Origin of the sequence: Paenibacillus sp. SN-8-1, assembly GCF_050995535.1 — a bacterium.
Taxonomy (GTDB): Bacteria; Bacillota; Bacilli; order Paenibacillales; family Paenibacillaceae; genus Fontibacillus.
In genome coordinates, this window is record NZ_CP194782.1 from 3,448,538 (window position 1) to 3,506,208 (window position 57,671).

Annotated in this window: 52 protein-coding genes, 18 tRNA genes and 2 rRNA genes (2 of these 72 running past the window's edge); 18 read left to right on the plus strand and 54 right to left on the minus strand. The window is 47.9% G+C overall.

Annotated elements, in window-relative coordinates:
- A protein-coding gene (locus ACRRNK_RS16840; RefSeq protein ID WP_433943858.1) for a glycosyltransferase family 2 protein crosses the window boundary here: on the minus strand, window positions 1–211 show its 5' portion. The gene continues 680 nt to the left of window position 1, outside the view; only the first 211 of its 891 coding nucleotides appear in the window; the start codon lies at window positions 209–211; its stop codon lies off the left edge, out of view.
- A gap of 158 nt (window positions 212–369) precedes the next feature.
- On the opposite strand from ACRRNK_RS16840, the gene ACRRNK_RS16845 reads away from it, so the two are divergent.
- A complete protein-coding gene (locus tag ACRRNK_RS16845) occupies window positions 370–714 on the plus strand; it encodes a helix-turn-helix domain-containing protein (protein ID WP_433943859.1) in 345 nt (114 codons plus the stop codon).
- A gap of 135 nt (window positions 715–849) precedes the next feature.
- Here ACRRNK_RS16845 and ACRRNK_RS16850 read toward each other — a convergent pair whose 3' ends face one another.
- From ACRRNK_RS16850 to ACRRNK_RS16865, 4 genes are all read right to left on the minus strand, one after another.
- Window positions 850–1,275 (minus strand): hypothetical protein, encoded by a 426-nt coding sequence (locus tag ACRRNK_RS16850; protein WP_433943860.1) that lies wholly within the window; start codon window positions 1,273–1,275, stop codon window positions 850–852.
- 202 nt (window positions 1,276–1,477) lie between these two features.
- Window positions 1,478–2,419 carry a malate dehydrogenase gene (gene mdh / locus ACRRNK_RS16855; protein ID WP_433943861.1) on the minus strand — a complete coding sequence of 314 codons (942 nt, stop codon included), beginning with the start codon at window positions 2,417–2,419 and terminating at the stop codon, window positions 1,478–1,480.
- Window positions 2,420–2,432: 13 nt separating this feature from the next.
- Entirely contained in the window at window positions 2,433–3,728 is a 1,296-nt protein-coding gene (gene icd / locus ACRRNK_RS16860) for an NADP-dependent isocitrate dehydrogenase (RefSeq protein ID WP_433946922.1), read from the minus strand.
- Window positions 3,729–3,850: 122 nt separating this feature from the next.
- Window positions 3,851–4,963, minus strand: coding sequence for a citrate/2-methylcitrate synthase (locus ACRRNK_RS16865; protein WP_433943862.1), 1,113 nt, complete (start codon window positions 4,961–4,963; stop codon window positions 3,851–3,853).
- A gap of 366 nt (window positions 4,964–5,329) precedes the next feature.
- On the opposite strand from ACRRNK_RS16865, the gene ytvI reads away from it, so the two are divergent.
- Window positions 5,330–6,448, plus strand: coding sequence for a sporulation integral membrane protein YtvI (gene ytvI, locus ACRRNK_RS16870; protein ID WP_433943863.1), 1,119 nt, complete (start codon window positions 5,330–5,332; stop codon window positions 6,446–6,448).
- Between the two features lie 513 nt (window positions 6,449–6,961).
- On the opposite strand, the gene ACRRNK_RS16875 is transcribed toward ytvI, so the two are convergent.
- The 7 genes from ACRRNK_RS16875 to ACRRNK_RS16905 form a co-directional block, all read right to left on the minus strand.
- Window positions 6,962–7,354, minus strand: coding sequence for an FxsA family protein (locus ACRRNK_RS16875; protein WP_433943864.1), 393 nt, complete (start codon window positions 7,352–7,354; stop codon window positions 6,962–6,964).
- Window positions 7,355–7,416: 62 nt separating this feature from the next.
- Window positions 7,417–7,920 carry an acyl-CoA thioesterase gene (locus ACRRNK_RS16880; RefSeq protein ID WP_433943865.1) on the minus strand — a complete coding sequence of 168 codons (504 nt, stop codon included), beginning with the start codon at window positions 7,918–7,920 and terminating at the stop codon, window positions 7,417–7,419.
- Between the two features lie 119 nt (window positions 7,921–8,039).
- Window positions 8,040–9,461 carry a pyruvate kinase gene (gene pyk / locus ACRRNK_RS16885; RefSeq protein ID WP_433943866.1) on the minus strand — a complete coding sequence of 474 codons (1,422 nt, stop codon included), beginning with the start codon at window positions 9,459–9,461 and terminating at the stop codon, window positions 8,040–8,042.
- A 141-nt stretch (window positions 9,462–9,602) separates the two neighbouring features.
- Window positions 9,603–10,565: an acetyl-CoA carboxylase carboxyltransferase subunit alpha gene (locus tag ACRRNK_RS16890; protein ID WP_433943867.1), complete on the minus strand. Its 963-nt coding sequence runs from the start codon at window positions 10,563–10,565 to the stop codon at window positions 9,603–9,605.
- Complete coding sequence (accD, locus tag ACRRNK_RS16895; protein ID WP_433946923.1) at window positions 10,566–11,459, minus strand: acetyl-CoA carboxylase, carboxyltransferase subunit beta; 894 nt, start codon at window positions 11,457–11,459, stop codon at window positions 10,566–10,568.
- 84 nt (window positions 11,460–11,543) lie between these two features.
- Complete coding sequence (locus ACRRNK_RS16900; protein WP_433943868.1) at window positions 11,544–11,732, minus strand: glutamate decarboxylase; 189 nt, start codon at window positions 11,730–11,732, stop codon at window positions 11,544–11,546.
- Between the two features lie 244 nt (window positions 11,733–11,976).
- Window positions 11,977–15,621: a DNA polymerase III subunit alpha gene (locus tag ACRRNK_RS16905; RefSeq protein ID WP_433943869.1), complete on the minus strand. Its 3,645-nt coding sequence runs from the start codon at window positions 15,619–15,621 to the stop codon at window positions 11,977–11,979.
- A 180-nt stretch (window positions 15,622–15,801) separates the two neighbouring features.
- Here ACRRNK_RS16905 and ACRRNK_RS16910 point away from each other — a divergent pair, with 180 nt between their 5' ends.
- From ACRRNK_RS16910 to ACRRNK_RS16920, 3 genes are all read left to right on the plus strand, one after another.
- Window positions 15,802–16,131, plus strand: coding sequence for a YtrH family sporulation protein (locus tag ACRRNK_RS16910; RefSeq protein WP_433943870.1), 330 nt, complete (start codon window positions 15,802–15,804; stop codon window positions 16,129–16,131).
- An 8-nt stretch (window positions 16,132–16,139) separates the two neighbouring features.
- A complete protein-coding gene (locus tag ACRRNK_RS16915) occupies window positions 16,140–16,640 on the plus strand; it encodes a hypothetical protein (RefSeq protein WP_433946924.1) in 501 nt (166 codons plus the stop codon).
- A 101-nt stretch (window positions 16,641–16,741) separates the two neighbouring features.
- Window positions 16,742–17,038, plus strand: coding sequence for a YtpI family protein (locus tag ACRRNK_RS16920; protein ID WP_433943871.1), 297 nt, complete (start codon window positions 16,742–16,744; stop codon window positions 17,036–17,038).
- A 2-nt stretch (window positions 17,039–17,040) separates the two neighbouring features.
- On the opposite strand, the gene ACRRNK_RS16925 is transcribed toward ACRRNK_RS16920, so the two are convergent.
- From ACRRNK_RS16925 to ACRRNK_RS16935, 3 genes are all read right to left on the minus strand, one after another.
- Entirely contained in the window at window positions 17,041–18,378 is a 1,338-nt protein-coding gene (locus tag ACRRNK_RS16925; protein WP_433943872.1) for a DRTGG domain-containing protein, read from the minus strand.
- 141 nt (window positions 18,379–18,519) lie between these two features.
- Complete coding sequence (locus tag ACRRNK_RS16930) at window positions 18,520–18,804, minus strand: hypothetical protein (protein WP_433943873.1); 285 nt, start codon at window positions 18,802–18,804, stop codon at window positions 18,520–18,522.
- Window positions 18,805–18,890: 86 nt separating this feature from the next.
- Window positions 18,891–19,235 (minus strand): YlbF family regulator, encoded by a 345-nt coding sequence (locus tag ACRRNK_RS16935; protein ID WP_433943874.1) that lies wholly within the window; start codon window positions 19,233–19,235, stop codon window positions 18,891–18,893.
- Window positions 19,236–19,692: 457 nt separating this feature from the next.
- Between ACRRNK_RS16935 and ACRRNK_RS16940 the strand changes: the two genes are divergently transcribed.
- From ACRRNK_RS16940 to ACRRNK_RS16965, 6 genes are all read left to right on the plus strand, one after another.
- Window positions 19,693–21,060, plus strand: coding sequence for a YheC/YheD family protein (locus ACRRNK_RS16940; RefSeq protein WP_433943875.1), 1,368 nt, complete (start codon window positions 19,693–19,695; stop codon window positions 21,058–21,060).
- 15 nt (window positions 21,061–21,075) lie between these two features.
- A complete protein-coding gene (locus tag ACRRNK_RS16945) occupies window positions 21,076–22,218 on the plus strand; it encodes a YheC/YheD family protein (protein WP_433943876.1) in 1,143 nt (380 codons plus the stop codon).
- The gene (locus tag ACRRNK_RS16950; protein WP_433943877.1) at window positions 22,215–23,588 is read left to right on the plus strand and encodes a YheC/YheD family protein; all 1,374 of its coding nucleotides are present in this window, start codon (window positions 22,215–22,217) and stop codon (window positions 23,586–23,588) included. The genes ACRRNK_RS16945 and ACRRNK_RS16950 overlap by 4 nt, the downstream gene beginning before the upstream one ends.
- Window positions 23,585–24,703: a YheC/YheD family protein gene (locus tag ACRRNK_RS16955; RefSeq protein ID WP_433943878.1), complete on the plus strand. Its 1,119-nt coding sequence runs from the start codon at window positions 23,585–23,587 to the stop codon at window positions 24,701–24,703. Before ACRRNK_RS16950 ends, ACRRNK_RS16955 begins: the two co-directional genes overlap by 4 nt.
- Before the next feature lie 61 nt (window positions 24,704–24,764).
- On the plus strand, window positions 24,765–25,211 hold the full coding sequence (locus tag ACRRNK_RS16960) for a GNAT family N-acetyltransferase (RefSeq protein ID WP_433943879.1): 447 nt from the start codon (window positions 24,765–24,767) through the stop codon (window positions 25,209–25,211).
- Window positions 25,212–25,231: 20 nt separating this feature from the next.
- Complete coding sequence (locus ACRRNK_RS16965) at window positions 25,232–26,371, plus strand: YheC/YheD family protein (RefSeq protein WP_433943880.1); 1,140 nt, start codon at window positions 25,232–25,234, stop codon at window positions 26,369–26,371.
- Window positions 26,372–26,412: 41 nt separating this feature from the next.
- Here ACRRNK_RS16965 and ACRRNK_RS16970 read toward each other — a convergent pair whose 3' ends face one another.
- From ACRRNK_RS16970 to ACRRNK_RS17015, 10 genes are all read right to left on the minus strand, one after another.
- Window positions 26,413–27,099: an HAD family hydrolase gene (locus ACRRNK_RS16970; protein ID WP_433943881.1), complete on the minus strand. Its 687-nt coding sequence runs from the start codon at window positions 27,097–27,099 to the stop codon at window positions 26,413–26,415.
- A gap of 202 nt (window positions 27,100–27,301) precedes the next feature.
- Window positions 27,302–27,757 carry a hypothetical protein gene (locus ACRRNK_RS16975; RefSeq protein WP_433943882.1) on the minus strand — a complete coding sequence of 152 codons (456 nt, stop codon included), beginning with the start codon at window positions 27,755–27,757 and terminating at the stop codon, window positions 27,302–27,304.
- A 139-nt stretch (window positions 27,758–27,896) separates the two neighbouring features.
- The gene (locus tag ACRRNK_RS16980) at window positions 27,897–28,466 is read right to left on the minus strand and encodes a manganese catalase family protein (protein ID WP_433943883.1); all 570 of its coding nucleotides are present in this window, start codon (window positions 28,464–28,466) and stop codon (window positions 27,897–27,899) included.
- Between the two features lie 107 nt (window positions 28,467–28,573).
- Window positions 28,574–28,849: a spore coat protein CotJB gene (locus tag ACRRNK_RS16985; RefSeq protein WP_433943884.1), complete on the minus strand. Its 276-nt coding sequence runs from the start codon at window positions 28,847–28,849 to the stop codon at window positions 28,574–28,576.
- 4 nt (window positions 28,850–28,853) lie between these two features.
- On the minus strand, window positions 28,854–29,069 hold the full coding sequence (locus ACRRNK_RS16990; RefSeq protein ID WP_433946925.1) for a spore coat associated protein CotJA: 216 nt from the start codon (window positions 29,067–29,069) through the stop codon (window positions 28,854–28,856).
- Window positions 29,070–29,260: 191 nt separating this feature from the next.
- On the minus strand, window positions 29,261–30,619 hold the full coding sequence (locus tag ACRRNK_RS16995; protein WP_433946926.1) for a hemolysin family protein: 1,359 nt from the start codon (window positions 30,617–30,619) through the stop codon (window positions 29,261–29,263).
- A 16-nt stretch (window positions 30,620–30,635) separates the two neighbouring features.
- Complete coding sequence (gene yfkAB, locus ACRRNK_RS17000; protein WP_433943885.1) at window positions 30,636–31,772, minus strand: radical SAM/CxCxxxxC motif protein YfkAB; 1,137 nt, start codon at window positions 31,770–31,772, stop codon at window positions 30,636–30,638.
- A gap of 140 nt (window positions 31,773–31,912) precedes the next feature.
- The gene (locus ACRRNK_RS17005) at window positions 31,913–33,016 is read right to left on the minus strand and encodes an HD-GYP domain-containing protein (RefSeq protein ID WP_433943886.1); all 1,104 of its coding nucleotides are present in this window, start codon (window positions 33,014–33,016) and stop codon (window positions 31,913–31,915) included.
- 84 nt (window positions 33,017–33,100) lie between these two features.
- A complete protein-coding gene (locus ACRRNK_RS17010; RefSeq protein WP_433943887.1) occupies window positions 33,101–33,928 on the minus strand; it encodes an undecaprenyl-diphosphate phosphatase in 828 nt (275 codons plus the stop codon).
- Between the two features lie 32 nt (window positions 33,929–33,960).
- On the minus strand, window positions 33,961–35,412 hold the full coding sequence (locus ACRRNK_RS17015; RefSeq protein ID WP_433943888.1) for a bifunctional metallophosphatase/5'-nucleotidase: 1,452 nt from the start codon (window positions 35,410–35,412) through the stop codon (window positions 33,961–33,963).
- A 98-nt stretch (window positions 35,413–35,510) separates the two neighbouring features.
- Between ACRRNK_RS17015 and ACRRNK_RS17020 the strand changes: the two genes are divergently transcribed.
- Window positions 35,511–36,236 (plus strand): molybdenum cofactor biosynthesis protein, encoded by a 726-nt coding sequence (locus ACRRNK_RS17020; protein ID WP_433943889.1) that lies wholly within the window; start codon window positions 35,511–35,513, stop codon window positions 36,234–36,236.
- A 99-nt stretch (window positions 36,237–36,335) separates the two neighbouring features.
- Window positions 36,336–37,367 carry an HD-GYP domain-containing protein gene (locus tag ACRRNK_RS17025; protein WP_433943890.1) on the plus strand — a complete coding sequence of 344 codons (1,032 nt, stop codon included), beginning with the start codon at window positions 36,336–36,338 and terminating at the stop codon, window positions 37,365–37,367.
- Window positions 37,368–37,558: 191 nt separating this feature from the next.
- On the opposite strand, the gene ACRRNK_RS17030 is transcribed toward ACRRNK_RS17025, so the two are convergent.
- The 7 genes from ACRRNK_RS17030 to ACRRNK_RS17060 all read right to left on the minus strand — a co-directional run bounded on the left by ACRRNK_RS17030 (window position 37,559) and on the right by ACRRNK_RS17060 (window position 44,490).
- A complete protein-coding gene (locus tag ACRRNK_RS17030; protein WP_433943891.1) occupies window positions 37,559–37,903 on the minus strand; it encodes a PH domain-containing protein in 345 nt (114 codons plus the stop codon).
- Window positions 37,904–38,169: 266 nt separating this feature from the next.
- Window positions 38,170–39,567, minus strand: coding sequence for a Fe-S cluster assembly protein SufB (gene sufB / locus ACRRNK_RS17035; RefSeq protein ID WP_433943892.1), 1,398 nt, complete (start codon window positions 39,565–39,567; stop codon window positions 38,170–38,172).
- A 255-nt stretch (window positions 39,568–39,822) separates the two neighbouring features.
- Window positions 39,823–40,248: a Fe-S cluster assembly sulfur transfer protein SufU gene (gene sufU / locus ACRRNK_RS17040; protein ID WP_433943893.1), complete on the minus strand. Its 426-nt coding sequence runs from the start codon at window positions 40,246–40,248 to the stop codon at window positions 39,823–39,825.
- Window positions 40,245–41,459, minus strand: coding sequence for a cysteine desulfurase (locus ACRRNK_RS17045; RefSeq protein ID WP_433943894.1), 1,215 nt, complete (start codon window positions 41,457–41,459; stop codon window positions 40,245–40,247). The genes sufU and ACRRNK_RS17045 overlap by 4 nt, the downstream gene beginning before the upstream one ends.
- Entirely contained in the window at window positions 41,456–42,754 is a 1,299-nt protein-coding gene (gene sufD / locus ACRRNK_RS17050) for a Fe-S cluster assembly protein SufD (protein ID WP_433943895.1), read from the minus strand. The genes ACRRNK_RS17045 and sufD overlap by 4 nt, the downstream gene beginning before the upstream one ends.
- Before the next feature lie 20 nt (window positions 42,755–42,774).
- The gene (gene sufC, locus ACRRNK_RS17055; protein ID WP_433943896.1) at window positions 42,775–43,557 is read right to left on the minus strand and encodes a Fe-S cluster assembly ATPase SufC; all 783 of its coding nucleotides are present in this window, start codon (window positions 43,555–43,557) and stop codon (window positions 42,775–42,777) included.
- 459 nt (window positions 43,558–44,016) lie between these two features.
- Window positions 44,017–44,490, minus strand: a complete 474-nt coding sequence (locus tag ACRRNK_RS17060) for a Dps family protein (protein WP_433943897.1) — start codon at window positions 44,488–44,490, stop codon at window positions 44,017–44,019.
- A 341-nt stretch (window positions 44,491–44,831) separates the two neighbouring features.
- Between ACRRNK_RS17060 and mtnK the strand changes: the two genes are divergently transcribed.
- From mtnK to ACRRNK_RS17075, 3 genes are all read left to right on the plus strand, one after another.
- The gene (mtnK, locus tag ACRRNK_RS17065; RefSeq protein ID WP_433943898.1) at window positions 44,832–46,055 is read left to right on the plus strand and encodes an S-methyl-5-thioribose kinase; all 1,224 of its coding nucleotides are present in this window, start codon (window positions 44,832–44,834) and stop codon (window positions 46,053–46,055) included.
- A complete protein-coding gene (gene mtnA / locus ACRRNK_RS17070) occupies window positions 46,052–47,149 on the plus strand; it encodes an S-methyl-5-thioribose-1-phosphate isomerase (protein WP_433943899.1) in 1,098 nt (365 codons plus the stop codon). The genes mtnK and mtnA overlap by 4 nt, the downstream gene beginning before the upstream one ends.
- 140 nt (window positions 47,150–47,289) lie before the next feature.
- Window positions 47,290–47,835 carry a hypothetical protein gene (locus ACRRNK_RS17075; protein WP_433943900.1) on the plus strand — a complete coding sequence of 182 codons (546 nt, stop codon included), beginning with the start codon at window positions 47,290–47,292 and terminating at the stop codon, window positions 47,833–47,835.
- Window positions 47,836–47,901: 66 nt separating this feature from the next.
- On the opposite strand, the gene ACRRNK_RS17080 is transcribed toward ACRRNK_RS17075, so the two are convergent.
- Complete coding sequence (locus ACRRNK_RS17080) at window positions 47,902–48,276, minus strand: DUF423 domain-containing protein (protein WP_433943901.1); 375 nt, start codon at window positions 48,274–48,276, stop codon at window positions 47,902–47,904.
- 183 nt (window positions 48,277–48,459) lie between these two features.
- Here ACRRNK_RS17080 and ACRRNK_RS17085 point away from each other — a divergent pair, with 183 nt between their 5' ends.
- Entirely contained in the window at window positions 48,460–48,843 is a 384-nt protein-coding gene (locus tag ACRRNK_RS17085; RefSeq protein ID WP_433943902.1) for a hypothetical protein, read from the plus strand.
- 35 nt (window positions 48,844–48,878) lie between these two features.
- Window positions 48,879–49,727: a DegV family protein gene (locus ACRRNK_RS17090; RefSeq protein WP_433943903.1), complete on the plus strand. Its 849-nt coding sequence runs from the start codon at window positions 48,879–48,881 to the stop codon at window positions 49,725–49,727.
- 72 nt (window positions 49,728–49,799) lie between these two features.
- On the opposite strand, the gene ACRRNK_RS17095 is transcribed toward ACRRNK_RS17090, so the two are convergent.
- The 21 genes from ACRRNK_RS17095 to ACRRNK_RS17195 form a co-directional block, all read right to left on the minus strand.
- Window positions 49,800–53,309 carry a PAS domain S-box protein gene (locus tag ACRRNK_RS17095; protein ID WP_433943904.1) on the minus strand — a complete coding sequence of 1,170 codons (3,510 nt, stop codon included), beginning with the start codon at window positions 53,307–53,309 and terminating at the stop codon, window positions 49,800–49,802.
- Between the two features lie 266 nt (window positions 53,310–53,575).
- Window positions 53,576–53,646, minus strand: a tRNA-Gly gene (locus ACRRNK_RS17100).
- 8 nt (window positions 53,647–53,654) lie between these two features.
- Window positions 53,655–53,731: transfer RNA gene (locus ACRRNK_RS17105), tRNA-Pro, on the minus strand.
- A 37-nt stretch (window positions 53,732–53,768) separates the two neighbouring features.
- Window positions 53,769–53,842: transfer RNA gene (locus ACRRNK_RS17110), tRNA-Pro, on the minus strand.
- A gap of 11 nt (window positions 53,843–53,853) precedes the next feature.
- Window positions 53,854–53,928: transfer RNA gene (locus ACRRNK_RS17115), tRNA-Gly, on the minus strand.
- A 7-nt stretch (window positions 53,929–53,935) separates the two neighbouring features.
- Window positions 53,936–54,019 (minus strand) — tRNA-Leu (locus tag ACRRNK_RS17120).
- A gap of 31 nt (window positions 54,020–54,050) precedes the next feature.
- Window positions 54,051–54,126, minus strand: a tRNA-Lys gene (locus tag ACRRNK_RS17125).
- A gap of 74 nt (window positions 54,127–54,200) precedes the next feature.
- A tRNA-Gln gene (locus ACRRNK_RS17130) sits at window positions 54,201–54,275 on the minus strand.
- Window positions 54,276–54,301: 26 nt separating this feature from the next.
- A tRNA-His gene (locus ACRRNK_RS17135) sits at window positions 54,302–54,377 on the minus strand.
- A gap of 23 nt (window positions 54,378–54,400) precedes the next feature.
- Window positions 54,401–54,485: transfer RNA gene (locus ACRRNK_RS17140), tRNA-Tyr, on the minus strand.
- Between the two features lie 4 nt (window positions 54,486–54,489).
- A tRNA-Thr gene (locus ACRRNK_RS17145) sits at window positions 54,490–54,565 on the minus strand.
- A 142-nt stretch (window positions 54,566–54,707) separates the two neighbouring features.
- Window positions 54,708–54,784, minus strand: a tRNA-Asp gene (locus ACRRNK_RS17150).
- A gap of 39 nt (window positions 54,785–54,823) precedes the next feature.
- Window positions 54,824–54,897, minus strand: a tRNA-Met gene (locus ACRRNK_RS17155).
- A gap of 58 nt (window positions 54,898–54,955) precedes the next feature.
- Window positions 54,956–55,031 (minus strand) — tRNA-Val (locus tag ACRRNK_RS17160).
- Window positions 55,032–55,180: 149 nt separating this feature from the next.
- Window positions 55,181–55,255 (minus strand) — tRNA-Glu (locus ACRRNK_RS17165).
- Window positions 55,256–55,281: 26 nt separating this feature from the next.
- Window positions 55,282–55,370: transfer RNA gene (locus tag ACRRNK_RS17170), tRNA-Ser, on the minus strand.
- Between the two features lie 55 nt (window positions 55,371–55,425).
- Window positions 55,426–55,498 (minus strand) — tRNA-Asn (locus ACRRNK_RS17175).
- 3 nt (window positions 55,499–55,501) lie between these two features.
- Window positions 55,502–55,577, minus strand: a tRNA-Ala gene (locus ACRRNK_RS17180).
- A 22-nt stretch (window positions 55,578–55,599) separates the two neighbouring features.
- Window positions 55,600–55,676: transfer RNA gene (locus tag ACRRNK_RS17185), tRNA-Ile, on the minus strand.
- A gap of 48 nt (window positions 55,677–55,724) precedes the next feature.
- Window positions 55,725–55,841: ribosomal RNA gene (rrf, locus tag ACRRNK_RS17190) — 5S ribosomal RNA — on the minus strand.
- Between the two features lie 194 nt (window positions 55,842–56,035).
- Window positions 56,036–57,671 (minus strand): 23S ribosomal RNA (locus tag ACRRNK_RS17195); it runs 1,416 nt beyond the window's last position.

Genomic DNA, 57,671 nt, shown 5'->3' on the forward strand with positions numbered 1-57,671 from the left:
CATTGCTAGTCCTAATATAATGAACCGGAGCCGGGATTCGGTATCCGAATAGAAATTCACAACAGCTGTCTATCGATCCATCATCAACAATAATAATTTCATAGGGAAGAGCGGTCTTGGAGACTTTCAGTGACTCTAACGTGGTTAAAAGATTCATTCCTTCATTTCTGACCGCAATAATAATCGATACAATCGGTTGATCCGTGGTCATAACGTTTATCCTCTCTTACTTTGGTCATACTTATAGCATTACTTTCTTACTCTCATTTCCATATTAAACCAAATAGAACTATAAGTAAACATATATACAACTGACAGCTTATTAATTTTACCTCTCATATTATCTACTTTTATACTAGGAGGGGTTGTATGAATTATGATTCACTCGGCAAAAGACTGCGGCAGGAGCGCCGTAAGATGCATTGGACCCAAGAAAAGCTGGCAGAGAGAATCGATGTCTCCGACGCATACATAGGACAAATTGAAAGAGGAGAGCGCAGCCTTTCTCTGGATACTCTAATCAGGCTGGCTAATGAACTCGGAGTTACCGTTGATTATTTACTTCACGATTCCATCGAGATCACGGATGATCAATTCGTAGACCAGCTGCGTCAGATTATGATGAACCGGTCTGCTAAAGAGAAGCAAATGGCTCTCGATATGATCAAACTCATGTTCACTCATCTGGATGATCTCTCGAAGGATAAAGAATAAGAATATGCAGGCAGCCCTCTTCTTAGCGGAATCAATACGATTCTTTCAGAAGAGGGCTTTAAACTCTCTGGAAGCTGTAATATTAAAAAGCTGTATCCCCTGAATCTGGAGATACAGCTTTATGTATGGTTGTGCTTAAATTACGTAGCGGAAAACCATGAAGTACACAATAACAACAATAACTATAGCAAGTACAGAACTGAGGGTGCGAACTTTCCCGATATGATCGGTTACTTCGTTCTTAGCTCGAATTCCCTCCACCGCCAAGCGAAGCGGCTTGCCGATAATTCCACTAAGCGCTCCTGCCACAAGGAAGAGTACAATAACTACAACCATCCAGGCCATGGAGTAATTCCCCTTGCTGATCAAATAGCCCCCTGTCAGGAACTGTAGAATCAGTCCATATTGACCGAAGCGGTTAAGCGTTCTCACCGCAGAGACGGTTCCTTCCTGAGCGGAAAGAGACAGGCTGCCAAGACGTCCCAGAACAAAGGGCAGCACAATGTAGAAGCCCAGTGCCAAAGACCCGAGAACGTGTAAAAAAATCATCGCGTTAGTCACAACTGAACCACCTTTCATTATTTAGATTAATTATAATCTATTATATCCATAATTTAGAGCAAAGAAAAGGAAAGCACGGGAGCAAGCAGAGCATTTTGCTGATGTATGAACAATTTAGATCTATTTACAAAGGAAAAACCGGCCTCTATCCTGCTATTTCTGCAGGTAAAGGCCGGCTCCTATCTAAGAGCTTGCAATTAGTTTAGCCTTGTACAACTTTGATTACACTCCGCACAGATTCAGCGGATTTATCAAGAGCTGCCTTCTCCTCAGGTGTTAATTCAAGCTCAAACAATCTCTCAATTCCGTTACCACCCAGTACAGCTGGAATCCCTAGGAACAAGTCATGATATCCGTACTCACCTTCAAGCAGTGCAATGACCGGGATAATGCGTTTCTTATCCTTCAAGACAGCCTCCGCCATTTGTACAAGAGAAGCCGCTGGCGCATAATACGCGCTGCCGTTACCAAGCAGGTTAACGATCTCTCCCCCGCCTACACGGGTACGCTGTACAATCGCATCAATACGGTCTTGCGGGATCAAGGTATCGATAGGAATTCCACCTACGCTGGAGTAGCGTACTAGGGGCACCATATCATCACCATGTCCACCCAGAACGAAGCCGCGAACGTCTTCTACTGATACGTTAAGCTCCTGAGCAATAAATGTGCAGTAACGCGCAGTATCAAGCACACCAGATTGACCGATAACACGATTCTTAGGGAAACCGAGCGCCTGGTAGGCCGCATAGGTCATCGCATCAACCGGGTTGCTTAAGATAATCACGATTGAATCAGGGCAGTACTTCTTCACATTCTCACAGACGGAAGCAACAATCCCCGCATTCGTGCTCACGAGATCATCACGGCTCATTCCCGGCTTCCGGGCAATTCCTGCCGTAATAATCACAATGTCAGAGCCCGCAGCATCCTCATAGCTCGAAGTACCTACAATGTTGCTGTCGAAGCCTTGAACAGGACTGGCTTCAAGCATGTCCAGAGCCTTACCTTTAGTTGGGTTCTCAAGTTGTGGGATGTCAAGTAGGACAACATCTCCAAGTTCCTTTTGCGCAAGCATCAAAGCTGTAGTTGCACCGGTAAAACCGGCACCAACAACTGTAATCTTTTTGCGTTGGATTCCCACTATGGACAGCCTCCTACATATTTTTAATAACTTGGTCCGCGAACTCCGAGCATTTCACTTCAGTAGCGCCTTCCATCAGGCGGGCAAAGTCATAAGTAACGGTCTTGTTATTGATGGATGTCTCAAGACCTTTGTAGATCAAGTCAGCGGCTTCCTGCCATCCCAAATGTTCAAGCAGCATTACGCCGGACAGAATGACCGAGCCTGGGTTAACTACGTCAAGATCAGCATATTTAGGTGCTGTACCATGTGTAGCTTCGAAGATCGCATGACCTGTCAAATAGTTGATGTTCGCGCCTGGAGCAATACCGATACCACCAACCTGAGCCGCCAAGGCATCAGACAGATAGTCCCCGTTCAGATTCAAGGTTGCGATCACATCGAAGTCAGTTGGACGAGTTAGAACCTGCTGCAGAGCAATGTCGGCAATCGCGTCTTTGATCAGGATTTTGCCTGCATCCAAAGCTTCCTTCTGTGCCGCATTTGCCGCATCTGCACCGGATTGTTCCTTGATTTGGTCATACTGTGCCCATGTGAACACTTTATCGCCGAACTCCTGCTCAGCTACTTCATAACCCCAGTTCTTGAAGGCACCTTCTGTAAACTTCATGATATTGCCTTTGTGAACAAGTGTTACGCTCTTGCGTCCATGATCAATGGCATATTGTACCGCTGCGCGAACCAGGCGTTTGGAGCCTTCTTCGGATACAGGTTTGATGCCGATACCGGAAGTTTCAGGGAAGCGGATTTTCTTAACTCCCATTTCATTCTGCAGGAAGGAAAGAACCTTCTTCACCTCTTCAGTACCCTCTTGATATTCGATACCTGCGTAGATATCTTCCGTGTTCTCCCGGAAAATAACCATGTCAACCAACTCTGGACGCTTTACTGGAGAAGGAACTCCATCGAAGTAGCGCACAGGACGAAGACATACGTACAGATCCAGCTCTTGACGCAGGGCTACGTTAAGGGAACGGATCCCTCCGCCGATTGGCGTAGTCAAAGGTCCTTTGATCGCAACGATATATTCACGAATCGCTGTAAGCGTATCCGCTGGAAGCCACTCGCCATATGTATTGAACGCTTTTTCTCCGGCGAAGACTTCATACCATGCGATTTTCTTCTCTCCGTTATAGGCTTTCTCCACAGCGGCATCAAGAACACGAACAGATGCTTTCCAGATGTCGCGGCCTGTACCGTCACCTTCGATGAACGGGATAATAGGACGATTAGGCACCTGAAGCTTCCCGTTCTGAATTTCGATTTTATCACCTTCGGTAGGCAGGTTGTATTTCTCAAAGTTCGGCATAATTACATGTTCCTCCTTAACAATTATAGGGTCCGTTACCGGCATTCATACATGAAGAGGGGGACAACCGCTAAAGCTGCCGGGTCCCACCTCTTCCGCTTATTCTATCATAACTTGCCAGACTATCTTAATTCAATCGGGATATATCTCTGATTATAGAGACCCGTGTACTCCGCGCGGGGACGGATAATCCGGTTATTGTCCAGCTGCTCAACAATGTGGGCTGTCCATCCAGATAGACGGCTGATCGCAAAGATCGGTGTGAACAGATCCTTCTCAATTCCAAGAAGCGTGTACACAGAGGCCGAGTAGAAATCAACATTCGGCTTCAAGCCCTTTTGCGAGGTGACCAGGGACTCAATCTTTACGGACATCTCATAAAGCGTGGAATCCCCTTTCAATTCGCTAAGCTCTCTCGACATATGCTGAAGATGCTTGGCACGCGGGTCGCCATTCTTATATACACGGTGACCGAAGCCCATAATCTTATCCTTGTTATCCAGCTTCCGCTGGATATAATCTTCTGTCTTATCCAGGGAACCGATCTCCGAAAGCATCTGCATAACCGCTTCATTAGCTCCCCCATGCAGAGGTCCTTTCAAAGTTCCAATTGCAGAAGTCACACCGGAGTAAATGTCCGAAAGGGTGGCCACGGTAACCCGTGCAGAGAAAGTAGACGCGTTAAGCTCGTGGTCCGCATGAAGAACCAAGGCTTGATCCAAAGCCTTTACCGCAACAGAATCCGGCTCCTCACCAGACAGCATATAGAGGAAATTGTAAGCCAGACTCACGCCCTGTTTAGGTGCAACCGGCTCTTTCCCCTTGCGAATACGATCAAAGGCTGCAATTAGGGTAGGAATTTGGGCCTGCAGCTTAATTGCTTTGTCCTGAGTCGATTCATGGCTGATATCACCTGCTGTCTCATCATATAAGGCAAGTGCGGATACGCCCGTACGAAGTGCGGCCATCGTGTTCGTATGGCTAGGATACAGTTTGAGCTGTTCCACAACCTCAGAAGGGATGGCTGCATATTCGCCTAGCTTCTGCTGTAGGGCATCCAGCTCAGACTGCGTCGGCAGCTTGCCGTACCAGAGCAAATAAGCTACTTCTTCGAAAGTGGCATGTTCCGCAAGCTCATCGATATTGATTCCACGGTAAGCTAGTACGCCATCTTCGATAGAGCTGATAGAAGAAGCCGCAGCCACAATACCTTCCAGGCCTTTGGTAGCTGTCATAGTACATCTCTCCTTTATTGGGCATAGTAAGCAGAAAAAAAGCCAATGTAAACATTTACATTTTGAAAGATTAAAAGAATGATGGTGAGCAATGAAAGTTGTTACACCAGATGAAACCTTATTTCATCATACTGGATTTTAGGGAGCAAGGGAACAACTTAGTGCCCTGAGACTAAATCAAAATGTTTTATCACAATTATAAAGATTTTTTTGGAAGCGGTTTCAAAGTAGTTTGATTGCCCTTTTATTGCCTTTACGCGGTCTTTTCCTGCATACTATAACATAAATAATAGATGAGAATGAACTGCGGTCCATAGTCTCTGGTTCATTCGTAGAGAAGCCACATTATATGGAGGAGATTGATTTTTGGACAACATAGTACTCAAACGGTTACTTCGAGGGATTTGGGTCATTGCAGTGCTCGTTTTTATTGGACTAGCATTCTACTGGCTAATTCCGCTGGTATATCCCTTTTTGATTGCCTGGCTGATTGCCTATGCTATGAATCCATTCACCCGTTTTCTGCAAAAGAAAGTCAAGCTGCCAAAGTGGCTGGCTGTCACGCTCGGTCTTCTGGTGTATTTTGGCGGGGCCTTTATTATCCTCTCCGCTGTAGTTACTCGTTCGGTGAAAGAACTGATTCATCTAACCAAGTCGTTTGATCTGCATATCGAACAGTGGAAGTCGTTCTTTACCAATTGGGCTCAAAGTGATGGGATCCAGAATATTATCGGTGAGATTAACAAGTTCATTCAGAACAATCCAGATTACCAGCACACGATTAATCAGAATATTAACCGAACAACGGAGACAATCAGCTCCATGGTGACCCGGATTGTCACCGGCTTCCTGAATGGGATTGTGAATCTGCTGACCTCCCTTCCTAATCTGGGTGTAATCTTGATCGTGGTTATGCTGGCTACGTTCTTTATCAGCAAGAACTGGGAACGTCATATGCGAACCATGACAGGCTGGGTTCCTCTTCCGTTCCGCAAAACAGCAAGGGATGTCTGGGGAGATCTTCAAAAGGCGCTGTTCGGGTACCTGCGTGCCCAGTTCATTATGATCTCGATCACCGCTGTAATCGTGCTTATTGGGCTTCTTATTCTTGGGGTGGACTCTGCAGTCACCTTTGCCTTATTAATTGGCTTTGTGGATCTTCTGCCCTATCTTGGGGTTGGGACGGTTATGGTCCCTTGGCTTGTATATGCCTATCTATCGGGCGATATCCGGCTTGGGATCGGTCTATCCATACTTTACGGAATCATTCTGATTGCCCGCCAATTAATTGAGCCAAAAGTATTAGCCAGCAGTGTCGGGCTGGATCCGCTGCCTACGCTGATCGGAATGTTCGTGGGTCTCAAACTCTTCGGCGTTCTGGGCCTGATTATCGGACCCGTCACCTTCGTTGTGATTTCGGCTGTGAACCGTGCAAATGTATTCCGGGATTTAAGAAATTATATTGTGAATGGTCGAATCCATTGATATTGGAAGGGCTTCGAGAACGAACGTTGCTCCCATCGCTGTTGGTTTTAAATTTCTTGAATTATTTTTAGAGGGATGAAATCTAAAACCAAAGGCGACCGCTATCGCTTGTACGCAATCGTTCGTCCTCTCCGCCAAACTTCGTCGAAATTCATCTATATAAGGCGCAGTTAAAAAATTGACTTGAGGGGAAGCGTAACGGAGGGGAAGCTTGGAACTGTAGGAGCGAAAGCGATCGCCTACAAGCTTTCTGAAAGAAAGCTACATCGGAAGCATATGCTTTGTCTCCGGATTTCATCCGCCCTGCGGTATAAAATCAAGAAATCTGGAGGCGGGCAGTGGCCGAAAGTCCAAGCATTTCCCGTAGTTACGACTGTACCCACAAATGTGAACATTTTAACTGCGGCTTATATATAAACCATGAAAAGAAACCGTCCCCTGATAGAATGGAAGTACCACCAACCATCTATGAAAGGAACGGTTTCTTTCTTATTTGGAACAGTTACTCTTCTCTTAGCGCCGAAAAAATGTGATCGAACCATCCTTCATTTTTTTGGCGACCCATTTGACTAAAAATATTTTGTAGATAGGCCGGGTTAATGGAAACACCATCGTAAAACCAATTGCATCCGTTACAAATCCAGGAATCAACAGCAGGAGCCCTCCGAACAATATGCAAAGACCGTCTACTACCGTTCGGCCGGGAATCTGCCCATTGTTCATCTGTCCTTTAGCCGACTCAAGAACCTTCCGACCCTCAAATTGAACCATAAGTCCACCGATAATAGACGTAGCCAGAGTTAGAAAAATGGTCTTGCCAACGCCAATCCGCTCTCCTACCCATGAATAAACCCAAAATTCAACAACCACAAGAACTAAAATCCATAGGAATACCCATTTGCGCATGAGATTGCTCCTTCTCCTGAAAGCCTTACTCCTAACAATGAGGTGTACCTCATCTCTGAAGCCTATGCTCTTAATAATATGCTATCAAGAGCATTGTACAGGTTCGGCAGCTTTTTATCCAGCCGTACCGGCTTCCAGTCCTGTCCGACCCAGACGTGACTTGTGGAACCCGTCACGAGGAGCTCACCAGACAGCAGCTCAGTATCCTCTATGACCTCATTTATCTCCTTCTCACCGTGCTGGAGGCGTCTTATTTCATAAGTGTAGCCCAGCCGGATCGGAGAGAAGGAGGTCACACGTGTGAAGACGGTGATCTGGTCATCATAACGTGCGGGCAGCTTGAACTGCAAATTCGCATCAATAACCGGCAGCAAGATACCTTCCTGCTCTATAGCTCTGTAATCGAACCCCAGCTGACGAATCATCTCGGTCCTTCCAATTTCGAACCAGCCTAGATAGTTGCTGTGATAGACAACCGCCATCTGGTCCGTCTCCTGATACCGTACCCGAAGCTCTGCCTTGTACCAGTGGCTGCTTCTTCCCTCGCCTCGATGTTGTGTGCCCATTTCGCTCTCCTGTCTGATTGCTCTTAGATTTCATCCATTTCACACCATAACAAAAAGCAATGGTTCGCCGCTGCCGGTTGCTCCATTGCTTTGTGTAAGTTCCTAATTCAAATATGGGATTAACCTTGGATCTGACTGATTTTCACCAGATTTGTTGAACCGGAACGACCCAGTGGAACACCTGCAGTAATTACTACCAGATCTCCCTCTTTAACAAGACCGGATTCTACTCCGCCCTTCATAGCGCAATCAAACAGCTCGTCTGTAGAAGCGGCCTGTTTGCCTTTAACCGGGGTTACGCCCCATGCGAGTGCAAGACGACGCATAGTTTGATCAACTGTAGTCACCGCAATAATTGGTGATTGCGGACGATACTTGGATACCATACGCGCTGTGTATCCAGTTTCGGTGGAAGTGATAATCGCTTTCGCATTCAAGTCAAGAGCGGAATTCGCTACTGCCTGGCTGATCGCTTCAGTAACTGTTGTTTGTTGAGCATGACTTTGCTTCTCGAAAATTTCGCGGTATTTCAAAGCAGATTCTGCTTTCTCCGCAATACGGGACATGGTCAGTACAGATTCAACCGGATATTTACCGGCAGCAGTCTCACCTGACAGCATGATGGCATCCGTACCATCAAAGATCGCATTAGCCACGTCACTCGCTTCTGCGCGTGTTGGTCTTGGGTTGCGCTGCATGGAATCCAGCATTTGAGTTGCAGTGATTACCGGCTTACCTACGCGATTACATTTCTCAATCATAGTCTTCTGCGCCAGAGGTACATCTTCCGCCGGGATTTCAACACCGAGGTCACCACGGGCCACCATCAGTCCGTCGGACACTTCCAATATTTCATCCAAGTTATCGACACCCTGCTGGTTCTCGATTTTGGAGATGATTTGAATATAAGTCGCGTTATGCTTCTCAAGAAGCTCACGAATTTCAAGAACGTCACTTGCTTTACGTACAAAAGAAGCGGCGATAAAGTCGATGCCTTGCTCGATACCGAAAATGATGTCATTCGCATCTTTTTCTGTAATACCCGGCAGAGAAATATGTACGCCCGGTACATTTACACCCTTCTTGCTCTTAATGGTTCCGCCATTCACAATGCGGCATTTGATCTCAGTACCTTGAATGTCTACAACGGTAAGTCCGATCAGACCATCATCGATCAAAATAGTGGACCCTACTTCAACGTCATTTGGAAGCTCACTGTAAGTTACTGAAATACGGTCTTTGTCTCCAAGGATTTCTTCAGTAGTCAAAGTGATGAACTCGTCTTGTACCAATTCAATTGGTTCAACTGCCAATTTGCCTGTACGGATCTCTGGACCTTTAGTATCAAGCAGAATTGCAACAGACTTTCCAAGCTCCTCGCTGGCCTTACGAATCGTCTTAATCCGGTTGCCGTGCTCTTCAAAATCCCCATGAGAGAAGTTGAGACGGGCAACGTTCATTCCCGCAAGAATCAGTTTCTTCGTGTTCTCCAAAGACTCACTGGAAGGACCGATAGTACATACAATTTTCGTTTTACGCATTTGGGTTTCCTCCGTTTTAGGGTTTCTCTCTTTATCTTCTTTTTCCAACAATTAAATCTACTACATAATTGAGCATTTGTATAGGAACTTTGTCATATTAAATCATTACCCAGCTAGACAAAATCTATAATAGGTTTTGCTTTATTTCTTAGCAATGCCAAATTTCCCAATTTTGCGGAACTTCTGGTAACGCTCTTTGCGAAGCTCATCTGCTGTTTTAGTCTTTAACTCATCCAGATGACGTACAATTGAAGATTTAATGCTCCCGGCAGCAGCTTCATAATCTTTGTGGGCTCCGCCTTTAGGCTCAGGAACAATTTCTTCAATCACTTCCATCTCCAGCAGATCCTGTGCTGTAATCTTCATGGCCTCCGCCGCCTGATCCGCCTTGGAAGCATCCTTCCACAGAATAGACGCGGCTCCATTAGGAGAGATAGCGGAATAGATGGCATTCTCTAGCATCAGTACGCGGTTACCTACGCCAAGAGCAAGCGCTCCACCGCTTCCCCCTTCACCGATGACCACACAGATGACAGGCACACGAAGGGAAGCCATATCCCGCAGGTTACGGGCGATCGCTTCAGACTGACCTCTTTCTTCTGCCGTAATTCCGGGATAAGCCCCTTTGGTGTCGATAAAGGTAATAATTGGGCGACCAAATTTCTCAGCCTGCTGCATCAAACGCAGCGCTTTCCGGAACCCCTCCGGGTGCGGACTTCCGAAGAAACGGGCAATGTTATCCTTGGTGTCCTTCCCGCGCTGTTGGCCCAGAACGGTAACAGGGATATCATTTAGCTTGGCAATGCCGCCTACAATGGCAAGGTCATCCCCGAATATCCGGTCTCCATGAAGCTCAATGAAATCGGTGAAAATTAATTGAATGAAATCCAGTGAAGTCGGACGCTGATGATTTCTCGCCAGATGCATCTTTTGGGAAGGGGAAATTGCACTGTAAATCCCTTCTTCGAGCTCGCGGTACCGTTCTTCAAGACGAGTGATCTCATCACTGAAATCAATTCCCTTCTCGTCTCCGAACTGCTTCAGCTCGTCAATCTTCTTGCGCATCTCCACAAGAGGCGTTTCAAAGGGCATTTCTCCCGCCACTTAAACTCCTCCTTTCACAGTGTGCAGCTCAAGCAACTTGGCTAGTACACTCTTCATTTCCTTACGGTGTACAACCAGGTCAAGCTGCCCGTGCTGCAGATTGAATTCCGCAGTCTGGAAGTCATCCGGCAGCTTCTGGCGGATGGTCTGCTCAATAACAATCCGTCCAGCGAAACCAAATACGGCACCCGGCTCAGCGATAATGATATCTCCAAGCATAGCAAAGCTGGCGGAAACGCCTCCGGTAGTCGGATCCGTAATCACCGAAATATACAGACCGCCCTGTTCATTGAAACGGGAGAGAGCCGCGCTTGTCTTCGCCATCTGCATAAGACTGAGTATACTTTCCTGCATCCGGGCTCCACCGGAAGTAGAGAAAATAATAAGAGGAAGCCGGCTTTCTGTCGCTGCTTCAATAGCTCGGGTAATCTTCTCCCCAACAACAGAACCCATACTTCCGGTGAAAAAGTCAAAGCTCATCACAGCCACAATAACAGGCTGTTCCGAAATCGTACCCTGTCCCGTTACCACGGCTTCACGCAGTCCTGATTTCAGGGCCTGCTGCTCCAGCTTCGTTGCATAACCCGGGAATCCAAGTGGATCTTCAGACACAAGATCTTCATCGTATTCTACAAAACTGCCTTCATCCAGAACGTATTGAATCCGTTCCATGGCGTTCAGGCGCATGTGATAACCACAGTTAGGGCACACCTTGAGATTCTTGTCCAGTTCTTTGCTATACTGGATAGCTCCGCAGCTGCCGCATTTATTCATCAGCCCTTCGGGAATCTCGCGTCTCGGGCGATCTCCTTGATCTGCAGCCGTGTCACGACCGAGTCTTTCTGAAGGAAGGGTCGCATACTTCCTTTTTTTCTGGAATAAGTCTTTAAACACCACTACACCTCTCCAGCCATTAATTTGCTCTGCCATATCTTGCGCAGTTAATCCTATATAGCATCATCCTGCTTAACCCTGATCTTATGGATGCAAGATGAAATTGAGTACTTCTTGTACTTCTTCAAGTTCCCCGGAAGGTACCAGAATTTCAAACTGCTGTTTGGATAAATTGACAGGACGGGTTTGGACAAGAAAGCCTTCTTCCATAAGCTTGTGTTTAATCCTCTCCGCAATTTTTGCGGTAGGCGCAATATACATTACTGTCCACATGTCCTCTTCCAAAGCCCCCTAGCCTTCAGTTTTGAGCCAGTATAATAGAGTAATGATAACATAACCTTCAATTTTCCCGCAACAGAGGGAGAAAGCGGCGAAGCCCAAAGTATGGGCTGGCGCTCCCCCCACTATATACATGTACACGAATCATTCTATGCCGGCTTGTCCGGAATTTATCCCTTAACGAAGCTTAATCAGAGAGCTGTTCAGGGGGCTGCCACGGCGGTAATCCCAGTCGAAGCTACCTCACTCTTACCGTCTGTGGACCGAGCAGCTGCTCAATGTCACGGAAGAGCTCGGGCGAGGGCTTGATCCGGTAGCGATCGCTCAGCGCCAGCAGCTTCTGGGAGCTCTCATAGAACAGCACCGTGGCCATCGGCCCCGGGTGCTGCTGGAGCAGCTCCTTCAGCTGCTCCAGCATGGCCGCGTGCTCCGCCGCGGCCGCAATCTTGATGAAGACCCGCTGCCCTGCAGGGGTCTTCGCGGAGCTGCCCGGCGCCTGCGATGCCGCGCCGGGTAAGCCCGCTGCAGCCGCGCTGCCGCCCTGCGGCTGCGGCGATGCCGGGCGCCGCGCAGGCGAAGCCGCGGCGCTGCTGCCGCGCGCGTTCGCCGGTGCCTTGCCCGGCGGACGCACGCTCTGCTGGGCGCGTGCCCGCCGGGCAAGGCGGAGCTGCCCGAGGGCCTCCTCGCTCAGCGGCAGGGCCTCGTCAGCGAGCAGCTTGAAGCCCTCGTCCTGCTGCTGCACGGTGGCGCGCAGGGCCAGCAACGCGCCCTTCTCGATCAGGGCGCGGCTGCGGCTCCACACTTCCGGGAACAGCACGACCTCGCTGCGCTCGATCTGGTCCTCCAGTTCCATGAAGGCCATCGCTTTGCCCTGCTTGGTCGTAATGGTCTTGACCGACACGACCATCCCGGCAACGACCGTCTTGCTCTCATCCGGCGCTTCCGCCAGGTTCATCAGCCGGTCGATGCCGTCCGCGTCCAGCAGATGATCATAATCATCCAGCGGGTGGCCTGACAAGTAGAGGCCGAGCAGTTCACGCTCGAATTCCAGCTGCTGCATGATACTGAACCTCGGAATATCCGGATACTCAATATCCCAGTTCGGCGTCTCAACGAAGTCGAACAGCTGGATCTGCAGATCATCCCGTTCTTTGCGCCACTTCAGCGCGGCTTCCACCGTCTCATCCAGCATGGCAAGCAGCTGGGCCCGGTGACCTGGAAGAGCATCAAAGGCACCGCCCTGAATCAGAGACTCAATGACACGCTTGTTGCATACTCTTAGGTCGACCCGGCGGCAGAAGTCGAGCAGGCTGTCGAAGGGACGCTCCTGGCGGACCCGAAGAATGCTCTCCATCGCCTGGGTGCCTACATTCTTGATGGCTGCAAGTCCGAACCGGATGACTCCATGAGTCCCAGGTTCATCAGCCGGCTGCGGAGTGAACAGCACCCCGCTGTGGTTCACATCTGGAGGCAGCACCTTAATGTCCATCCTCCGGCATTCGACGATATACTCAGCTACCTTCCTGTGGCTGCCCATCACCGCGGTAAGCATGGATGCCATGAAGTGCACGGGATAGTGGGCCTTTAGATAGGCGGTCTGGAAGGCAAGCACCCCGTAAGCAGCCGCATGCGCCCGAGGGAATCCATAGTCCGCGAATCGGACAATCATATCATAGACCGCATGAGCATCCTCCTGCTTGTATCCTTGCTTCAGACTTCCGGATACGAAGTGCTCCCGCTGCTCGTCCAGCACTTCCCGCTTCTTCTTCGAGACAGCCCTGCGAAGCAGGTCCGCTTCCCCGAGAGAGAAGCCGGCCATGGACGAGGCGATCTTCATAATCTGTTCCTGATATACAATAATCCCGTACGTATCGGCGAGCAGCGGCTCAAGATCCGGATGCGGATACTCCACTTCCACTAGGCCGTGCTTGCCGCCAATGTACTTGGGGATGAATTCCATGGGACCCGGACGATACAGTGCCAGAACTGAAATAATATCTTCAAATTCAGATGGCTTCAGGTCCCTTAGCACCCGCCGCATCCCTGCGGACTCCAACTGAAATACGCCTGTTGTCTCCCCGCGGCCAAGCAGCTCGTAGGTGAGGGAATCATCATCCGGAATTTGATGGAAGTCAAGCTGATCTCCGGTCTGCTCCTGAATCCAGCGCAGACAGCGCTCAATGATGGATAATGTTCGCAGACCCAGAAAGTCCATTTTCAAAAGCCCGATCGATTCCAGACTCTCCATAGGATACTGGGTCAGCGCAGTCGTCTCACTGCCTTCCTGCAGCGGAACAGCATCCGTCAAGGGATCTCGCGAGATCACGACACCCGCCGCATGGGTTGAGGCATGACGCGGCATGCCTTCAACCTTCATTGCCATGTCGAGAAGACCTCTTATCCGTGGCTGAGATGCGTGCATCGCCTTCAGATCAGGACTCATCTCCAAGGCACGCTGGATGCTGATGCCCATATTCCCCGGAATGAGCTTGGCCGCCTTGTCCACATCTCCGAACGGCACATTCAGAGCTCTTCCGACATCCCTGACCGCCGCACGGGCCGCCATCGTACCGAAGGTAATAATCTGGGCCACATGCTCCGAACCGTACTTGTCCACAACATAGGCGATAACCTCATCCCGGCGCTCATCACTGAAGTCAATATCGATATCCGGCATTGTAACCCTCTCTGGATTCAGAAAGCGTTCAAAGAGCAAATGATACTTCATCGGGTCAACATCTGTAATCTTAAGGACATAAGCCACCAGACTGCCCGCGGAAGATCCACGGCCCGGCCCTGTCGCGATTCCGGTTCTATGCGCATAAGCGATGAAATCCCATACGATCAGGAAATAATCGGAGAACCCCATGCGTTCAATAACGCCCAGCTCATATTCGAGCCGTTCTTCCAGCTCTCTCTTCAGCTCAGCATCACTCCAGCGCGGAGTACTGCCGTAGCGGGCGGACAGACCCTCTCGGCATAGCCCGGCCAGGTAGCTGCCTGCAGTCTCTCCTTCCGGGATCGGCCGGTACGCAGGTAGAATATGACGCCCAAATTCAAGCTCAAGCTCGCATTTATCCGCGATAACCGAAGTGTTCCTAATCGCCTCAGGGATGTGCGGGAACAAAGCCTGCATCCCCTGCTGATCCTTTAGGTACAGCTGATCCGTAGGAATCTTGAATCGTTCTTCATCATCCACCGACTTCCCCGTACCGATACAGATAAGAACATCCTGCACCTCGGCATCCTTCTTCTCCAGATAATGAACGTCATTCGTAGCCACCAGACTGATGCCCGTGTCTTCTGCCAGCTGCACCAGCAGAGGATTGACCTTCTTCTGTTCGGTCAGCCCATGATCCTGAAGCTCCAGATAGAAGTCTTCTCCGAAGGCGGATTTATAGCGAAGTGCCGCTCTCTTGGCCTCTTCGTATCTTCCATGCAGCAGATGCTGAGGTACTTCTCCGCCAAGACAAGCGCTTAACGCGATGATACCTTCGCTATATTGACTGAGAACCTCCCAATCAATTCTAGGTTTATAATGAAAGCCTTCCAGATGGCCAATAGAGCAGAGCTTCATCAGGTTCTTGTAACCTGTCATATTCTTCGCAAGGAGGATCAGATGATAGATCGGCTGATCCTTGCGACTGCCGCGCTCCTTGCGGGAGCCTGCCGTAAAATACATCTCACATCCTAAGATAGGCTTGATTCCATGTGCCTTGCATAATTTATAAAAGGGCACAGCGCCGTACATCACCCCATGATCGGTCAGCGCGAGTGCCTTCATTCCAAAGCCGGCTGCTGTCTTGACCAGATCTTCTACTCTGGCCGCGCCATCCAGCAGACTATATTCACTATGCACATGCAGGTGAACAAAATTGTCCATACGCAGGTTTCCTTCCTCCGTCACCTCAAGGCGGGTTCTCTTCTTAAAAAAATAATATTTATAATTAATATTTTATCATAGACGGCTTCGAAGCGCCCATACAATGGTAAGGGAGATGCTGGACAAGCGAAGCTTTCGCGGGCTCTCTGAAAATGCACATAAGAAAGTGAGGCGTGAGGCATGAGCACCTTTATTAGTAAAGCACTTCTGGACTTTTTTATAGCATTTGGAATTGTACTTGGGGGTTCGCTGCTTGGAGGCATCGGGGCTGTCGTCTCGCTTCAGCCGCCCACCCAGACGATGCTGGATGTATCGGATCGCATCAAGATATGGGCGCTGGCGGCGGCGATCGGCGGAACAATTGACCCGATGAGAGTCATAGAAAGTAACTTTTTTGACGGGAATCTATCTCCGGTGATCAAGCAGATTCTCTATTTGCTGTTTGCCTTTATCGGAGCCCATCTGGGATCAGAGCTTGTGAAATGGGTCTGCGGCGGGGGGAAAGGGTGACGGATAAGATGAGCCAGAGCCAGAGCAAGAACCCGAATGAACGTGTCCGTTCCTTCGCCCAGATCACCTCTGTTTTTATAATTGGAATGGTCATTGGCGCGGTTATCTATAACAGCATCTTTCATCTAAGCTACAATCAGCTCTGGATCGAGAACAAGGATCTCCAAATTGAGCTGAATCAGTCTCTCGACGAACTGAAGACCATGAAGAAATTCAGCAAGCGTCAGACGATTATCAAGTCCATAAAAATTAGGGTGGAGGATGGCGAGCAACCACTCGATCCCGTGGCCTCGAAGGAGATTGTTCAGAAATTGCAGCAAGAGCTGCAGGTCCTCCGCGGACGCAGCATGTTCGAGATTGACACCGATGCCAAAATGGCAAGAACCTTCCTTAACCGCAAAATCTATATTGTCCGCGACAAGGAATACGCCGTTCAGATCAAAACCATGCTGGTCAGCGAAGGCATCCTCCAAATCTGGATTGAGGTCAAGCCGTATGTCCGCAGCTAGGGATCCGGCTGCGCCGTTAAGCAATCTTTAGTTCATTCCACAGGATCATTCATGTTACAATCACTATAGAATGTCCATTGATAAAGGAGCTGCTCTTCTACATGATTGAGGCCATTGAATACATTCTGTATGCTGTACTGATCATTGCTTGTGTGTGCTCTGTATATTTCAGCTTTCGGTCCCGGCGATCTGTCGATCCGGCCGTTCGCGGTCTGAACGCGGCCAAGACCAACGTTAGCATGGGCGTGATGCTTATTGTACTGTCGGTTATCCAAATGTTCATGTTCACCGGATCAACGCTGCGGGTAGTCATCGGAGCCTTGTTCATGCTGCTCGGAGCGTTTAATATTTTTGCCGGACTGCGCAATATCAGCTTCTACACCCGCAGACCCTCCTAGTCCTACGCATGATCAATAGACTGGAGCGTCATTACCGCCTTAGCGACAAGACTATCCTGATGGGTCATGGCGATCTCCAGCTTGCATGCGCGCCGGCTCACCTCAAGAACGACAGGGGAGATGACAACCGGATTCTCAATCTGAACCGGCCGTACGAAATACGTGGTCATATTGTCCACAATATGATCATTTCCGCTTACATCCTTCGCAGCACTTAAGCCCGCCTGACTTAGCAATGCCGTTAATACTCCCTGCGAGATTGTCCCCAGATTCGTGGACATTTGGGGTGTGATCATCCCGTGAAAAAATAACCGTCCATCCTCCCCACGCTCTTCAGCGAATCCGTTCCACATCAGGTGCTCGAATGTCTCTCCGAGCTGAGGCTGATTCTGCGCATCTCGCATGGCCTGCAGAACTTCCTTCCGGGTCACGGAGGAGATCAGCTTGCGGTTGCGGTCCACGATCGGCAGGAAGTCAATCCCTTCCCACATCATAATCTGCGCGGCTGAAGCCAGTGAGGTCTGCATACCCGCGGTTATAGGGTTGCGTGTGAGCAGCTTCTCAATGCTGGATTCTCCCGGCATGTCCTCGACATCCTTGCGGCTGATAATTCCGATAACCCGGTTCCACTCATCCACGACCGGGAATCGCTGGTAGCCCGTCTCCCTAGCCAATTCTTCGAAATCGGACACATTGCTGTTAACCTTTAGCGTACTGACTCTAACTCTGGAAGAAATGATATCTTCAACAAGCATAATCTTCTTCTTGATCAGACGGTCGAAGATCGCTCTGTTAATCATTGAAGCTACTGTGAAAGTGTCGTGTCTGGAGGAAATAATCGGCAGCGACAGCTGGTCAGCAAGCTGCTTCACCTCTCGGCTGGTACCAAAGCCTCCGGTGATAAGCACTCCCGCACCCTGCTCCAAGGCGAGGAAATGCGCATCCTCCCTGTTACCCACGATAAGCAGGCTGCCTGCATCGATATAACGGGCCATGGCATCAATCTTCATGGCGCCGATCACATACTTATGCAGCGTCTTCTGCAGCCCTTGCTCGGCGCCTCCGAGCACGTGACCTTCAACAATATCCACCACATCCCCGAACGAAAGCTGATCGGATATGTTCCGGGGCTTCTTCTCCACACGAACCGTGCCGATCCGCTCCTTGGTGATTACAATTCCCAAATTCTCGGCTTCCTTCACAGCCCGGTAGGCAGTCCCCTCACTCACCCCGAGATTCTTCGCGAGCTTGCGAACCGAGATTTTGGTTCCTATCTTTAACCCTTCGATATGCTGAAGCAGCTGCTCATGCTTGGTAATTGACTCTTCATGCCCTTCCAACTGTTATACCCTCCGATCAAATCTGTACTATTCTGTATCTATTATACATCGTTATTTTATAAAATACACATAGCTGCGCGCGCACAAAAAAGGATGACCCCCAGGTGTCACCCTTCTTCGTGTATTAACCTCATTACGTACTTACAAGCCTTGGCCTTCTTCCTTTTCCCGCGTCCATTTCCGCTGCCATTCCATCAGCTTCGCTTTGCGGATCTGATCCAGCGCCCGCTGCTTCTCAGCATCTACACCGAGAAGGAAATAAAGATGGGCACCGATAACCAGGAAGGCGAACGCCGCCCAGACCATGCCGAACACCGATACTAAGCCTGCACCAGGTTTAAATGAAATCATGGGCAGGGCATAAATAAGCATCGCCAAAGCGATTAACAAGTACATAATATTTTTCCATTTGCTCTGTCTCATCATTCAGCAGCATCTCCTTCGCTCTCTTAATCTATATTTCTACTCTATGAAGGAGATGCCCGGAATATGAGACAAGCTGCACAAAAAATTTACATTTGAGCGCCGTACAAATGCTGAAGGCTGTCCGCAATAATTTTGTTAACATCCTGGATAATAACGCTCAGACGACGCTCAGCATCGAACAAGCGGCGGATATTCAGATTGAGGCTGAGCACTTCGAACTGCTTCTCCATGTTCTCCATCTCTTCAGGTGAAGGCATGTCGCCGGACATCATCCGCTGCTGAAGCTCGTTCTGACGGTTACGGAAGTCATCAAGCATCCTCTTACTGTCCGGATCGGCATCAATAAGCTTAACAGCCGCGGTAATCTCCTGTACCTCCTGACTGTCCTTCAGGGCCTGTGCCAATTCATGTGCCTTATCGTAAATATTCATCTGTTCATTCCTCCTGATTTGTCTCCATATAAGACGCAATTAAAATGTTCACATTTGTGGGTACAGTCGTAACTACAGGGAATGCTTGGACTTTCGGTCGCTGTTGTCTCCAGATTTCTTGATGTATACCGAAGTAGGGATGAAATCCGGAGACAAAGCTTATGCTTCCGATGTAGCTTTCTTTCAGAAAGCTTGTAGGCGATCGCTTTCGCTCCTACAGTTCCAAGCTTCCCCTCCGTTACGCCTTACCTACATGTCATTTTTCAACTTCGTCTTATATATGTCGTTTAATTGCGAAACAGTTCGTCCTTGGAAAAAGGCGCAATCACCAAGGGGTATATGTCCTCATATAGTGAATTACATGCATTCCGCAGATACCTTTCTCCGGCAGAATGGTTGCAGCAATTCCATTCATTCTGCACGTTCATCTAGTTGCGGTTGGAAGGAGATCCACTTCATGTCCTCCAAAAAAGTATCGGTACAGATCATGAATCCAGGACTGCTGGACGAAGATACCATAATTCTAGGGGAAATGATGGTTAAGCGGTGGAAAATTCCAACAAACCGCTATCTTCAGCTTTCTTTTGGATCATTCAAGCAAGGCGTCAAGGTTCTATCTCTCCCCAGATATGCCGGTATCCGAATCAGTCAAGGGCTAGCTCGCGAAATGGGCATTGTCTCAAGGCCTTCCTTGCAGCTTTCCTTTAAGCGGGGTTCTTCCCAGCTGCGGCTCGGGCCGCTCATAGGCGTACTGATCAGCAGAGATTATCCAGATTCACCCGAAAGACCTTTTGGTTCAATAACGATGTTCTGCCAGGAAATGATCCATGCCTGCAAGAAGCAGGGGGCTTACGCTTACTTCTTCACCACAGATCACATCGGGTCCGATCCCGCTCGTATCAAGGGATGGGTATACAGTGACGGCTGGCGCCAGGCAGATCTTCCCGCAGCCGATGTCTTCTACAATCGGCTAACCTCCCGTAAGCTTGAGAACAAACCTAGCGTACAGCATTTCATGAAAGAAGTAAAATCCCGCTACGGCAGCCACTTTTTTAATGAAAAGTTTCTGGACAAAACTGAAGTCTTCGATGCACTGAAGCCAGACCAGACCCTGCTTCGTTATCTCCCGGAGTCTCATTTGTTCCGCAATTATGCCATGCTGAAAAATATGTGCAGCCGTCACCCAGTCGTGTTCCTCAAGCCGATCAGAGGTAGTCTTGGCAAAGGCATCATTCGGATCTCCCGGAATCCCGAAGGAACCTATCAGACACTGGCTACCCAGGTCGGAGGTGCCCGCAAGATGAACTTCGAGTCTTTAACGAAGCTCTTCTCCTCGCTCTCCGGCAAAATGAAAACTACCCGTTATCAGATCCAGCAGGGACTTACCCTCATAGAATCAACAGGAAGACCTGTTGACTTCAGAGCTTTGGTCCAGAAAAATCGGCTCGGTAAATGGGAGATTACTTCCATTGTTGCCCGCATCGCAGGGAATCAGCATTTCGTATCCAATCTCGCCCGGGGCGGGACATTGAGCACCGTCAAGGATGCCGTAGCCAAAACTTCGCTTTCGGCAGAGATCAAAGCGAAGGCAGGCATTCGCCTGAAGAAGGCCGCACTTGATATTGCCCAGGGGATTGAAGCTCACATCCCTGCCCATTTCGGAGAGCTCGGAATTGATCTAGCTATGGATACAAGCGGGAAAGTCTGGCTGCTTGAGGTCAATTCCAAGCCGTCCAAGAATGACAATACTCCGCTTGCTAGTGGAAAAGTTCGTCCATCGGTCAAGCGAATGATTGATTACGCTACCTACCTGTCCGGTTCTTAAAGGGAGGAGCCTGTTATGAATCAACAGTTCACTCCAGCAGCAAGTGCCGTGATGGGAGTTATGGTATCCGAGAATCATAATGTATCACCACCTTTTGGCGAGGCACTCTTCTGCCGTAGACTCACCTTGGCTGGAGCCCGTCATCATTTGAAGGTCTATGTGTTCACTGCGGAAGGAATCCTGGGTGACGGATCTGGCTTTGAAGGTTATCAATACACGCGGGGTAAGTGGATAAACGTTTCTTTTCCTGTGCCTGACATCATTTATGACCGGGTGAGCTATCGTGACCCCCGCCAGCTTCAGCTCACACGTCAGAAGCTGGCCCATATAACAGAAGCGGGCCATCAGTTCCAATACTTGGCCAGAGGCCTTTCGGGGAAATGGAATGTCTATCAAAGCCTGAAGCGACGTAAGATCTTCCTGCCATATCTCCCCAAGACGGCCAAATACAAAGATTCCAGACAACTCGCCAGATGGCTGCATCAGCATGATAACGAAGTATTTCTGAAGCCGCACAGCGGGACACACGGTAAGATGACCCTGCATATCCGCCTCGTTAACGAAGATCAACATCTGATGCTGACCGGGAGGGACAGAAATAACGCACTGTTCCAGAAGCACTTTCACGAATGGGAGACTGGGGCGGCGTGGGTTGACCGTTTCATAGGAGAGCGTGCCTTTATCATCCAGCCTTATTTGCAATTAACGGACTCGGACGGCAGACCCTTCGATGTACGGGTCTTGATGCAAAAGAACGAATCCGGCCGCTGGAGCTTAACTGGCATGGCTGTTCGGCTGGGTGAGAAAGACTCGGTGACTTCCAATCTGCATGGGGGTGGAACGGCTGTGGAAGCAGGGCGTTTTTTGACCCTGGAATTCGGAGAGTCAGCCGCAGAGATGATATTCGGTACAATCCGGCGCTTGTCCGCTGAAATCCCTGAGTACCTGGAGAGCTGCTTCGGACGGCTCGCTGAGCTCGGCATTGACTTCGGGATCGACCGAAAAGGCCGCGTGTGGATCATCGAAGTGAACTCCAAACCCGGACGTTCCGCTTTTTTTCAAATCGGGGACCAGATGAGCGCCCGCAAATCGGTAGAAAATCCGGTTATGTACGCGCGCTATCTATGGCTCCGGCAACTTAGGAGGGTAAATTCATGAGCATGACCTTTTGTAATGTTCATTTCACGCAGCAGCCCCAAAAAGTCGTCTACGTCTCAGGCGCATTGATGAAAAGCCTCAAGCTATCCGGCAAAAAGTCAGTGAAGCTCAGACTTGGAGGCGAACGAATCCCGGCTCTCGTTAAACCGATTAACAAACAGGGTAACCACCTGTATCTTGCTTCAGGTGTTAGGAAGGGCATCAAGGTTCCCATGTCAGGCGGGGTCTTTCTGCGCAATCTGGATGCTGGCGAGGTTCAGCTTGGACCGCTTATTGGCGTATTGTCTGACGGCAATAGTTCCCTGATTAATCCCTTTGGTTCGCGAACCGGGTTCATCAAGCAATTGCTGCGTGAAGGAAGTAATCAATCTTACATTTTTGCCTTTACGCCTCGTGATATTGATTGGCAGGATGAGACCGTCAACGGTTATTTTCTAACAGAGACGGATCGGTTCACAAGGAAAAGGGTGCCGCTTCCTGACGTGGTCTATAACCGGCTTCCAAGCAGGCGCGCGGAGACAACATCCTCGATTAGTCAGCTGAGAGAGCGATTCATCCGGAAGAGAATCCCCTTCTTCAATTGGAGCTTCTTCAACAAATCGGATATTTACCGCTTGCTTGAGGATGATCCTTTGGCTGCTCAGCATATCCCTGAGTCCCATATGAATCCTACCCCGGAACAAATCAAGGATATGCTGGACCGGCATTCCTTCGTGTATTATAAGCCTTCGGCTGGAAGCCTGGGGAAAGGGATTTACAGGTTATCTTATGTACCCAAACGAGGCTTTTATGCCCGATATCGCAACTCAAAGGGAAATGTATTGCAGCGTTTCGCTACTTTCAGCAGCCTGATCAAAACCCTCCAGACCCGGCACGGCCGCACACTCCGAAGTTACGTGGTCCAGCAGGGGATTCGGCTTATCGAGATTGATGCATGTCCGCTCGATTTCCGTTTTCACATGCATAAGAACGGCAAGAACCAATGGGTTGTGGTGGGAATTGGCGCCAAAAAAGCCGGCAAAGGCAGTGTAACGACCCATCTCAAGAATGGAGGGGCTCTTCTCACACCCCAACAGGCACTCAGCCGTGTGTTTGGCGCAAGAGGCGAGGAAGTGCTGAACAACGCCAAGAGGACCGCAATTATGATAGCAGAAGCTATTGAGAGACGCGATCAGCATTTAATCGGCGAGATCGGCTTTGACTTTGGTATCGATAAAGACGAGAACATCTGGATGTTCGAAGCCAACGCCAAGCCAGGACGTTCCATCTTCCGTCATCCCTCACTCCGTGCAGAAGGCAAAGCCTCGGTTGAGCATATTCTGGAGCATTGCCTATACCTAAGCAAGTTCCGCCGGAGGGAAGGCATATGATTGGCTGGCCGCAGGAGGAATCTATACCGATCATTGCTATATTAACGAGCCCGGATAAATACAAGAGATTCCAAGGCAACCGCAGAAACTTTCGTGATATTGTCAAAACAGGCAAGGACCTTGGTATTCCCGTCTATGTCGTTACCACGAGGGATTTGAAGCTGTCCGGTAGTAAAGTGCTCGGCTATACCTTCATACCAGAAAAGAAGCTCTGGGAGGAGCAGTGGTTCCCTCTTCCGAATGTCATCTATAACCGCATCCCGCAGCGTAAGAATGAAGAGAAACCAGCCGTTCTGAGGAAAATAGAGGCTTGTCTCGCCCACCCGGATATTCATTTGTTTAATCCGTTCTTCTTTAATAAGTGGGAGCTGTTCGCCTGGCTGAAGAAATCTCCCTCTACCAAATCATTCGTCCCTGCCACCAAGAAGCTGACAGGATATAAAACCCTATCGGGGATGATACGGAACTACCCGAACCTCTATCTTAAGCCTGTAAGCGGCAAGGCAGGGAAAGGCATCATGAGACTGAAATATGTCGAGAATGAATCCAATCCATTGCAGCTCACGATTCAGTCTCCCCACAAAGTTATGGTCGTTAAATCCTCCTCTCTCTCTGTAATCTGGAGGAGAATCAGCAATGAGATCGGGCTGACTAATTATATCGTCCAGGAAGGAATCGAGCTGGTGTCCCATAACGGACGGCAGTTCGACCTCCGTGTCCTCGTACAAAAAAACGGTAAAGGACAATGGCTGGTCACCGGGATCGGGGCCAGGCAGGCAGGTTACCGGAGAATTACTACACATGTTCCTCAGGGAGGTAGTGTGGAAGACCCTGAGGAGCTGCTGGCTCTTGTCTTCGGACGGGAGATCACTCCCGGTATGATGAACCGCGTAAAGTCTGGTGCGCTGCTTATAGCGCGGCAAATCGAGCGTGGAGCAGGTCACATGCTTGGTGAAATGTCGCTGGATCTCGGCGTGGACATGGACGGGAAGATTTGGTTCTTCGAAGCCAATGCCAAACCGATGAAATTTGATGAGCCTCATATTCGCAAAAAATCACTGGAGCGTATTTTTCAATACAGTCAGTATCTCATCAAGCAGTCCAATAATTCTTAAGAGGATAACAATTATGGATATCACATTGGTAGTGCCAGATCAGATAAATTCTTGGAACAGAATGCATAGTTCCATCCTGGGCTTCACACGGAAGTATGGAGGCAACCGGATTACCAGAGATGCCTACCGTGAAATTCAAAAGCTCACCCCGGCCGCCCTTCGGCAGCCGGGGTACGCACTGTTCATCGCCACCGTCCATACCGAGGATGGCAGCCGCCTGGCGGGGCTATCCTTGGTCGCCGAATATGGGGAACGGGCTGGTATTGTGATCGTGCACCCCTTATACCGGGGCCGACATCTCGGGACCAGACTGCTTCAGGCGCAGCGGCTCCAGATGGGCAGGCTCAGCTGCAGGGTGGCTCTGGATAATCCCTCAAGCCTTAAAATGTGCTTCAATGCCGGACTCGCAGCAAGAAAGATGGTAGAAGGCCCAACCGGCAAGCCGACTTTGATCCTTGAAGAAGGCACCTTGTCTACACACGGTGCTGAGGCAGCACCCACAACTTGATCTGAAGAAGGTGAGCTCAGTTGTCACAACCCGTCTTAGGTATTCTAACTTTATATATGAATGAAAAGAAGCGTCTGGAGGAGCGACCGATTTACCAGCGGATGATCGCTGAAGGCCAGAAGCTGGGGCTGGATGTCTTCGTCTTTACCCCTTCAGATGTTCATAAGAGCAAAGATTTAATTTACGCCTTGATTTATGATCCCAAGAGCCGGAAATGGACCAGAGCATGGCGTAATTTCCCGCATCTCATCTTTGACCGGTGCCGCATTCAGAAGAGCAAAAGATTTGAACAGCTGAGGCAGTTCAGGTCCAAATACGGCCATCTTCACTTTCTCAATCGCCCGCTCCGCGACAAATGGACAATTCACCAGGTCTTGTCGAAGAAGCCGAATTTCCGTGAACATTTACCTGATACCGCCCTTTTCAACGATCTCAGTGATGTATACAGGCTGCTTAAGCGGAATAACCCGATCTACCTTAAGCCGATTAATGGCACAGGCGGACGGGGGATCTTGAAGATTGAGAAGATTGGCCCAAAGCTATACCAGATTCAAGGACGCAACCCTCAGAGGAAAATCATCTCCCCCCAAAAGCTGCATCCCTCCCGTCTCGGTCCCTATCTGCTTAACTGGAGGTCACGTAACCGGTATATTGTCCAGGAAGGAATCCGTATTCAGCTGCCTAATGGAAGGGTCCACGATTACCGGATTCTGGTCCAAAAGAATGGCTCAGGGGAATGGGAGGTAACAGGCGGGGCGGGACGTGTCGGTGTCCAGCGCAGCATCACTTCCAACATTCATGGCGGCGGGCATGCCGTGCCAATGAACACCCAGCTTTCGGTCTGGTTCCCTTCGGAAGAAAGACGAAGCGAAATCCGCAGAGAGACTGATCAGCTCTGTCTAGATATTTCTAAATATTTGGAAGAAACCTATGGCACCTTGTGCGAGCTAGCTCTAGATATCGCCATTGATAAGGAAGGTCATATCTATGTGCTTGAAGTCAATCCCAAGCCGGCCCGTGAGGTCTTTGCCCTCTCAGGGGATATGGAGGCTTACCGCAAAGCCATCACGAGACCACTGGAATACGCACTCTGGCAGTATAATAAGAAGAATGACAATAAGAATGACAATAAGAACGACAAACAGACCGCCGCTGAATAGCGAGGGTCTGTTTGTCCTTATGTTAAGATCGCTCCATATTACTACACGGACTGGCTGTATAAGTCCAGCAGTTCGCTAAAGGATCTGATGATGGTATCAGATCCCTCCAGTTCTTGTTCACCGCAGAACCCCGCATAGGCACAACCAATAACCGTTAAGCCGTTCTCCTTGCCTGCTTTTACATCTGAGGAGCGGTCTCCGACCATCCACGCATTCTTTATCTCATGATGCCGAAGCAGCAGGTCAACCAGATGGACCTTAGAGGCCGTCTGGTATTCTCCAGCACTATATATATGTTCAAATAAAGGCTTGATCTGATGCGCGTCTGATACACCTTTTACATAACGCTCCAGACCATTACTCGCTACAAAAAGCCGCACTCCTTGCTCCTTTAGCCGTCTTAAAGTGTCGGCAACGCCCGGATACAGCTCTGTAGGATCCTCTTTAAGCCCTTTAATCTCGTTCTCAAGGAACAGCTCATCCGCTCTTTGCTGCACCATTTTATCATGATCCGGCAGCACTCTGGCCCATATCTCATCCATAACCATACCTACACTGTCCATTAAGCGCGACACGGGAGGCTCATCCCCTTCGAACAATCCTTCCTTACGGAGCTCCTCAAACATCCGATGGTAGGCGGGTACGAGCAGGGTCTCGGTCTTGAACAGCGTTCCATCCATATCAAAGATCATCGCTTCAGGCTTATTCAGTCGTTTGGTTACTTCCATGGTCCAGTCCCTTCGCTACATGGAATTGAATAAATTCCTTTCATTATTCAATTCCATATATGTATTTGTATCCAGAACCTATGATAAACGACATATTTGCTCCGTTGCAAATCACCCTCTGCCAGATGGATGAAGCAAGACAGATGGCGCAGCCTAATCATACAAAAAAGTGATCCGCGCTCGCGCGAACCACTTGATACGATCAATCAATCGTTACAATGAGGTTGTGAAGTTTAAAGATCAGATCTTGATTCCCAGGATCTGAAGATAATAATTTTATTAAATCCTCTAATTGCATCAGTTGGTCTTGCGTAATACTTACTCCTGAAATATCTGCATTTCTAAGTATTTGTTCTAGAAGCATAAATACAGAACTTAGTGTCACACCGTTTTGCTGATTATTATAGCTACTTAGGCTGGCAACTGCGACTAGTTTCGATGTTGCTTCTCGAATGAGAAGTAAAGATGATTTAAAAGAAGCAGCATCTACTTTCGAAAGATTGTGTTCCAAAGTGGATAAGTTGGATTGTACCTCATCGTCGATTTTCATCTGTAATGAATTTAGCCTATGACCGTTTTGATAATTTAAGATAATAAAAATTAAACTTACAATTGCTAATAAAATCGGTAAGCTACGAATAATATGTTTTTTTATCACGATTTCTCCCTTCCTAGTAAATGATCTCAATAACCGTATCTATATTTTTACTCATGAATACCACCTTCTAAACAAGCAGAAGCTACCGGTATATAATGCAAAAAAAGTGATCCGCACTTTCGCGAACCACTTTTCACTATTAGAAAATCGTTTTTTTATCCCGCTCATCCTTCAGGATCTCTACCGCCTCACGGAACCGAAGCGAATGGATGATCTCCCGCTCCCGAAGAAATTTGAGCCCGTCCTGTAGATCCACATCGTCCGTCATGTCGATCAGCCATTGGTATGTAGCCCGTGCCTTCTCCTCTGCAGCGATATCTTCATACAAGTCGGCGATCGGGTCACCTTTGGCTTGAATATAGGCGGCTGTCCAAGGAACACCGGCCGCGTTCTGATAGAACAGGGCGTGGTCATGAGCGACATAATATTCGCCTAGTCCCTGCGCATCCATCTGCTCTACTGTAGCGTCCTTGGTCAGCTTGTAGATCATTGTCGCAATCATTTCAAGGTGGGCGAATTCCTCCGTGCCGATATCGTTCAACAGCCCGATAACCTTATCGGGGATCGTGTATCGCTGATTCAAATAGCGCAGCGCCGCGGAAAGCTCGCCGTCCGCGCCCCCATACTGCTCAAGCAGATATTTTGCCATTCGCGGATCACACTTGCTTACCCGCACGGGATACTGCAGTTTCTTCTCGTATACCCACATGGTGCACATGACCTCCTTCAGCTTGAACTCTCACTGTTTAATAACAGTGCAGGATTACTTGCTTGTTCTGATCAGCTTAACGGTCGCATCAGAAAGAGAGGCAGGTGTTACACCTGCCACGGCCAGGGACTTTCCGACCACTGCCATGGATATTTGGAAAAGGCACGGCCAAAGTTCTGCAGCGGTCCATACAGGCGCTGGAAATGTTCGGCGAGCTGGGTTCTTTCCTGGGTCAGAATATTGAACTGCTGAATGGACTGCAGGTCATGCGGGTGCGTATCCAGAAACAGGTTCAGCTCCACAAGTACAAAATCAAGGGCTTGAAGCTTCTCAAGCAGCTCATAGAACTGCGGATCACACACTGGATTTTCAGGTGCGCTCATGCTCTCACCGTCCTTTTCCCCACTTGGATTCATACGGGCTGTACAGGGCTGGCCATAAGGTGCCATGCATAAGAGCCTCTCTTGGACTGAACTGAGGCAGATTCGGCGGCTGGAACTGTATAAAAAGATGCGGCGGAGTGGAATATGTTTTGCAGGTAATCGGCGGACAAGGATCACAAGGGCCTATGAAAGGATACCAGGCAATTTCCTGTGGATGCATCACGCATTTTCCTCCTTTTTCCAAAAATCCATAATCTTCAAGGCGAAAATCCATACCAAACCAAAGCCCTTCCTTTTTTAACATATGTCATTCGCCCAGAATATGAACCTTTAATTCCCGGAGGAATCAAAAAAACTCCTCTCGGAACGAGTCTTCGTTCCAAAAGGAGTCCTGCAAAATTACAAAGAGATTCAATTGTCTTTCTCTTGCTCCTGAGTCACTTCTTGATCAGGTACCTTCACAATTTGACGAATCTGGATCCGGGTAATCCTCAGACGAGTGGCTTCGGCTACCTCAAATACTACCCGGCCCACCTGCACCTTCTTCCCTTTAACCGGAGCTCCCTCCAATTCCTTGAAGAGCCAGCCTCCGATCGAATCGACCTCATCATCCTCAATTTCGATTCCGGTTAGGTCATTCACATCCTCCAGCAGAATTCTTCCATCTACCGAATAGCTGCCATCAGGCAGCAGCTCAATCTCCGGACGCTCATCCTCAAATTCATCATGGAGATCACCCACAATCTCCTCAAGGATTTCTTCTGCGGTCAGAAGTCCAGCGGTACCTCCATACTCATCAACAACCAATGTAAGCTGAGAGTGCTTCTTCTGCATAAGTCTCAGCACTTGACTGATCTCCATCGATTCAGGAACATTCAAGATTGGACGAATCAGCTGTTCCAGATTGTTCCCGTGTCCATGCTCGGGGAGAAGGAGGTCTGTAATATGCACAAACCCAATGATCTGATCCTTATCTTCAACAGCCACAGGATATCTGGAGTGCTTGGTCTCACTAACAATTCTCAGATTCTCTTCCCAGGACAGGTTCGTATAAAGGCAATCCATATCCGTACGTGGAAGCATGATCTCACGTGCAAGCAAATCCGAGAAATCGAAGATGTTGTCCATGAGCTTGATTTCATCCTTGTCAATAACCCCGCTCTTCGCACTCTGATTCATCAGAATCCGAATCTCTTCTTCAGAGTGGGCGGCCTCTGCTTCACTCGCAGGTTCAATTCCCGCAAGTCTGAGCATACCATTAGCAGCCGAATTCAGGAGCCAGATGACCGGCATAAAGATTTTATAGAAGTACAGCAGAGGAGCTGACAACCAAAGAGTGGTCGATTCTGTTTTCTGGATAGCCAGGGATTTAGGAGCAAGTTCTCCAAGAACGATATGTAAAAACGTAATAATACAGAATCCAACCGCCACAGAGACGGTGGTGATTAGAGTTCCATCCGTAACGCCCATCTTAAACATGAGGGGTTCAATAAGCAATTCCGATATGGCCGGCTCTCCTACCCAGCCAAGGCCAAGCGAGGCCAGGGTAATCCCAAGCTGGGTAGCTGACAGATAGGCATCCAGTCTTTGGTTGACTTTGAGCGCAAACCCAGCGCGGCGGTTCCCTTCACTCACCAGTTGTGTCAAGCGGGATTGACGCATCTTTACCAGCGAGAATTCAGCTGCAACAAAGACGCCGTTTAAGAAAACCAGAATAAACACCAAAAGCAAATTTAGGAATAATTTGCCCACTTCAATATCATGATGCAACACCAACGCCCCGTTTCTATAATGTGATCGCTGAGCGAGATTTGAAATCTGTGTCTTTATAATACATATCTTTCACAAGCAAATTCGGACCACAGCAACCCGCAGCAGCACAGTGACAATTAACTGTTGTGCTCAGCGGATGAGTATGAAGCCACTTGTTAAAGATCTGATCAAGACTCTCGTTATTCACATTGCCAAACGAAGGAATGGCCGCGAAGTCTGTCACGAATACATCTCCTGTGAACATGTTTACATTGACACGATTTCTTCCATCCGGATCATTCCGAACAGTAACATTCGGCTCATTTCTAAGACGGTGAATCAATTTCTGCTCCGATTCACTTGGGCTGCAGGCGAAGAATGGAAGTGTTCCAAAGAGCATCCATGTTTCAGGATCCCGTGCATCGAGCAAAGACTCGATTGCCTGGCGCATATCTTCCAGCGACAATACAGGAAGTCCTTCGGCAAAATCTGCCGCGTACATTGGATGCACCTCATGCCTTTTACAACCCATCTCCAGAATCATCCTGTGAATCTCAGGTAATTTGTGGTGAGTGCGGTAATTGATCATCGTCTCAGCCGAGACGAACATCCCTGCCTGACTGAGTCTGATGGAGTTCTCAATCATGGTCTCGTACATCCGCTCAGCTACTTCCCGTTTCACGGAATGTCCGCTGTGGGCAAAGCCAATTTCATGGAAATCATCCGCACTCGTATAGTTGAACGAAATATGCATGACGTCCAGATAAGGAAGCAATTTCTCATAACGCCCATAATCCAAGGTAAGATTGGAATTAATCTGGGATTTGATTCCACGTTCTTTTGCATAACGGAGCAGCGGTATAATTTTCTCATCCACTGTCTGCTTGCGGAAGGTAGGCTCGCCGCCCGTAATGCTTATCGTCTTCAAATGCTCCACTTCATCCAGCCTCTTCAGCAGGAGAGAAAGCGGGATCTGCTCCGGCTCCACCATAACAAGACTGTCGCCAACAGCACAGTGCTCGCACCGCATATTACAAAGATTCGTAATCGTCATCTCTACACTCGTCAATACATGATGTCCGTACTGCCGAAGGGATATAATCGGATCCCAAGGATCATTACCCGGATTAATGACGTCCAGCGGATCTTGTGAAAAATTAACTATACTCATGATTTACACACCTTATTTCTTTTATTAACCTAATTCCCTGTTTTCTTAATCTTCATCATATCATGATCTTATCAAGTGCGCACGGCGCTACAGCACAAAGCCCGTCCATAAAGGACGGGCTTTGCCCCGTAATTATGTAGTTAAACATATGCTAGTTCCGGCTCAGTGCCTTGCACATAGGTGATTACCACTGATAACTTGACGGCTAAATTAACTTCATAGGGTACCTTGAGCACTTCCCCTTCAGGTCCAGAGAACACCCGAATCACCGGCCGCTGTGGAACCTCATGATTGATTCTGACGACGACTCCTTGCTCGCCCGTGCTGAGTCCAACGGTAATCCCAAGAGGATAAATTGCCACATGATCCCGGAAGATTTCCAGCTTCTCCTTCTCATACAATGTACCGCAGCCCGCATACAGCATTTCTGTAGCTTGATGAGGAAGCAGAGCAGAACGATATATCCGGTGAGTCGTCATAGCATCATACGAATCTGCAATTGAGATCCAGCGCGCATACTCGTGGATCTCACTCTCCCTGATCCCTCTCGGGTAGCCGCTGCCATTGATCCGCTCATGGTGCTGAAGGGCACAATGGGCAGCAACAAGTGGAACTCCCGGCTCATCCTTAAGCATTTTAAATCCGATTTCGGTATGCTGCTTCATTTGTTCGAACTCATAATCCGTGAGCTTATCCGGCTTCATCAGGATAGAGGCAGGAATCTTCGTCTTGCCAATATCGTGCAGCAGTGCACCCAAACCGAGCACCGAGAGAGCGTCATTGTTGTAGCCATGAACTTTACCGAGCAGTAAGGTATAGACACATACATTCAAGGAGTGGCGGTATAAATAATGATCGGTGCTGTTGATATTCATCATCATAATCATAATGTCTTCCCTGGAGGATAAATCCATCAAGATCGACTCCACCACTTTGAGGAAAGACTTACCTAGGAACGGATAAACCCTACCCTTTACTGATAATTCCGTAACCTTCCGGAAATTTGTACGGATCTCCTGCATGGCCCGGCGCCGGGTCTCCTCCGAGATCATCTCAGGGATCTCCACGTCTTCAGTCAGACGGTCCGCAATATAGACTTGATTCAGGCCAAGTTCCTTCAAACGCCTAATAAGAACATCAGTTAATTCGGCATTTTCCGAGAGTAGAATGAGCCCTTCTTCGTTGTATATTTTTTTGCCCAGCTTCATTCCCGGCTGGAGCGAGCTAACAGATAATAGCCGCAAGTGGGTCACTCCATCTCTTAAGCAATTTTACTCAGTTGTCAGACCCCTTGCTCCTTGAATCAGGAGTAACGATGGACCAACCGATTAACGCATGATGAAAATCCAGAACACCGCTGCAAGCACAAAGCGATAGTAAGCAAAGTGTCTTAGTTTTATTTTTTGCAGCAGCTTAAGGAAGGCTACCACAACGAGATACGCAACCACAAAGGAAACGATAAAGCCGAGGATAAAATACCCAAGGTTGCTTCCGGTAATATCTTTGTAGGAATCCAGCAATTCATATCCTGACGCGGCACACATCATCGGAATTGCGATCAGAAAGGAGAAGTCCGCAGCCGCCTTATAGCTTGCTCCGCTTAGCATACCTCCGGCAATAGTCGAACCTGAACGCGAGAATCCCGGCCATAGAATAGAAATACATTGATAGAATCCAATCAGCAAAGCTTGACCGTAAGACAGATGGTCGATCTCTTTGGCAGATACGCGGGCTTTGTTGTTCCCGAACCACTCTGCAAAGATCATAAATACCCCGCCGACTACCAGCGCCCATAGAACTGTGCTTGTGCTGAACAAATCCTTAATCTGGTGGCGGAAAATAAATCCGACGGCAAGGCCCGGTAAGCACCCTAGAATGACATGGATCAGATTAAGCTTACGGGCAGGCACCTGTGACCTGAAGAGCTGCTTATCCTTCTTAAGTCCAAACAGATTTAAGATTCGTTCACGATACACGATAGCGATGGCCAGAATAGCTCCTAGCTGAATAATGATCTCGAAAGTCTTCATCTCCGAAGACTGGTCATTGTATCCCATCAGCTTAGCTGACAGAATCATGTGTCCTGTCGAGGAGACTGGAATAAATTCCGTTAAGCCTTCGACAATACCTAAAATAATAGCCACAATTAAACTCATAACATCCTCCTAATTATATCGGGTGAAGGCCGTCATTTTTTTACCTCACCCTGAATTGTTGCCCATCTACTCAAGAAACTGCTGTCCACCGCTCCCGGTTCCTGAAGCTCTGTCCGTAGTAAATCCCTGATGAACTCCGGCAGCATGTATACCTTGTCAGTTCCCTGTGTCAGCCGTTTGTAACCAATACCGAACGTGAACATATCCAGGGTCCCTACCAAATATTCTTCTTCAGGTTCTAATGGAACTCCGGCCAGATTCGCTTGGACGATTCTATGATAAGGCTTAGCCGCCGGATTATACAAGACCTCCAGACCATCTACACATAAATTCCCGAGCACCTTCCCACGGAAGCCATAACCATAAATGACCTTTTCTGATATTTCTGGAATCAGCGACTGCTCAAGACTGTACAGAATATGTTCACCACGAAGACGCATTTGGCACGGATTAATCGGTGAAGGGCAGCGTGCGTGCAGCATGCCGGCACTAATCTCACCTGCAGGAAGACTATCTAGCAGCTGCCCGGAATTAACTAGGGAGAGATCACTCCCCGTAAATCTCCTTACAGCTTGAGCGAGCAGGTTCCCGAGCGGGGACTCCTGAGCATACTGTATGGGGAGCTCCCTTGTCGTTATAGCTACAGTCTGCTCCAGCCTCTCCTGTGCATGCTGACCGTGAATTTCGATGGCCGTGCTAACTTCTGAATTCTCCCTCCCTGGCTCTACAGCCAGGCAGCAGCCCGACAAGAGACGGAGCCTGCCACTCTCAGATTCTGGAATCAGTGTGATCTTGCCCAGGAAATGTCCAAACTTCTCCGCACCTGCAAGGTAGGTATTCCCTATTCTTAATGGCTCTTCCAACAAATGATGGGTATGACCGCCAAGGATTAGATCAAGGCCATCAATCTGCCCCGCCAGTTCTTTATCGGTATGAATCCCCAGGTGTGATAGCAGCACTATGAAATCCGTATGGGGCTTCAAGCTCTCCACCTGTTCAGCAATTTCAGCTGCCGCATCCAGTACATCCCATCCAAGCAGTCTGTAGAATTCCGCATAAGGGGCTGTAGCCCCGATAACCCCGATCCTAAAGCCTGCCTTATCAAGAACCGTATGCTTCTTCATCCATACCGGTGCTCGCCCCGTATCCCGCTCTTTAATATTACAGCACACTACAGGACAGGTAAGACCTGCATAAGCTTGTGCCAGCAGCTCCGGCGTAAAAGTAAGCCCTTCATTATTGCCTATCGTTACGGCATCGTACCCCATTAGATTAAGTACATCCACATTGGCTTGTCCCATTGAACCTTCGGTTTCTACTGCCATACGGTCCATGTGATCCCCAATATCGAACAGCAAGAATTCTCCTTCACCTTTACGTTCCTCATTGATCATGGAGGAAATCCGGGCCATAACGCCAAAATGACTATGTAAATCGTTAGTGTGCAGTATCGTTAACTTGTTCAGATTCGATTCCGGCGGCATGAACGCCCCTCCTTTTTCCTAATCTTGCTTGAATACCTTACTTCCCTATAACTATGATATATTAAAAGAGTTTAGAAAGCATTCCGAGGTGAAAAATCATGCATTTAACAATAAAACTATTCGCCGGTCTTATTGACCGAATAGGTTCTTCCGTAATCGCACTGGATCTTACAGGAGAATCTCTGACCGCTTCCGATTTGAAGAAACAGCTGGCTGATACCTATCCTGCAGCCGAGGCTCTTATTGCCGTATCCTTCGTAGCTGTAAATCAAGAGTATGCTTCTCCTGATCATCCTATTACGGCTGATGACGAGATCGCCTTGATTCCTCCCGTATCTGGCGGCGATGGTCAAGAGACGAATGATACGCATCTTTCCGAAGACGGACTGTATGTTATTACCTGGAGTCCTCTATCCGTAGATGAGGTGACTTCTAAAGTAATCACCGCTAACCATGGAGCAACACTGTCATTTGTCGGAACCACCAGGGAAATGACAGGGGAGCAGCGCACCGTCCACTTGGAATATGAAGCCTATATTCCTATGGCGTTGTCCGGACTTCAATCTATCGGGAGAGAGATCCAATCAAGATGGCCGGAGACGAAATGCGCGATTAGCCACCGTATAGGTCATGTGGATATTGCCGAGACCAGCGTGATCATTGCCGTATCTTCCCCGCACCGGGATACATGCTATGAGGCAAGTCGGTATGCGATTGAACGTCTGAAGCAGGTAGTCCCGATTTGGAAAAAGGAAGTCTGGGAAGATGGGTCCGAGTGGAAAGGCCACCAACAGGGACCATGGAATCCCACCTTACCCCTATAGACACCCCTCAGGGTGTCTTTAAGCCTATTAAAATCATTGTCAATCCAAATATTCCCTGTTAAAATGAATAGCAAATAAGGTCGAATGAGGGGGAAACTTATGCGTCGCCATGTGATGGAGCTGGCTCCAGGTGATCGGATAGAGAATGATATTTTTAATAATAATGGGGTATTTGTTCTTAAGAAAGGTACAGTACTCTCCGACGATTCCATCATAAAGCTCGTACAGCATAGTATTGACTATGTCGATGTCGAACTGCCTGTTACCGAAGATCTTCCACTGAGTAACCTTGACAAAATGGAGCTGCAGTTCAATGATGCCATTGATGCCTTTGAAAGTATTTTCCTGGAAGCGCTGGCAACCGGCAAATTCAATGAGAACGATGTAGATGATATTCTGAATCCACTAATGAACGAACTCACTTTTCAAAAAGATGTCGTCTCCCTTCTCCTGATGCTAGATAAGAAAGACAATTATACATACAACCATTCCATGCAAGTAGGTATGCTGTCTTACTATATTGCGCTCTGGCTTGAGTACCCTCATGAAGAGGCCTACAAGGCAGGTAAAGCCGGTTTCCTTCATGACATCGGCAAGAGCATGATTTCTCCTGAGATCTTGAACAAGCCTGCCAAGCTTACACAAGAAGAATATGAAGAGATCAAACGCCATACCACATATGGCTCCGAGATCATACGTAATTCCACCAAAGATGAAATCTCCGCGCTCGTTGCCATCCAGCACCATGAACGTGAAGACGGCAGCGGGTATCCAAATGGCCTGACCAGCTCAGAGATCCATCCCTTTGCCAAAATTACTGCAATTGCAGACGTATACAGCGCCATGACCTCTAACCGGGTATATCAGAACAAGCAAGAACTTATTACAGTACTGCATGAACTGTACAGACTGAGCTTTGGCAAATTCAGCCCGGAGCCAACCCAAGCCTTCATCCGCCATATGCTGCCTAACTTTATCGGCAAGCGTGTACGCCTCTCCTCTGGAGAACTGGGCTCCATTGTAATGACCAATCCTTCCGACTTCTTCCGTCCACTTGTAAAGACGGATACAAGATTCGCGGATCTCTCGCGCGAGACGAACATTGATATCCAGGAAGTCTTTGCGGAGTAGAATTCATACCCCCTATATTTTCCAAGGGGAATGTTAGCTATGCACCTGCATAAGTATAAAAACACGTGTCCGAATGGTCGGACACGTGTTTCTTGTTCATGCAGGCTCTATGCGCGAATAATCCTTAGAAGTATTAGCGATAGGTTAAATGATCGAGGACAGGTTAAAAGAGATCTAGAATATGAAAGTAATCACAGAATGTATGTACTTAAAAGCCTGTAGAATCTTAATACATCTTCAAGTGTACTAAACATTATTTTATATTCTTTTCCTCCACTGAGGATAATCAATCTATTGGTACTAGTAAACCCTTTATATTCTAATGCTATGCTATTAATCTTTGAATATGGAATACTCACAATAAATGATATGCCCATCTCGTTTAAAGAACTTCGTTCTTCGAATATTACTCTCATACTTGTTAGAGCAGCCCGGTTTTTCACAAGCGAATGTGTTGACTCTATAACTTCTCCTTCTATAATCAACTCTTCAAAACCATTTTCAATTTGATTATCCTTCCTTCCGAATAACGCCATATCTAACAGCCTCCTTAATAATAGTTATGCCTAAATACCATACGAACCTTCACTCCAACTTTAATTGCTAGATGTTCGTACATAGATAAAAAACGTGTCTGAGCGACTTGGACACGCTAGCGTCAAAGTCACTGCAGACACGTATTTACATGTTACTGATAAAATTGAGGATGATGCCCTTGCCCTTTACACCCAGTACGTAAAATAAACGGACAAAAAACGGACAAACCTCTATTTAAGTACTGGAAACCATTGATAAATCAAGGTTAACCAATACTTCCTTCCATTTCGAATTTAATGAGACGGTTCATTTCCACCGCATACTCCATCGGCAGTTCTTTGGTGAACGGCTCAATGAAGCCCATAACGATCATTTGCGTCGCTTCAGCTTCAGTCAGACCACGGCTCATCAGATAGAAGAGCTGCTCTTCAGACACCTTTGATACGGTCGCCTCATGCTCAAGCACGATGTTATCATTCATGATTTCGTTATAAGGAATTGTATCTGAAGTCGACTCGTTATCCAGGATCAGTGTATCACACTTGATATTGGATTTAGCGCCCTCAGCTTGGCGTCCGAAGGAAGCCAGACCACGGTAAGTTACTTTACCGCCGTGCTTACTGATGGACTTCGAGACAATGGTAGATGTTGTGTCAGGAGCCAGGTGAATCATCTTGGCACCCGCATCCTGATGCTGACCTTTACCTGCTACAGCGATCGAGAGCACGCTGCCTTTAGCGCCGCGGCCTTTAAGAACTACGGCAGGGTATTTCATAGTCAGCTTGGAACCAATGTTACCGTCAACCCATTCCATGGTCGCATTCTCTTCAGCTACTGCACGTTTCGTAACCAGGTTATAGATGTTAGGAGCCCAGTTCTGAATCGTGGTGTAACGAACGCGTGCATTCTTCTTACAGATAATTTCTACAACAGCACTATGCAGGGAGTTCGTGCTGTAGATCGGAGCTGTACAGCCTTCTACATAGTGTACGAAGCTGTCTTCGTCTGCAATGATCAGGGTACGCTCGAACTGACCCATGTTCTCGGAGTTGATACGGAAGTAAGCTTGAAGCGGAACTTCACATTTCACACCTTTAGGAACATAGATGAAGCTTCCCCCGGACCATACCGCGCTGTTCAGTGCTGCAAATTTGTTGTCAGCTGGCGGGATAACTGTTCCGAAATATTCACGGAAAATTTCCGGATGCTCGCGAAGAGCCGTATCCGTATCTGTGAAGATAACGCCTTGATCTTCAAGGTTCTTCTGCATGCTGTGGTAGACTACCTCAGACTCATACTGAGCGGATACACCCGCCAGGAATTTTTGTTCAGCTTCAGGAATACCCAGCTTATCAAAAGTTTCTTTAATTTCGGAAGGAACCTCTTCCCAAGTCTTACCTTGCTTCTCAGAAGGACGAACATAGTACTGGATATCGTTGAAATCAAGATCATCCAGATCTCCGCCCCAACGAGGCATTGGCATTTTCTCGAACTGTTTCAAGGATTTCAGACGGAAGTCCAGCATCCAGTCCGGTTCATTTTTGATACGGGAAATTTCAGTGACAATCTCAGGGGTCAGTCCTTTACCTGACTGGAATACCGCCTTATGCTCGTCACGGAAGCCATATTTATACTCTTCCATATCCGGGGCTTTTTTGGCCATTGTAATTACCTCCTATAGGTTGGTTGCTGTATAAGTTGAGCTAATGATTTACAGGCTAGCCAGCCGTATGAAATGTTCTTACGATCGCTGTTGTTCTCAGACTTCTTGGTTGGTTTTTCTAATGGTAGAAGTCTGATCACAAAGCATAGGCTTCCGATGTAGCTTTCTTTCAGAAAGCTTTCAGAACGCTACGCTTCTTCAGAATCATTTCACACTCTTGCCTATTAGTAATCCTTTAAATTCAACTTATATATATTAATCGTTGTGGTCGATACCTTTGCGCAGAGCGTTCCAAGCGAGTGTGGCACATTTGATACGGGCAGGGAATTTATTAACACCGGACAGGGCTTCCAAATCCTCGTAATCGTCAAAGGTCACCTCTTCACCTTTCATAAGGGAAGAGAATCTGTCAGCGATATCCAAAGCTTCATCCAGCTTCTTCCCCTTAACGGCTTCCGTCATCATAGAAGCAGAGGACATGCTGATTGAGCAGCCTTCACCCGTGAACCGGGCATCTTCTACGACTTCACCTGCAAGCTTAAGCTGCAAGGAGATTCGGTCACCGCAAGTAGGATTATTAAGATCCACGGTAACCGTATCTTCATCGAACTTCCCACGGTTACGCGGATTCTTATAATGATCCATTATGACACGCCGGTAGAGATCGTCAAGTTGTGTCATGCGAAATACTCCTTTGTCTGAACCAGAGCGGATGCCAGCCGGTCTATATCTTGTTCTGTATTATACAAGTACAGACTGGCTCTTGCCGTAGAACTCACGTTCAACCAGCGCATTAGCGGCTGGCAGCAGTGATGTCCTGCACGAACAGCCACACCGAATGAGTCTAGTACCGTGGCCACATCATGAGGATGCACGTCCAGCAAGTTGAACGTAACTACGCCAACATGCCGCTCACTAGGTCCATATATGTTGATTCCATCGATATTGGAAAGACGATCCATGGCATAAGCTGCTAGTGTTCTTTCGTGGCGTTCGATCTCATCCATGCCGATCTCCTGAAGAAAATCGATTGCCGCTGCAAGACCTACAGCTCCAGCTATAATTGGTGTACCTCCTTCAAATCTGGCAGGCACATCCTTCCATGTGGACTCATAAAGTCCCACATCATCAATCATCTCGCCGCCGAATTCAATCGGACTCATCGAGTCCAGCAGCGCCTTCTTGCCATATAAAGCACCGATACCGGTAGGACCGCACATCTTGTGCCCGGATAAGGTGTAGAAGTCACAATCTAATTCCTGTACGTCCACTTTCAGGTGCGGAGTGCTCTGGGCACCATCCACCACGATAACCGCACCGTGACGATGCGCAATATCGGCAATTTGCTTAATCGGATGAACAACACCCATCACGTTGGAGACGTAAGCAATCGCTACGATTTTGGTCGCAGGGGTGATTGTTGCCTCGGCAGCTTCTACCGTAACTGTTCCATCCTGCTGAAGAGGAATGAATTTGAGGGTAGCTCCTGTCCGCAGGGCAAGCTGCTGCCAAGGGATAAAGTTACTGTGATGCTCCATTTGGGTAATCACAATCTCATCGCCTTCACTTAGGACAGATGGTCCATAGGATGAAGCCACCAAATTCAGCGCGGTTGTAGTTCCGCGTGTGAATACAATCTCTTCAGCGCGTTTGGCTCCGATGAATTTGGCTACCTTCTCACGGGCACCTTCATAAGCATCAGTAGCACGGCTTCCCAGCGTGTGTACACCGCGGTGAACATTCGCGTTATCCCATTCATAATAATGCTTAATCGCATCAATAACAGCACGCGGCTTCTGTGAAGTAGCCGCACTGTCCAAATATACAAGTGGATGGCCATTGACCTCTTGGTTCAGGATAGGGAACTGTTCCTTGATCCACTGGCTGTTCATTGTCCGAGCTTCCTCTCAACCAAGCCTTGCAGTTGGTTTTGCAGCTGCTCCAACGGAATATCCGATACAACCGGAGCAAGGAATCCGTATATGATCAAGCGCTCGGCTTGAGCTCTTGAGATCCCGCGGGACATCAAGTAGTAAATTTGTTCTGCATTCACTTGTCCGACGGAAGCAGCATGACCGGCTGTTACATCGTCCTCATCAATAAGCAGAATCGGGTTAGCGTCCCCGCGTGCTTTAGGGCTGAGCATCAATACTTTCTCGGTCTGCTCGCCGTTGGCTTTGGTCGCACCCTTTTCAATTTTGGTGATACCGTTAATAATCGCAGTGGATTCCTCGCGCATTACTGCACGGGTAATCATCTGGCTATCCGAGCTTTTGCCGAAATGAACCGCTTTGGTAGTCAGATTCAGCTTCTGTGAACCCGAACCTACTGCAATCACTTTGGCATCAGAAGTTGATCCATTTCCTTTAAGAACGCTCAGCGTTTCGCTCATCGCGTCTCCGGCGTTCATCTCACCGATAATCCATTCAATGCTGCCGTCATTCTCAACAACCGCGCGGCGGTAAGTCAGATCCGTAATTTGTCCGGCCAGATGATGAACGGATGCGAACTGTACCTTGGAGCCCGCCTTTACAAACACTTCTGCTGCACCGTTATGAACAATCGCTTCATTCAGATCACCAGAAATGTAATTGTCCACATAAGTTACACGGCTGTTGCTGTCCGCTACAATCAGAACGTGCGGTGTGAAGGACGATCCTGCATCATCAATCAGAAATACCGCCTGAAGAGGAATCTCAACCTCTACATTCTTGGGCACATACAAGAATACGCCACCGTTCCACAAAGCTGCATGAAGCGCAGTCAGCTGATTCTCTTCAGCTGGAATGGCTGTGAACAGATGCTTCTTAACCAGGTCCTCATGCTCGCGCACAGCAGTCTCCAGATCTGTGAAGATCACTCCTTGAGCTGTAAGTTCTGGGGAAAGCTTGGTGAATACCACACCCGAATTGCGCTGCACAATCAAATTGCTATGCTCGTTAATATCAATAAGGCTGGACAGGCTCTCAGGAAGCTCTTCAGAAGTTTGTGCTCCTTGACGAAGCTTACCGTAGTTATCCAGTGTCCAACGATCCAATCTTGTCTTCTCCAGTTTAGGCAGTTCAAGTCCTGCTGCTAGTTCCAAAGCTTTCGAACGAATTTCGGTTACCCACGCAGGCTCACCGCTCGACTTTGAGAATGCCGCCAAGGCTTCGTGATTAACCGGAAGAATGGTTTGTGTAGTCAATATATTCTCCTCCTTCCTGCTTACGCCTCTTGACCAACAGTCTCGTCTTCAATACCCAGCTCTTCTTTCACCCAATCATAGCCTTCCTTTTCCAGACGCTCCGCAAGCTCAGGACCGCCGGATTTCACAATACGTCCCTGCATCATCACGTGTACAAAATCAGGGGTAATGTAGTTAAGGAGACGTTGATAGTGGGTAATAATCAAGAAGCCACGCTCTTCGCTGCGCATTGTATTCACACCATTAGCAACAATACGAAGTGCATCAATGTCCAGACCGGAGTCGATCTCATCTAGAACAACAATTTTTGGATCAAGCAGCATCATTTGCAGAATTTCATTCCGTTTCTTCTCACCACCGGAGAAGCCTTCGTTCAAATAACGGTGTGCAAATTCAGGATTCATTTCGAGTTCCTTCATTTTGCCTTCCATTTGACGAATAAATTTAATAAGGGATACTTCGTTCCCTTCTCCACGGCGTGCATTGATGGCACTGCGCAAGAAGTCGGAGTTGGTAACACCCGCAATCTCACTTGGATACTGCATAGCAAGGAACAAGCCTGCACGTGCGCGCTCATCCACTTCCATTTCCAGTACATCCTCACCGTTCAAAGTTACTTTTCCGTCCGTAACCTCGTATTTAGGATGCCCCATCAAGGCAGAAGCCAGCGTACTTTTACCTGTACCGTTCGGACCCATGATGGCATGGATTTCGCCACCTTTTATATCAAGGTTAATCCCCTTTAGGATTTCCTTCCCCTCGATTGTTGCTTTCAAGCCTTCAATAGTAAATTGTGTAGCCATATTTAGCTGCTCCCTCCATTTGATCGATAACATAACAGTGTGTTCCACGTATATATTAATTGGGACGTCTCCCTCACTGCCTGCAATTATACCATAATGAATATCTAATTAGAATTATTCTAACTGATTCTCATTGATTCTCATTTCATTTTACCCTACTTCGAAGGGTTTATCAATCTGACCAAGCTTCCTTGTATCGCCTAAAAATGCCCCTTTTCCCAGTATATCAGCAGTCTTCTCTCTTAATCGATGCCTAAAAAAGGAACAGGCCTGACTGTATTCAGTCAAGCCTGACAAAATCTGCTTGGCAATCGCTTTATAGCTCCTGCCTGCTATCCATCATTTGAATCTTTTAAAAGAAGCCATATCCGCAAAAGGACACAGGTTCATCCATTCTATAAGGTAAATTCTCAGCAGCCCACTTGGAGAGGACCCTCGTGCCTTCCACCTCGGATATTCTTATCCCAGATAAGAACGAAGCATCCACATATGCTTCTCAAGCTCTCCTTTAAATCCGGTCAGAAGGTCGCTGGTCGCTTCATCTTCAGCCTGATCAGCCAGTTCAATACCCTCGGAGAAGGATTCTGACAATGTTGCAAAGTCTTCAATCAGATTCTGCACCATTGCATTCGGATCTTCCTTCCCAGTCGCTTCTTGAATGGTAGCAAGATCTAGGTATTCCTTCAACGTAGCTGCGGGACTGCCCTTAATCGCGAGCAGACGCTCAGCGATCTCATCCATTTTCAAAGCAACTTCATTATAAAGCTCTTCGAATTTGACATGCAGCGTGAAGAAATTATTTCCTTTAACATACCAGTGGTAATTATGAATCTTTACATACAATACATTTAAGTTAGCTATCTGCTGATTAAGGACTTCTTCCAATCCTGATGTCTTAGTTTTGCTGGTGGATTTTGCATCGGCTTTTGCCATGTTCATTCCCTCGCTTTTCATTCGGAATTAGATTGTATGATCATCCCACCGGGTCAGCCCGTGAATGATAGTTATCTTGTCCAGAACGTTACCGCTCCATGACTACATTTTACCCTATCCAGTTCGGTGCGAAACAACCATGGCCTTCTTAAAAAAAGATACAAAAAGGATTACTTTTCCGATATACTAACTTAAAGAAATTTGATCCATATATGGCTTGAACTAAAGAATGCGTAATTAGTTACGTGGCGCAATAAGTTGCTGCCTGAATCTATACGTTTACTCCTTTAGTTCATTCCATATCATTGATGAATAAATGTGTCTGCGGAGGTGTAACACTGATGTCTGAGTATCATCCCCTGTCTCTTGAAGAGGCCGTTGCTTTAGCCAGAACTATTCCCGGTCATTTCCGTCAAGATGCAGATTTGTCTGTAGAGGAAATTGGTGATGGCAATTTAAATCTCGTATTCCGTATTACCGATCCCTCTGAGGGAAAAGGACTTATTATCAAGCAAGCTCTTCCTTATGCCAAAGTCGTCGGTGAATCCTGGCCTCTTAGTCTGGACCGTGCACGGATTGAACGTGAAGCTTTGGAAATCCAGCATTCCTATGTTCCAGACCTCGTCCCGGCCATTTACGCTTACGACAACGATCTGGCTATTACGGTAATGGAAGATTTAAGTGATCATACCATTATGCGCAAAGGGTTAATCGAAGGACAAGAATATCCCCAATTTGCTAAACATATCGGTCGATTCATAGCCTCAACCCTGTTCTATACTTCGGATTTAGGAATGAACCAGCAAGCGAAGAAGGAGCAGCTGGGCCGGTTTATCAACCCGGATCTGTGCAAAATCACAGAGGACCTTATCTTTGAGGATCCTTACCGCGATTCTCCTAATAATAGCTTCAGCGAAGACATTCGCCCGAACGCCGAGGCCCTTTGGCACGATGACGAGCTGCGGCTTGAGATCGCACTGCTTCGGGAGAAATTCCTGACTCATGCTGAAGCTCTGCTTCACGGGGATCTGCATACAGGCAGCATATTTGCAACCCGGGAATCTACGAAAGTGATTGACCCCGAGTTCGCCTACTATGGACCTATGGGCTTTGATATCGGGGCTGTTATTGCCAATCTGCTGCTGAATTTCGCTGCCCAACCTGGGTGGAGCGGCAATTCGGATGAACTTAATGCCCGGCGGCATCGTCTGCTTGTCATGATTGAAGGAGTATGGCGGCATTTTGAGACTCACTTCCGTGACCTTTGGAACCGTGATCTTGTTGATGTAACGGCCAAGACGCCTGGTTATCAGGATATGTATGTTCAGAAAATACTTCGGGATGCCATCGGATTCGCGGGTGCCAAAATGATACGCCGTATCGTCGGTCTCTCCCACGTGGCTGATGTGGATACAATCCCGGATGCGGAGCTCCAGCATCAAGCCAAGGTAACCGCGCTGAAGATCGGCAAAGCACTCGTTAAGCGCGGACGTTTTGCAAGCTCGATTGATGAGATTACAGGGATTGCGAGACAAGCTGCCAAGGAAGAAGAGGTAACGGTATGAGCTCAAATAACGAATTAAACACTTCTTCATTGCAAAGCTCCGAGCATAATGGCCCTCTTCTCAGCCTTCGATGGGAAGAAGATCGGCTGTTCCTTCTTGATCAGCGTCTGCTCCCTGAGCATATTGAGTTTCTTGAGCTAACCACACCTGAAGAGGTCTGGGATGCTATTGCATCGATGAAGGTTAGAGGTGCCCCAGCGATCGGAATTTCTGCTGCCTATGGAGTTGTTCTAGCGGCCAATGCTTACGGCGGAGAATCTTCCGGCTGGCTGGCCCATGTTACCAAGGCTGCCGATTACTTAGCTACATCAAGACCAACGGCTGTGAACCTGTTCTGGGCACTCAATAGAATGAAGGATAGAGCTGCGCGTCTCGCCGAGGAACAGTCAGAGATCGAAGCCCGGAATTTAGGGCTCATGGCCGAGGCCATACTCATCCATCAGGAAGATGAGGAAGTATGCCGCCTGATTGGGGAGCACGCCCTTCCTTTATTTGAAAGTGGGATGGGAGTGCTTACACATTGTAATGCCGGCGGGCTCGCCACAGCCAAATACGGAACTGCACTGGCTCCATTCTATCTTGCCAAAGAACGTGGGGTTTCGCTTAAGGTATTTGCAGATGAGACACGCCCCGTGCTTCAGGGAGCAAGATTAACTGCCTTTGAACTTCAACAGGCTGGCATCGATGTTACCCTGTTGACCGATAATATGGCCGCCGTGGTCATGTCCAAGGGCTGGATTCAAGCTGTTATTGTAGGTACTGACCGGGTTGCTGCTAATGGGGATGTTGCGAACAAAATCGGGACTTATGGGGTAGCTGTACTTGCCAAGGCCCATGGAATTCCGTTCTATGTAGCTTCGCCTTTATCGACAATAGACTTGTCTACAGCTACGGGCCAGGATATTCCGATTGAGGAGCGTCCTGAGAGTGAAATTACGGAAAGCTTCGGTAAACGTACGGCTCCTGTTGGTGTAAAAGTGTTCAATCCTGCTTTTGACGTAACACCGCATGAGTATGTAACAGCGATCATTACAGAGAAGGGTATTGTCCGCCCTCCTTTCAGTGCGAATCTTCCCGCGCTCTTTGACAAATAATTTATCGGAACGAACTCAGAACTACTTTTAGTTCATTCCAGGTAACTGTGTTAAATTGGTATGAGCCAGCCCCCACAAGGACTATGCTCCTTTATGATTTAATGATATGATTTAAGAAAAAGCAGGATATGAAGGGGCCTATGACCAACACGAACCATAACGAGCAACTCGCCTACTTGTTTAATGTCGATATTTTAATTAAAGATAAATCCAACGCTTTGGCACTACAGGCTCTACTCCAGCTGCTTAATTCAGGGAATCTTGTAGATTACCGTATTAAATCAGGTGTAGAACTTGGAGAGATCATTGAAGCTACTTTAAGTGCTAAGAGACAAGCTATGATCTCCAAGGCCTTCCGCCATCCGGCAGAAGAGCTGACAGCCAAGGCACAAGTCAAAGAGGAACCTAAAGCACCAGCAGCCAAATCGGCACCTGATACTGGGGAGACGAATGGTAGCTCCATTGGAAACATGAATGATGAGGCGATTCAATCCTGGATTCAGAGCTACATTTCCAATAACAAGCTTGTCCGGCTCTCCATTGAACGGAATCGGGAGCGGGTCACGATTCCGTGCCGCATCCTGAACTATGCTCCTGACACCCGAACCATTAATATATACCACGTGGATGAGAAGCAGGTATACACCTTCAGGCTCAGTGAGATTATCGATTTCGTAGATGCCTAAGTTCAGGACAAGACCGGGCTCATAACAAAAGGCGTTCTTCGGTATCTGCCGAAGAACGCCTTTTCTTCATTTTTTGTTATTAAAAGCTTCCAAGGCCAGCAGCAACCAACCAACAATAAAGGCTGCTCCGCCGAAGGGAGTAATTGCACCCAGGGTTTTGATACCCGTAATACTTAATACATATAAACTGCCTGAGAACAGCACAATTCCAATCACCATAAGACGTGCGGCCCATTTCAGCTTGGCAGACTCTCCCCACTGACCTGCGGCAAGGGCAATTAGAATAATCCCTATAGCATGAATCATATGATAATGAACACCTGTCTCATAGGTAGAAGCATGAACTCCGAGTACCTTCTCAAGGGCATGAGCACCGAAGGCCCCAATCGCAACTCCTAACAATAGCAGAAGTGCTCCTATTCCGACATACTTGCGATGCATGACATTGTTCAGCTCCCTTTATACGTTAATTCAGGACTCACTCTGCTGTTAATCTTAACGTATTAGGAGCTCATTTTGCTACAACAACCTGGATCATTCACAAAGTTTCCTTGATTTTTTCTTGATTTTGTGAAAAATTAATACGAGATTAAGTTGTAAGTTATCTAAAAAGGAGATAGTTATATGGAATCCAATACAAGCCATTTGAACCCATTACCTGACCCAAATAAGCATTCAGGACCGGGGATTGCTTCATTCGTAGTTAGCCTCCTTGCATTCATTGCATATATTGCTGCAATCATGATTGTTCTGAACACCTCCAGGGATCTGATTAATAGCGGTCTCCCCGTTACCAACGAAGTGATCTTGAATCACTTCGGATTTATGGTGGCAGGATTGATTGTACTTGCTGCAATTGTTCTTACCCTTGTCGGTTCGATCCTAGGTATAATAGGTTTAGCCCTTAAGAACCGCAAAAAGCTGTTTGCGATTCTGGGAATCATTATTTGCGCATTACCGCCTGTTTTCATGTTACTCCTGTTCTTTATTCGTACAAGTCAAATGTAAGTATAGACTGCCTTATAGTCAGAAAGGTGAATACTATGGGAAAAATTAAGATTTTTACAGACAGCACTTCAGATCTCCCATCCGATCTGGTAGCCAAATATAGCATTGGAGTTATTCCATTGTATGTTGTGTTTAATAATGAGACTTTCCGGGATGGAATTGATCTATCCCCACCTGAGCTGTACTCCAAAGTGACTCAGACTGGTAAGCTGCCTAAGACAGCCGCACCGTCTCCTGCCGATTTCATTTCAGCCTTCTCTCCTTATGTAGATGCAGGAGACCAGATTATTTACATAAGTCTTTCTTCCGAACTGTCTTCTACGTACCAGAATGCGGTCATTGCGTCAGGAGAATTTCCAGATGGAAGTGTGCATGTCTTCGACTCATTGAATCTATCTACCGGAATCGGGATACAAGTTCTCAAGGCCGCTAAAGCAGCCGAGGCAGGTCAGTCCGCTGATCAGATCCTATCCCTGCTCGAGACAATCAGACCTAAAGTAGATACCGAATTCGTAATTGACTCGTTGGAATACTTGTATAAGGGCGGCCGATGCTCCGGAATGCAGAATCTGGTTGGCAGCCTCTTAAAAATCCGTCCTGTTATTAAAGTCCAGCAGGGAAAAATGACACCCGCCTATAAAGTGCGTGGAAGCCGCGATAAGGCACTAGATCAAATGGTCAACAATGCCCTTTCCAATATGGGCAAAATGGACAAGGATACCCTCTTTGTAGTCCACACCCTGGCCGAGCAAGATGCTATCGCAATGAGTCAATTAATTAAAGAACGAACTGGAGTCAGCGAAGTGCTGCTTAGTGATGCCGGTTGTGTAATTTGCAGTCACTGCGGACCCAAGACGATTGGAATCATCTATTTAACCGAATAGCAGGCCTAACTTAATAAGCTCCCTTATAAGACAGCAACTGCCTTATAAGGGAGCTTATTATAATGAAACATACTATCTATGTCGTTCTTCTAGAACGCTGCCCCATTCCATCAACTTGGCTTTAATCTCCTGAAGTTCAAATGGCTTTCTAATATAGTCTTCCATTCCACTGGCCAGACCGAGCTGAATATCTTCATGGTCAACATGTGCAGCCAGAGCGATAATAACAGGCTTCTCTCCTTGGGGAACCACCTGTCGAATAATCTTTGCCGCCTTAATACCGTCCATAACAGGCATCTTGATGTCCATGAATATCAAGTCATATTGCTTGCGGCTTACTGCCTCCACTACCTCAACACCATTATGGGCAACATCAGCGGTGATTCCTAACCGCCCAAGCATCTGTACGAAGATTTGTCCATTCACCGGATGATCCTCGGCAATCAGTACGTTCAGATTCTTATATTGTAACCAATCTGCAGACTCGGGACTTCCCCCGAGGGATGTGGATTGCCCCAGATCTCCTTCGCATGCTTTCTTCTGTAAAGTTAATTCCTCATCTTGACTAATCAGTGTAAAGCAAAAAGTTGAGCCGACCCCTTCTTGGCTTTCCGCTGAGATAGACCCTCCCATGAGCTCAACCATTCTTTTGCAAATCGCGAGGCCAAGACCGGTTCCCCCATATTTGCGGTTAATCACAGGGTGCAATTGCGAGAACGTCTGAAAAAGTTGATCGATTTTATCCTTCGCAATTCCTATTCCCGTATCGGTTACTCTAAATTCAAGAAGCATAGAGGAAGATACAGATTCAGAGGAGGAGGCCCTGTGAACCGAGATGGAGATGCTTCCCGTCTCTGTGAATTTCAAAGCATTGCTCACAAGATTAATCAGAATCTGCCTTAAGCGGGATGAATCACTTCGGATCATGGCAGGAACTTCCGGATCAATCCGGGTGGTTAGGCTGATATTCTTCTCCATTGCTGCAGGTGTGAATAAATCAATCACACTGGATATGGAGGCCGATAGATCAAACCAAACATAATCCAGTGCCATTTTACCAGCTTCAATTTTGCTGAAATCCAGAACGTCATTAAGAATCCCGAGAAGCGCTCGCCCGCTCTCGGAGATAATATCCGCATACTCACGCTGCTCTTCTTGAAGCGGTGTCTCCAGCAGCAGATCCGTCATTCCGATTATACCGTTTAGCGGCGTCCTAATCTCATGACTCATCATGGCCAGAAATTCCGACTTGGCTCTCGTTGCCCGCTCTGCTGATTCCTTCGCTCTAACGATTTCCCGTTCATTCGTTATATCATTAAATACGACCACCACACCTACGATTTGCTCACGGTCATACAAGGGTGCCGCTCGGTAATTAACAAGAAAGCTTGAACCGTCTTTCCTCCAGAATACCTCTTCATGAACAGAACGGGCTCTTCCGTCCCTAAACGTCTGGTGAATCAGACAATCATCAACCGGGTAGGGGCTTCCATCGCTTCGAGAATGATGAATCAATTGATGGTTATCGGTTCCAATAAACTCGGACACACTGTAACCCAGCATTCTGGATGCGGCGGGATTAATAAAAATCGTTCTTCCCTCTTCATCAAGTCCGTATATTCCTTCTGATACCGAATTTAGAATCAAGGAATGCTGGTAACTGAGCTTCTCAATTTGTTCAGTATACCGCTTACGCTCTGTGATGTCCGTAGCAATTCCGTATACTCCAACGATGTGCTGATCCACAATAATAGGAACATTCGTTACATTAAGCTCCACAGGGGTCCCATTCTTATGAATAATTGTAGTTTCATAAGACTGGGGTTCCCCTTTCATAGATAGTTCAAAATAGCGTACAGTCTTGTTAATTTCAGCACTGCTTATGATTTGGCTGAAGTTCATGCCAAGTAATTCTTCTTTACTGTAGCCCGAAAGAACTTCCAGGTTGGAGTTTAGGGTCACATAGTTACCGTGCAGATCAAAGGAGTACACAGCGGACGGACTATACTCGAATAGTGACTTATACCGCTGCTGACTCTCCTGCAGGCGTCGTTCGTTGTTTTTCCGGTCCGTAATGTCACGGGATACTGCAACTATTTCAAGAATTTCTCCTGTCTGATCATCAAAAGTATACCTTCCCGTACTTTCAAACCAGATGTACTCTCCATCTTTACGTCTTATGCGGTAAGCGACCGTATACTCTGAGTGATATTGCAGCTGGACCGCCAAGTAATCCTGTACTATCTTTTTATCATCTGGATGAAAATAGTCAAAAGCACTCGTCCCAACAAGCTCCTCAGGTTGATAACCAAGCAAAGTGATACAAGCAGGTGAGGCGTAAGCGTAAGTATTTCCCTCATCCGACTTATGCTTTGAAATTAAATCAAGCGAGTTTTCAGAGATTATCCTATACTGCTTTTCGCTCTCACGTAGTCTGCTTTCCATCAGATTACGCTCCGTAATATCCTGTACGATCCCGAATAATCTTCTGGTTCGTCCCATTTCATCGAATTCTATATCAGTTTGGCTGAAGAGAACCTTATCCTTGTCTCCACAACCAATAACCCTAAACTCTAGTTCGAAGGATTGAGCAGCTTGGGAGGAGGCGTTTTCTAGTGCCTCGGTAACCATTAGTTTATCGTCAGGGTGAATTACCTTCAGCCACTCGTCTAATGGAGAGGTGAATTGACTGAAATCCTGCCCGTATATCCTTACGAACTCTTTGGAGCATGTGAACCTTTCTTGATCTACATCCCACTCCCAGGAACCGATATGAGCAATCTTTTGAGCACGGGCAAGACTCCGTTCACTTCTTCGTAAATGCTCCTCTGCCTGCATCCTGGGTGTAATGTTACGGGTAATGATGAGCAACTTGTCAGCTTGAGTACCGAATCCGTGTACCTTCTGAATACTGGCTTCAACCCAGACCTCGTGTCCATTCGCATGACGTAGCCTCCCTGTTAAAATACCCGTAGATGCAATAAGATCCTTCTTCGCCCATGGTCCTTCATCTGCGAACAGCTCTTTAAGCTGTGTTCCAACAAGCTCCTCAGGAGTATAACCAACTATATCATGTATAGCCGGAGAGATAGACAGACAGATCCCCTTCACAGTAGCAAATGCAATGACATCTTTAGCATCATTCGTGATCACTTGATATAACTTTTCAGATTCCATCAGGCGCCGCTGCATTTCCTTTGTTAAGGTCACATCTTTAAATATGGAATGAACACCCACAACTTCTCCCTCAGCACTGATCGGCACATAGGTAACATCCAAATCAAGAACCTGACCATCCTGCCTAGTAAAATTCAACTCAAAGCTGCTGGTCTCCCCTTGCAGTGCCTGCTCCAAATAGTAGCTCCTTAACGCTTCCCCATCACTCGAGAACAAATACTGTGGAGGGGTACTATTAAATTGTTCTAATGTGTATCCGGTCACTCTTTGAGCAGCTGGATTCGCCTCTATATACTGACCATTCACATCCATTACACAAATGGCATCGGGATGATTCTCATAAAGGGACTGATAAGTGCTTCCCTTCGCAATCAGCTGCTTCAACAGCTCGTTCTTATGATTCATCAAGGCCGACTTCCTTTCTATGCATGGATAAACCTAAATCCACATGAAATCAACTAAACTAAAGAAATCAACAAAGGTTATATTCCCTGTGTATTCAGCAATAAACGCAGCAATCATAGTTAATCCCATTTTATTAGCAAAGTAGTTTTATTCTAACCTATCCCTCAGAAGACTACTAGTAACCTCATGTGAGAATTCCAGGAATAGACCAACATACGAAAAAGAACGCTATGATTAAAACATCATAACGTTCCTTTATCATTCAAAGCGGGTGATGGGAATCGAACCCACGCTATTAGCTTGGAAGGCTAAAGTTCTACCATTGAACTACACCCGCAAAATTTATGGTCGGGACGACACGATTTGAACATGCGACCCCCTGGTCCCAAACCAGGTGCTCTACCAAGCTGAGCTACGTCCCGTAATACTTTTCACACTACATTCATTACAAAATCACAATCGGGACGACACGATTTGAACATGCGACCCCCTGGTCCCAAACCAGGTGCTCTACCAAGCTGAGCTACGTCCCGTAATTGAATAATGGAGCGGACGACGGGAATCGAACCCGCGACCCTCGCCTTGGCAAGGCGATGCTCTACCGCTGAGCCACGTCCGCATAAATATGGTGCGCGTGGAGGGACTTGAACCCCCACGTCAAAGACGCTAGATCCTAAGTCTAGTGCGTCTGCCAATTCCGCCACACGCGCACAATATTAACATATTTACCTGTAAGGTAAATGGTGAGCCATGAAGGACTCGAACCTTCGACACCCTGATTAAAAGTCAGGTGCTCTACCAACTGAGCTAATGGCTCAAATGTTTACCGGGGTCCCCGAAAAGTAATCGGAATCTTCAGCAGAGCATTCGCTTCACTTTTTGGGGTAATAATGGCTGGGGATATAGGATTCGAACCTATGGGTGACGGAGTCAAAGTCCGTTGCCTTACCGCTTGGCTAATCCCCAATAAAATTGAATTGATAGGAAATAAATGGGGCGATCGAGGGGACTTGAACCCCCGAGTGCCGGAGCCACAATCCGGTGCGTTAACCCCTTCGCCACGACCGCCATATTATATTCTCAAAAAAAACTGGTGGAGGCTGATGGATTCGAACCACCGAACTCGTAGAGAGCAGATTTACAGTCTGCCGTGTTTAGCCACTTCACTAAGCCTCCAAAATGGTGCCGGCGAGAGGACTTGAACCCCCAACCTACTGATTACAAGTCAGTTGCTCTACCAGTTGAGCTACACCGGCAAGGTGTGAAAACATTTAATTAAATCATGGCGGAGCCGACGGGATACTCTTCACTTCGTTACGAGACTGCGAAGTATTCCTAACGAAGCTTATGCTCCGACGAACCCTGATGGGTTCAATTCCCGATACAGAAGGATGTTAATGGCGGAGCCGACGGGATTCGAACCCGCGGTCTCCTGCGTGACAGGCAGGCATGTTAGGCCTCTACACCACGGCTCCACACTTCATTGTGAATCCCGTATTATTGCTCGGGATTCATTGCGGGGGCAGGATTTGAACCTGCGGCCTTCGGGTTATGAGCCCGACGAGCTACCGGGCTGCTCCACCCCGCGTCAGTAGTATTATTAAATTGTCCTAAGTCCCTAACACTATTCAGACTATATAGGATAATGGTGGAGGCTGAGGGGATCGAACCCCCGACCCTCTGCTTGTAAGGCAGATGCTCTCCCAGCTGAGCTAAGCCTCCATTAAATGAGATTTGAAGCTGTTATTGAAAGTGGTGACCCGTAGGGGATACTCGTTCTCTGAACGAGACTGCGATGTATTCCTACCGAAGCCTATGCTCCGACGAACCCTGATGGGTTCTCAACCCCACTTGAAGCTATTTGATGTAAGTGGTGACCCGTAGGGGATTCGAACCCCTGTTACCTCCGTGAAAGGGAGGTGTCTTAACCCCTTGACCAACGGGCCTTGTTCAATTGAATATATACACATGACGGAGAAAGAGGGATTCGAACCCTCGAGACGCTTGTGACGCCTACACGATTTCCAATCGTGCTCCTTCGGCCAGCTCGGACACTTCTCCATATAAGGTTGTTGTTTCTGAAAGTGTTAAGTTAATAACACTTTCAGAAACGGTACTCCCCGAACAGGACTCGAACCTGTGACAACTCGATTAACAGTCGAGTGCTCTACCAACTGAGCTATCAGGGAATATGGTGGAGCCAAGCGGGATCGAACCGCTGACCTCCTGCTTGCAAGGCAGGCGCTCTCCCAGCTGAGCTATGGCCCCATAAAGGAATATTAAATTAAGATGGTGGGCCTTAGTGGACTCGAACCACCGACCTCACCCTTATCAGGGGTGCGCTCTAACCAGCTGAGCTAAAGGCCCTTATATGTAGCCGTCTTACCCCGGCACAAAAACCCCAGATGGGGTATTGCTTGGCGGCGTCCTACTCTCCCAGGACCCTGCGGTCCAAGTACCATCGGCGCTGGAGGGCTTAACGGTCGTGTTCGGGATGGGTACGTGTGGAACCCCTCCGCCATCGCCACCAAACGGGATTTTTCCGGGTCAATACTCCCTGAATCACTTCAGGAAAATATCCGACCTTAGAAAACTCATCGCTGCAAGAAAATATCAGACCTTATCAAGGCATGCAGCTTAAAATCGGTTCAGGCTTGATCGCCTGAAAACTAGATACGAAACGAATTTGCGATTGCTCTTCTTGGACTACGTCCTTCCGAGCTGTGTTGGATAAGCCCTCGACCGATTAGTACTGGTCAGCTCCATGCATTGCTGCACTTCCACCCCCAGCCTATCTACCTCGTCGTCTTCAAGGGGTCTTACTAATTGGGAAATCTCATCTTGAGGGGGGCTTCACGCTTAGATGCTTTCAGCGCTTATCCCTTCCGCACTTAGCTACCCAGCTGTGCTCCTGGCGGAACAACTGGTGCACCAGCGGTGCGTCCATCCCGGTCCTCTCGTACTAAGGACAGCTCCTCTCAAATTTCCTACGCCCACGACAGATAGGGACCGAACTGTCTCACGACGTTCTGAACCCAGCTCGCGTACCGCTTTAATGGGCGAACAGCCCAACCCTTGGGACCTACTTCAGCCCCAGGATGCGATGAGCCGACATCGAGGTGCCAAACCTCCCCGTCGATGTGGACTCTTGGGGGAGATAAGCCTGTTATCCCCAGGGTAGCTTTTATCCGTTGAGCGATGGCCCTTCCATGCGGTACCACCGGATCACTAAGCCCGACTTTCGTCCCTGCTCGACTTGTCAGTCTCGCAGTCAAGCTCCCTTATGCCTTTGCACTCTTCGAATGATTTCCAACCATTCTGAGGGAACCTTGGGGCGCCTCCGTTACTCTTTAGGAGGCGACCGCCCCAGTCAAACTGCCCACCTGACACTGTCCCCATACCGGATTACGGTACCAGGTTAGAACTCCGATACGATCAGGGTGGTATCCCAACGTTGCCTCCACAGAAGCTGGCGCTCCTGCTTCTTAGGCTCCCACCTATCCTGTACAAATCGTATCAAAGTCCAATATCAAGCTGCAGTAAAGCTCCATGGGGTCTTTCCGTCTTGTCGCGGGTAACCTGCATCTTCACAGGTATTAAAATTTCACCGGATCTCTCGTTGAGACAGCGCCCAAGTCGTTACGCCATTCGTGCGGGTCAGAATTTACCTGACAAGGAATTTCGCTACCTTAGGACCGTTATAGTTACGGCCGCCGTTTACTGGGGCTTCGGTTCATAGCTTCGGGTTACCCCTAACCACTCCCCTTAACCTTCCAGCACCGGGCAGGCGTCAGCCCGTATACTTCGCCTTGCGGCTTCGCACAGACCTGTGTTTTTGCTAAACAGTCGCTTGGGCCTTTTCACTGCGGCCCCCTCGTGCTATTCACACTACCGGGGCACCCCTTCTCCCGAAGTTACGGGGTCATTTTGCCGAGTTCCTTAACGAGAGTTCTTCCGCGCGCCTTAGAATTCTCTTCTCGCCTACCTGTGTCGGTTTGCGGTACGGGCACCTTCTCCTGACTAGAGGCTTTTCTTGGCAGTGTGAGATCATGACCTTCGCTACTGTAATTTTCACTCCCCATCACAGCCCAGCCTTAACGGTGTGCGGATTTGCCTACACACCAGCCTCACTGCTTGGACAGACATCCATCAGTCTGCGTCACTACCCTGCTGCGTCACCCCATCGCTCATAACGGATTACGGTGGTACAGGAATTAGGGCCTGTTGTCCTTCGACTACGCCTTTCGGCCTCGCCTTAGGTCCCGACTTACCCTGAGCGGACGAACCTTCCTCAGGAACCCTTAGGCTTTCGGCGGATCAGATTCTCACTGATCTTTTCGTTACTCATACCGGCATTCTCAC

Coding starts and splice junctions, on each gene's coding strand:
- ACRRNK_RS16900 (WP_433943868.1), bottom strand. CDS start 11,732: ATGTGGACAGTAATGTATATTGCGCCTACCGCAAAAATTGCGGAGAGG.
- ACRRNK_RS16910 (WP_433943870.1), top strand. CDS start 15,802: ATGAGCACCTTTATTAGTAAAGCACTTCTGGACTTTTTTATAGCATTT.
- ACRRNK_RS16920 (WP_433943871.1), top strand. CDS start 16,742: ATGATTGAGGCCATTGAATACATTCTGTATGCTGTACTGATCATTGCT.
- ACRRNK_RS17015 (WP_433943888.1), bottom strand. CDS start 35,412: ATGCCGCCGGAATCGAATCTGAACAAGTTAACGATACTGCACACTAAC.
- ACRRNK_RS17095 (WP_433943904.1), bottom strand. CDS start 53,309: ATGAATCATAAGAACGAGCTGTTGAAGCAGCTGATTGCGAAGGGAAGC.
- ACRRNK_RS17075 (WP_433943900.1), top strand. CDS start 47,290: ATGACCAACACGAACCATAACGAGCAACTCGCCTACTTGTTTAATGTC.
- ACRRNK_RS16980 (WP_433943883.1), bottom strand. CDS start 28,466: ATGTGGGTATACGAGAAGAAACTGCAGTATCCCGTGCGGGTAAGCAAG.
- ACRRNK_RS16935 (WP_433943874.1), bottom strand. CDS start 19,235: ATGAATATTTACGATAAGGCACATGAATTGGCACAGGCCCTGAAGGAC.
- icd (WP_433946922.1), bottom strand. CDS start 3,728: ATGCCGAACTTTGAGAAATACAACCTGCCTACCGAAGGTGATAAAATC.
- ACRRNK_RS17010 (WP_433943887.1), bottom strand. CDS start 33,928: ATGAGTTTAATTGTGGCTATTATTTTAGGTATTGTCGAAGGCTTAACG.
- mtnA (WP_433943899.1), top strand. CDS start 46,052: ATGAGCTCAAATAACGAATTAAACACTTCTTCATTGCAAAGCTCCGAG.
- ACRRNK_RS16990 (WP_433946925.1), bottom strand. CDS start 29,069: ATGCATCCACAGGAAATTGCCTGGTATCCTTTCATAGGCCCTTGTGAT.
- yfkAB (WP_433943885.1), bottom strand. CDS start 31,772: ATGAGTATAGTTAATTTTTCACAAGATCCGCTGGACGTCATTAATCCG.
- sufC (WP_433943896.1), bottom strand. CDS start 43,557: ATGGCTACACAATTTACTATTGAAGGCTTGAAAGCAACAATCGAGGGG.
- ACRRNK_RS16970 (WP_433943881.1), bottom strand. CDS start 27,099: ATGGAAGTAACCAAACGACTGAATAAGCCTGAAGCGATGATCTTTGAT.
- ACRRNK_RS16845 (WP_433943859.1), top strand. CDS start 370: ATGAATTATGATTCACTCGGCAAAAGACTGCGGCAGGAGCGCCGTAAG.
- ACRRNK_RS17090 (WP_433943903.1), top strand. CDS start 48,879: ATGGGAAAAATTAAGATTTTTACAGACAGCACTTCAGATCTCCCATCC.
- ACRRNK_RS17020 (WP_433943889.1), top strand. CDS start 35,511: ATGCATTTAACAATAAAACTATTCGCCGGTCTTATTGACCGAATAGGT.
- pyk (WP_433943866.1), bottom strand. CDS start 9,461: ATGCGTAAAACGAAAATTGTATGTACTATCGGTCCTTCCAGTGAGTCT.
- ACRRNK_RS17030 (WP_433943891.1), bottom strand. CDS start 37,903: ATGGCGTTATTCGGAAGGAAGGATAATCAAATTGAAAATGGTTTTGAA.
- ACRRNK_RS16985 (WP_433943884.1), bottom strand. CDS start 28,849: ATGAGCGCACCTGAAAATCCAGTGTGTGATCCGCAGTTCTATGAGCTG.
- ACRRNK_RS16945 (WP_433943876.1), top strand. CDS start 21,076: ATGAATCAACAGTTCACTCCAGCAGCAAGTGCCGTGATGGGAGTTATG.
- ACRRNK_RS16930 (WP_433943873.1), bottom strand. CDS start 18,804: ATGATGAGACAGAGCAAATGGAAAAATATTATGTACTTGTTAATCGCT.
- sufU (WP_433943893.1), bottom strand. CDS start 40,248: ATGACACAACTTGACGATCTCTACCGGCGTGTCATAATGGATCATTAT.
- ACRRNK_RS16875 (WP_433943864.1), bottom strand. CDS start 7,354: ATGCGCAAATGGGTATTCCTATGGATTTTAGTTCTTGTGGTTGTTGAA.
- ACRRNK_RS16880 (WP_433943865.1), bottom strand. CDS start 7,920: ATGGGCACACAACATCGAGGCGAGGGAAGAAGCAGCCACTGGTACAAG.
- ACRRNK_RS16905 (WP_433943869.1), bottom strand. CDS start 15,621: ATGGACAATTTTGTTCACCTGCATGTGCATAGTGAATATAGTCTGCTG.
- ACRRNK_RS17060 (WP_433943897.1), bottom strand. CDS start 44,490: ATGGCAAAAGCCGATGCAAAATCCACCAGCAAAACTAAGACATCAGGA.
- mtnK (WP_433943898.1), top strand. CDS start 44,832: ATGTCTGAGTATCATCCCCTGTCTCTTGAAGAGGCCGTTGCTTTAGCC.
- ACRRNK_RS16955 (WP_433943878.1), top strand. CDS start 23,585: ATGATTGGCTGGCCGCAGGAGGAATCTATACCGATCATTGCTATATTA.
- ACRRNK_RS17080 (WP_433943901.1), bottom strand. CDS start 48,276: ATGCATCGCAAGTATGTCGGAATAGGAGCACTTCTGCTATTGTTAGGA.
- ACRRNK_RS16865 (WP_433943862.1), bottom strand. CDS start 4,963: ATGACAGCTACCAAAGGCCTGGAAGGTATTGTGGCTGCGGCTTCTTCT.
- ACRRNK_RS16960 (WP_433943879.1), top strand. CDS start 24,765: ATGCATAGTTCCATCCTGGGCTTCACACGGAAGTATGGAGGCAACCGG.
- ACRRNK_RS17085 (WP_433943902.1), top strand. CDS start 48,460: ATGGAATCCAATACAAGCCATTTGAACCCATTACCTGACCCAAATAAG.
- ACRRNK_RS17025 (WP_433943890.1), top strand. CDS start 36,336: ATGCGTCGCCATGTGATGGAGCTGGCTCCAGGTGATCGGATAGAGAAT.
- ACRRNK_RS17045 (WP_433943894.1), bottom strand. CDS start 41,459: ATGAACAGCCAGTGGATCAAGGAACAGTTCCCTATCCTGAACCAAGAG.
- sufB (WP_433943892.1), bottom strand. CDS start 39,567: ATGGCCAAAAAAGCCCCGGATATGGAAGAGTATAAATATGGCTTCCGT.
- ACRRNK_RS16950 (WP_433943877.1), top strand. CDS start 22,215: ATGAGCATGACCTTTTGTAATGTTCATTTCACGCAGCAGCCCCAAAAA.
- ACRRNK_RS16940 (WP_433943875.1), top strand. CDS start 19,693: ATGTCCTCCAAAAAAGTATCGGTACAGATCATGAATCCAGGACTGCTG.
- ACRRNK_RS16915 (WP_433946924.1), top strand. CDS start 16,140: ATGAGCCAGAGCCAGAGCAAGAACCCGAATGAACGTGTCCGTTCCTTC.